Here is a 57,671-nt window from a genome sequence, read left to right on the forward strand (position 1 = left end):
GAACCGGCGGCAGAAAGATCTGAAAACCTTTGAGTTCGGCAAAGTTTATCATAAAGTAAAACTTGAAGATGGAAGCACTAAATATGTAGAGCGTATGCGATTAAGTCTGGCGATTACGGGAAACCAATCGTCAGAAAGCTGGCTTCAAAAAGGGCAATCTGTGGTTTACCACGATTTGGCTACAGCTACTCAGCGTATTCTTAATCTGTTCCGTATTAAATCGTTCGATACGCAACCTGCCGACTCAGCCATCTTCCAGTATGGGTTGACGTATATGGTCAATAAAAAACCAATTGTCAGCCTGGGCCTAGTTCAGCCGAGACTCACGAAGCTGATCGACCTGAAGCAGCCTGTTTTTTACGCTGACTTCGACTGGGCGGCCCTCCTTAAATTAGCCACAGGCAAAGTTCGTTACGAAGAAGTATCCCGTTTCCCTGAAGTTCGTCGGGATCTGTCATTAGTAATTGACAAAGGAGTTACATTCGAACAAATCAGTCGGCTGGCTCGGCAGACCGAGCGGAAACTGTTACGGGCTATCAACGTTTTCGATGTGTACGAAGGTGATAATCTGGGAGCCGGTAAGAAAGCGTATTCGGTCAATTTTATGCTACAGGACTCAACCCAGACCCTGACCGATGCAGCCATCGATAAAACTATGCAGCGGCTTATGAACGCTTTTGAGCAGGAACTAGGCGCTGTTATTCGTAAATAATAAGTGAAAGAGCGAAAGAGTGAAAGAGCGATTTAATGCGCTACCAATTCACTCTTTCACTCTTTCGCTCTTTCACTCTTTAAAACCGTGGTTAGCGAGCATCAAATTATTGCATTGGTGGAGCGATTTGAGCATAAGCTTAAGTTGCTCACGAATCTGTATACCGATGCTAAAAACCAGATTGAGCAATTAGAACGAGAGAAAGAGGCCCTGCAGGAAAGCCTTAAAGCCGAGCAGGATCAGGTGAAGGAATTACGAAAAAAATCAACTAAGGCGGAAAATAATACAGCTATTTCAAAAGATAGTGGTATAATTGTAAAAGACAACCTGTTAGGTACAGGTACGAATGCTGAATTAAAACAACAACTCGACGAGTATATCCAGGAATTAGAACGGTGTATAGCTCATTTGAGTAGTTTGTCATAAACCTAAATTGGCTCCGAGGAGTAGCCCAACTGAGCCGACTGCAGCGATGGAAGAACTGTCAATTCGCGTTAAAATTGCGGATCGGACCTACAAATTGTATGTAGAGCCCGAAGCGGAAGCCGTAGTGCGCGAAGCCGCCAAGCTGATTCAGGATGAACTGAAACAATACCGGGACAAGGGCTTTTCGGAAACACAGGAAGCCCTGGCAATGATAGCCTTCGACTGCTTAGTAACTAAGCTCAGAGGAGAACGTAAAATGCAGCGATTACAACAGATGGTATTTGACAAAATCACTCAATTAGACCAGGTCGTCACGCCGGTCGTTTCGACATAGACAACCTACGGGCTATTCACCCGATATACTTTTCGCGTTTGCGTTCAGGGCACTCGTATCGAAGCAGGTTGATGGTTTTTTGTTCAACCCTAACGATATAGTCCAATGGACACTTGGTTAACAATTCTGGCTGCCCTCCTGGTTGGGGGCGGCATTGGCATACTGATTGGCCGTCAAATGATGGCAAGTGTTCGTGCAAAACACGAAAAAGAAGCCGAAGAACAGGCCGCGACGATCTTAAAAAACGCTGAGTTACAAGCCGAAAATATCAAAAAAGATCGGATACTGGAGGCAAAGGAGAAATACCTTAAACTGAAAGCAGAGTTCGAAGAAACTACGAATCAAAAGCGGAATATACTTCTTCAAAACGAGAATAAACTCAAGCAGCGCGAACAGCAGTTAGCCCAACAGGCCGATCAGCAGCGTACACGGGAAAACGAATTAAATCAGCAGCGGAACGAGATCAATCAGCAGAAAAACAGCCTTTCTCAGCAGATCGACGCCCTCAATAAACGCAAAGAAGATGTAGAAAAACGCCAGCAGGAAGCCGATCGGATGCTGGCTGATCAGGTGGCTCAGCTCGAAAAAATCGCAGGGCTTTCGGCCGACCAGGCTCGCGATCAACTGATTGAAACGCTTAAGGCCGAAGCCGAAAGCCGCGCATCCTCCTACATTAAAAGCATCATTGAAGAGGCCAAACTGACCGCTACCAAAGAGGCTAAAAAGGTGGTTATCGAAACCATTCAGCGGACAGCCACCGAACACGCTATTGAAAACTGTGTATCGGTGTTCAATATCGAGTCCGACGATGTTAAAGGAAAAGTAATTGGGCGCGAAGGCCGTAATATACGCGCTCTGGAAGCCGCTACTGGCGTTGAAATCATAGTAGACGATACCCCCGAAGCCATTATCATTTCTGGATTTGATCCCGTCCGCCGGGAGATAGCCCGACTATCGCTCCACCGACTCGTTCAGGATGGCCGGATTCACCCGGCACGTATCGAAGAGATTGTGGCTAAAACCCGGAAGAATATCGAAGACGAGATCGTTGAAATTGGCGAGCGAACGGTTATTGATCTCGGCATTCATGGCCTCCATCCTGAACTGATCAAAATGGTAGGCCGGATGCGTTTCCGTTCCAGCTACGGCCAGAATCTACTTCAACACTCGCGAGAAGTCGCCAAGCTTTGTGCAACTATGGCGGCTGAACTAGGGCTGAATGCCAAACTGGCAAAACGGGCAGGCCTGCTTCATGATATTGGCAAGGTATGGCCCGAAGAAGCCGAACTCCCCCACGCTATTCTGGGCATGGAACTGGCGAAAAAATACAAGGAGAATCCTGAAGTGATCAATGCAATCGGCGCTCACCACGACGAGATCGAGATGACCAGCATGATTTCGCCCATTGTCCAGGTCTGCGATGCGGTATCGGGTTCGCGACCTGGTGCCCGACGCGAAATGATGGAATCGTACATCAAACGGCTGAAAGAACTGGAAGAGCTGGCAGGAAATTTCCCCGGGGTTACGAAATGTTATGCGATTCAGGCTGGCCGGGAACTCCGAATCATGGTGGATGCAGACCACGTTTCCGACGAACGAGCTGGTGTACTATCGTACGAAATCTCGCAGAAGATCGAAAAAGAAATGCAATACCCCGGCCAGATCAAGGTGACGGTTATTCGGGAAATGCGAGCCGTTGCTTACGCAAAATAGCCCCATACTATTTTTAGATGTGGATGCCGGATAGGAGTATGCTCTCCTGTCCGGCATCCGCTTTTTATAGTCCGCCCCTATCCCGTAATTCCTCGATTTGATCCTATACGAGCGCTACGAACCCGTCTAAATCAGGCGAAATCCCTCTCCCTCCAACAACTATTTCAGAGATTATAGCTGGACAAATAGAATTCGGCAAACGGGGCATTTTAGGAAACAGATCAATTACAATTGAACGATTTGCCATTTTTTAATAGGTAAATCCGTAACCAAACAGCATAATATAGAACCTTTTCGCATGGTTAGAGTCAATTTTTTATCATAATAATTCAATTATTTTCAAACTTAGGCCTCTTTTTTCAGTTAAATTCTGTCAATATATCCTTTTGACGAATACGGGTCATCCAGCAAGCATAACCTTAGCAACGGGTCGATCTTTCAAGACAGATTTTACGCAATAGAACACGACAAGAATGAAAAAAGAGATACTGCTTCTAGTAATGATAGGTCTAATCAGCCATACCTGGTCTGCTTATGCCATCAGTTGGAACCCAGGTAAACTCATACTGCGCAACGGAGTTGAGCTTCAGGGCGAACTGAATTTCAACTGGAAAGCCGATATCGTCCAATATCGGCAGGAGGATAAGGTGAAAGCCTATTCCATCGACCAGGTAAGCAATTTTATGTATTTCGACAACCAGCTCAATAACCTTCGCAAGTTTGTTGCGATCAACGATTGCTACCTGCTTCAGCATGGGCGACCGCAGTTTCTGGAAGAAATAGCCTCTGGAACACTGATGGTATACCGGAGCTTACGAATTACTCATACACCCGGCAATGCGGCAAATTTTGACATGGATGGTAAGCTAATGAAAAGTACCAATGCCTTTGTGTATGTAGTCCATACGGGGAATGAATGGCTTGGCTTAAATGAATTTTATAACCAGCGCTGGCCACAACTCATGTCGCTTTACAAAGACGACCTGAAGTATTATATAAAAAGCCCAAGAAATGAAGTATCCCGGCTTGTCAATCGAATGGTACTCATCTGCAAATACAATGCTTTGATCGCCAAGAAGCTAACGCAGGAGCCTTCGTCATCAAGTTATTTTACTACCGATCAAACCGATGGCAACAACCTTCGTTGATCAATGCCAGCGCACTAATAAAGCCTGGATTCCGTAGCTTTTAGTGCCTGAAAGGCCCTTATGCTGCTACGATGTTTACGTATTTTCATAGGTATTTTAATCGCCTTGTTCACGGATCGTTATCTGGTGAGCAAGGCGATTCATTTAGTCAATTGACTGTACTGGACCGGGCCTGCATAAATCCGTTACTTTTGCCATTGTACAGGTCTATAGACTAGGCTTTACTACCCGATTGGTATAACCGTCATCAATTCGTGCTGATCGTCTGGCATCTTATCATAAACTCTGTACATTTAACCTATTATGGATTTCTTAACCGCCGTTTTTCTTGTTCTAGTAGGCGCAGGTGGAGGTGTTTTCCTAGCCAATACCCTTCGGAAACGTACCGGCCTTACCAGCATCCAGCGCGACTCTGTTCTCCTGCTCGAACGCATTGAGAAAGTTTTCAAAGTCGTAATGGCCGAAGGCTACTTTTCAGAGATTTACAATTACCAGGACCAGAAGAAGATTTTGTATCTGCTCAATGACCCGAAAAAGGCGATGGTCATTGCCAAATCAAAAGTCCTGGTGGGGTTCGACTTTGCGAAGGTTCGGTTTCGGGCTCCGGTCAATGCCGAAAAGAAACTGGTCATCGAATCGTTTCCAGAACCGGAAGTATTATCGATCGATACTGATTATAAGTTTTATGACATCCAGGCGGGCATTCTGAATCACTTTAGTGGAGCCGATTATACACAGATTCTGGAAGAGGCAAAAAAAGCCATGAACGAACGGGCCATGCAAAGCGATCTGCCCAAAATTGCCAATAATCAGATTCAGTACATGATCTACCAGTTGGCCAGTTCGATGGGCTGGCACCTGCAACTCCCCGAAGCCGAACAGCGTGAACTTGACGCCCTGAAAGCTAAGGCCGAAACGCAAAGCCAGTCCCCGAAGCTCCTGACCGGGCGTACCAACGAATAAAAAGCGGCTAAAATCAAGCAGATTTCAACAGATTATCCGTTTAGGTGTTAAGTCGTTATGCCCTTTGTTCTATGAAAAATCTGTACTTCCTGCTTTTCTTTCCACTGCTCACCTACGCCCAGGTTGACGACGGCGGCCAGTTCTGCCGGTCTGGTAAATTGCATTATTTTGGTCAATTAGCTAACAATCCGAAAGCGCGAATGGCCTATCCAGGCGATGCCTCGATCGACGTAACCTATTATGGCCTTGATCTGCGACTGAGCACGTCACCAGCCAGCATGACGGCCGCGACGACCATAACCCTCAAAAGCACAGTTTCCGGCCTGACCAGTTTTTTTCTGGACCTCAACTCTGCAACTACATCCAGTACTGGCCTTAAAGTCGATTCGGTCAAGGCAGGAACTCAGAAACTCACATTCCAGCACACTCAAAATAAACTGACCATTACCACGCCACAACCACTAGCGAATGGTCAGCCGCTGTCGTTCACTGTATTTTATCAGGGCGTTCCAAACAATACATCCAACGGGCCCGGTTATGTAAACTTCTCCTTTGACAAACATGGGCCCGCGGCCGATCCGGTGATCTGGACGTTAAGCGAGCCTTATGGTGCATCAGACTGGTTTCCGTGTCGCGATACCCCCGCCGATAAAGCCGATTCATCGTCAGTACGCATTACGGCACCTGCTCAATTGGTATCGGTCTCGAATGGTAAGTTGATGAGTACGACCACAAACAAGGATGGCACAAAAACGTATTTATGGAAAAATAGTTATCCGATAGCCCAATACCTGATTTCGATTGCGGTCTCGAATTATACGCAGTACGATACCCCATTTACCTACGGGAGTCAAACTATGCCCGTCACGCACTATATTTTTCCCGAAACATTTGCAATAACTGGCATTCAAAACAACCTCGCACTAACCCCTACTATGTTGCAGTTGTTCAGTAATCGTTTTGGAGCTTACCCTTTCCTAAACGAAAAATATGGTCATGCTCAATACGGCGACAACAGTGGGATGGAGCATCAGACTATAAGCTCAATGGGGCCATCAACCATAAGTTCATCCTATCTGGGTGCTTTCACACCCACTACGATTGCTCATGAGCTAGCCCATCAATGGTTTGGTGATAAAATTACTTGCCGCGACTGGCAGAATATCTGGTTAAATGAAGGGTTTGCCTCCTATGCAGAAGCCATTTACACCGAATCGATCAATGGACAATCGGGGTATCAATCGTCCATCAACACCTTCATGAACGGCGCTCGTAATGCGCAGGGAAGCGTTTATGCACAAAGCATTACGAATGTTGACTATGTTTTCGATTATAATCGCAGCTACGCTAAAGGCGCTACTGTATTGCATATGCTCCGGGGAGTGATTGGCGATAGCACCTTCTTTCGAACTCTGAGAACCTACGCAGCCAGCCCGGTAGTGGCTTATAAGACGGCCGTAACGGAGGATTTCCAGGCGATTGCCCAGCAGGTTTCCGAAAAAAATCTGAATTATTTTTTCAGCCAGTGGATATACGGCGCGGGTTATCCGGCTTATAAAGCCACGATCACCACAGGAGGCACGACAGCTACGGTTCGGCTTACGCAAAGTAATGCAATGACCACTGCACCGGGTTCGTTTACGATGCCCATTCAGATGAAAGTACAGTCGGCAGCAGGCGATACAACCGTTACGGTTTTCAACGATCAGGCCGATCAGACGTTTACACTGCCCGCCCGAGGGAAGGTTACCAATGTCGTAATTGACCCCAACAACTGGATACTCAAAACGCTCACGACGACTACCACAACCACAACGGTAGTCACAGGGATTACTGAACCCAATGACATCGGTCTGCGTATCTATCCGAATCCAACAACCGAGACTATTACTGTCGATTTTACCCAGTCAACGATTGGCCCGGTCAGGCTGTCATTAACAAATCTGCTTGGGCAACAAGTCCAGACCATCCATGAACCCAGTCTATCTTCGGGCAACTATAGTCGAAACTTCAGTCTACGCGGTCTGGCTAGCGGGCGCTATACAGTTACTGTCGAAACATCAGCGGGGCTTCAGAGCCGAGTGGTGCTGGTCAATTGAGCGAATGAGTGATTGAGTGGCCGTACATAAGCTCTTCACTCATTCGCTCAATCACACAATCATACTTCGATTCGGAACAGATGCATGGGCAGGCTGTATGGGTCAAGCTCTACGTAATTGTGCTCCCCCTGCCAGTTGTAATAAGCGCCCGTCAGCAAATCATGCACCTGGTAATATTGCTCTGGCCCAATACCTAATTGCCAGATCGGCACCTGAATCACACCCGCCCGACGGCTATAGGCATCTGTATTGACCACAATCAGCAATCGATTATTGTCTTTAATTTTCAGATAGGCCATAATCGCATCGTCGTTTACCGGGCAGAACTGAATATTGTTGGTAAGCTGGAGAGCGGCATTTTCGTGCCGGATTCGGTTTACGAGTGAGATCAGGTAAGTGAGCTTATTGGTCCGATCCCAATCCCAGAGTCGGATTTCGTATTTTTCCGAATTGAGGTACTCTTCTTTATTGGGGAAAGGGACATGCTCCATCAGTTCGAACGAGGGCCCGTAAATACCATAATTGCTGACCAGCGTTGCCGCCAGAAAATACCGGATCAGAAATTGGGGTTCGTGGCCGCTCTGTAAACTATACGGGTTAATGTCATGCGTGGTCGGCCAGAAGTTCGGACGGTAATAGTATTTCATTTCCGTCTGGGTCAACTCCGTCATATACTGCTCCAGCTCATATTTTGTGTTGCGCCAGGTATAGTACGTGTACGATTGAGCAAAACCGCGTTTGCCCAATTCCTGCATAACCTTTGGACGAGTGAACGCTTCGGCCAGAAACAGCATATCAGGAAACTCTTTCTTCACTTCGGCAATGACCCACTCCCAGAACCCAAACGGCTTGGTATGCGGATTATCGACCCGCACAATTCGAACTCCCCACGATGCCCAAACGAGCAACACCCGTTTCAGCTCTTCCCAAAGATTCTGCCAATCGTCGGTTTCGAAATAAACCGGGTAAATATCCTGATACTTTTTGGGTGGGTTCTCGGCATATTGAATCGTACCATCCGGCCGCTTTTTGAACCATTCAGGATGCTCTTTAGCCCACGGGTGATCGGGTGAGCACTGAATAGCCAGATCCATGGCTACTTCCATCCCATAGTTGGCAGCAATCGCGATCAGATGTTTAAAATCCTCGACCGTACCCAGTTCGGGGTGAATGGCATCGTGGCCACCTTCTGGCGAACCAATCCCATACGGGACACCCGGTTCGCCGGGCTGGCAGATCACCGAGTTATTTTTCCCTTTTCGGTGGGCGGTACCAATGGGGTGAATCGGTGGCAGATAGAGCACATCGAAACCCATACCCGAAATGCGCGGCAGCAGAGCCTCTACATCCTTGAACGTGCCATGCTTGCCTTCCACGCGCGAAGCCGAACGAGGAAACAGGCAGTACCAGTTACTAAATCCGGCGCGGGCTCTATCGACCTCAACACCAAGTTCGTGAATGTACCGGGTTACATGCTGCCGTTCGGGGTAGCGACTGGCATAAAACGTAAACTGGTCGCTTTCAGCAACAGACACCGCTTCGTTGTAGCGGCTTTCGTCCCGAAACAAGGCTGCCATGTCCCGAATCGCCTTCGCATCAGGGCTATCCGATATCGGTTCGCTTTTTGTTTTCGCCCCTTTTCCCTTTCCTCCTTTCTTTCGTTCTTCGGCCCCTCCTGCTCTAATCAGCATGCCATCCAGATACTGCGCACCAGCCAGCAACTCACTGGTAATCCGCTGCCCATCGGCCACTTTCAAGTGAATCTCGTGTTGCCACGACCCAGGATGATCGACCCAGGCTTCGAGGGTATAGAGATATTTTCCCTGCTTTTCGACCACAAACGACGCACCCCAGCGATCATTTACAATCAGGGCCATTGCCGTTTCGGTCCAACTCGCATCGTCAATGTGTTTAAACAGCAGGACAGCCGTCAGGTAATCGTGTCCATCAGCGAAGATATCCGCTTCAACGGCAATTACATCACCCGGTACGGCTTTGATAGGATACAGGCCGCCATCCAGTTCAGGAGATACATGTTCAATAACGACTCGTGACTGACCGGTAAGGTTTTCCGAAACATTCATGCAATCATAGGTTTGATGGGTAACTCGCAAATACCAGGGCAATGTTACAAAAAAGCCGGATTAGCGAACCCGGCTTCCCATTACCAACGAAAATTAGCAATTCTACGCCATACTTCGTATACAAAGCTTGTAAAGCTACGATCATTTAGCGCCGTCAGCCTTGGCCGCAGCAACTGCCAACTGGCCGATCGACGTTCCCAGTTTAGTACCCTCATCAGTATCGAACCGATAGTGAATACCTGCATATAAACCCGATACCGATGCTTCGGTAGCCTGAGCCGCAAGTTTGGTAGCATCGCTCGGGAATAGGTAGCTCAACAACGTTGCGGCTGTACTGGAAACCGCAGCTCTATCCGATACATAACTCGGTGTGTTGGGTATGACTGTAGCCGTTTTGATCGTCGGGTCGATCTGCGAAGGACGAGGAACAAAATAGGTGTATTGGGTGCGCCAACTGGTTGTGGTAGCATCGTGCATGGCCCGGTTCAGCAAGGCATAGGTCCGGGCCGACCGTAGCTCGTTTTGGCCATTTTCCCGAATAAACTCCTCCGTGAGCAAGTTCCATAAGCCCGACAACGAATAGGTATTGGGGCCATTGTCCCAGTAACTGGCTATGCGTGACTGATCACGCGTGCGGGAAGCGGCTATGTCGTGTACTTCGCTCAACGCTTTCTGAAAATCGGCCGAAGTGGTGGCTGGAGGAGTAGCCGGGACCAGTTTGGCAATTGATGTCGAGTCGTACCAGGTTTTTACTTTCCCAGCCAGAGGCAGAATGGGCGCACGAGCCGGGAGTTCAAGGCTGGTCCATTTTTGGTCATACGTCGCTTTTGCCAATGCCGTTTGCCAGGTATTTGATGGATCGTTGGCCGCGCCAAAACGATCAACTTTAGCCCGGTCAATAACTTTGGCAGCCAATGTAGCCGCCAGCGCTTCGCCCGCTTTTACATCGCTCGGTACGCTGGCCCCTGCCCATATGCGGCTTTGTTTGTGTTCAGTGGCTTTAGCCTTTAAAAAAGCCACCTCGTTCGGGAATAAATATGCCAATACCTGACAGGACACTTCGGCTACGGCCGCATCTTCTGATGGATAGGAAGGGACATCCAGCACAGGCGCCCGCGAAATCACCCCCTGTTGCTCCAGCGATGGCCGATTATACTGAAACTTGGCCCGCCAGGCTACAACCAGTGCGTCGTATTGAGCCACACTCAGCAAAGCATACACGCGGGCGGCATACGGAGCTCCGGCATACGGATTAGCTGATTCAGCAGGCGTTGTCTGCCCGGTGGCATAGTCATAACCGGGCGCAACGTTGTACTTCGCTACCAACTGTCGGGCAATCTGATTCCAGCGCAACACAGCCCCATAGGCCCAATAATTAACGGCCGTGTTCTGTTCGGGAGTTGCCGCCAGAACGCCATTTTTCACATCACTTAATTCCTGCTGATACGCTGCCGATGTGGTCGCGAGCGGTTGGGGCACACTGATCTCCGTAGCCGCTTTGAGCACAACCGTTTTCCAGCTACCTCCATCGGCATCCGTAGATGTCGGCACAATAAAAGGTAGAACGCCCTCATCGATAGTAGGCTCCGAACAACCCGCTACCCATACCAGCAAAGCCCCTAAGGTGATCGTAACAAAAAATAGTCTCATAGTCGTTGCTGTAACGTGCCCCTCTGATCGGCATGGTTATACGTAAAACTCAACCTATGCAGAGGCCCACGTCACTAGTTATTGGCGGTCCAATGACCAATGACAATGCCTCCATTGATTTGGGAACTCTTACCGACGTTACGCCCATCGATAATGGTATTGTAGCCAGCCGTCAGGCCAAACTGTTTCGCTAAACGCAAATAGGCTGTTGCTCCCAATCGTGTGAACCCCACCGCATTGGTCGGAAAGGGAATCCCCGGCCCAATGTCGGTTCCTTTTGTGTAAGGCGTTTGTTGCTGGCCCCAGACATCCAGGTTCAGCCACGTATTCACGTAACCGCCCCGCACAATAATCTCGGTAACGTCGGGCACGTTCACTTTCGAGCCACTATTCGGATTGAGCTGGCTAGGGTCATAATAGTTTACCACATGATCGAGTATAACCTGCCCCCGACGAATGTACCCGTACTGCCCCGTTATAAAAAAAGATTTCCCTTTCAGGTGAAGCATCGTACGGCCGTCCCAGTTTTTAGAGCCCCGCCCTATGGCAACCATCGCATCATTTACGTAATTCTGAATAGGCATGGAGTAGCCTACCGCAAACAGCCACGACAGCCTGAGTTTTTTTCCCAGTTTGTAGTCGTAAGCCTCCCATCGAAGTGTAGCCGACGCGTCCTGAAATCCTTCCTGTTTGGGAAAATAGCCTGCGCTGGCTTCGGTACGGATATATGGGGCCGCCACGATCAGATCGAGGTCATACCCCAGACCATACGTTCCGACGGCGGTCAATGCCTGCGTTGTCACCGTTCCCAGATTCGGGTTTTGGGTCTCATTTTTATTGATGAAATAGGTACTATAACTTTCCTGAGATCCAATAATGGCCAGACTGGCTTTTCGATGTCCCTGCATAAACCCGCCAATCATCCATTGGGCCCTGGCCTGATGGGTAACGAACAGCGTTGTTAGTGTAAAAAGGGCAAGAGGTAAAAATCGCATAGGCTACGTTTGCGGCAAAGGTAGTCTTTGGTCCGGCTTCTGGGTTATCCGCTGGCCATTTCTGTGCCAACGGCCTTAAAATTACCCAGAGTTGCTGGACCCTACCCGAAAAACGTCAGGGGAGGCAACCTATTGCCAGCAAGCAGTAGATTCGGTGGTTTATAGCGAACAAACCGCTATTTATACTGCTGCGTTTGGGGATGGAACGACCGCCAGCTATGCCAGAACTCCTGATAGGCTTTCGGCATGGCAGATAGCCGACGGCCTTTCAGCGGGCCAGAAACACAGTGCCCACGCCAGGTCCAGACCGACTTCGTTTCGCGATCCGTCAGTTGACGATTAGCATACTGGAACGTAAGCGTCTGGATACCCATCCGGCGATTCCATACGCCAAATGATACGCTATCGGAGGCTATGGCGACTAACACAGGCTCACCACCCACGACATCATTTAGAACCCGCTGGTTTTGTAGCTGATTCCAATCGTAGGCTTTCGCAAAACCGGCATGTTCGACACCAATTACCCACGATTTCGGATGCCACGATGCCGAATCCCGTCGGGTGAGTTTACCCTTCGACAATCCCTTATCGTAGGGACGCATGCTTTTAAATTCATCGGCAAAAGCGGAATCGGCTTGCAGTACCCGCGTATTGGGGTGTTCATGCGCCCATTCGCGCAGGGTCATCTGGCGAGACGACAGAGGCATCAATGCTTTTCCACGCAACGGACCGACCACAGCCTCACCCGTTGCCTGGCGCCACCAAGTTCCGGTACGGCTGTCCTCAAACATCGCGTTGAAATGATCCATACCTACCAAGCGAAACTCGTCGGCCTGCCCCTGCACCAGTGGGGTAAATACACGACCCGTTCGGCAAACGGTACAATAGGTTACCATAATGAGCTGCCCTCCGACCGTATCCCTCACCTGATGGTGATAGCCAATCAACTGAATCGGATAAGCCGTTGCCTGTCCCAGCGCTTCGAATCCCAATACGAGTTTATCGAGTGGAATCTTGTTCTGACTCATGGGCACAACCCGCTTTGTAGTCGGCTGTAGAAACATATGGTCGGCCATCATCTGCTGATGAACCACGTACAACACCCCTCCATAGACCAGCAGCAACACCAGAGCGGTGTATCGGTGCCATACGCTGTGAGGACGAATCAGAAGCCTGTAAGCGGGGTAAGCCAGCAGCAACAGGCCAATGCCTCGTAACCAACCCATATGCTGATGCAGCCAGTAAGCCAATTCGACCCGGCCAAGCGATGTTTCTTCTTCGGCCAACCCCAACTGGCTTCCAGGAAACGGCATAATGAAATAAACTCGGGCCGCTTCGAGACCAATCAATGCGAGTATACAGACTATGAATCCGATAACGTTTTTCATACAGATCGTTGATCCTATTAGTTTATCTTCTGATACCTGACTAATTCGTTCCCGCCACTGGAGTCGATTCGCCCGGAGGCATGTACGCATCCTGCGAAGCATAGCCATCGGCAGCTATCCGAGTGGCTCGGTAACGATACAGATCCGGTTTGTTGGGAGCTTCGGTAGCCAGTCCGTCCACATACCGATTGAACATACAGAAAGCCGCAGCAATCAGCACCGTATCGTGAATGTCGAGGTCGGTGGCTCCTTCAGCGCGGGCGGCTGCAATAAGCTCAGGGGTTACGGCCTTGCCACTTTGTTGAACTGCCCCCGCCACGGCCAGTAACGCTTTAAGCTTAGGACTGATAGCCGCCTGGTCGGGATTGCATTTGACCGATTGAACCAGACTCCAGTCGTCATCGCCGAGGTGATGACTCGCAACGGCCCCATGGATGGTCTGACAAAAGAAACAATCGTTCAGCGACGACACATAGGTGGCAATCAGTTCGCGTTCTCCTTCGGTAAGGCTGGAATCCGGACGGCTGGCATTATCGCGCAGTAACACATTGACCAGCGCATTGAGTGGATCGGCCGTTTGCGGGCTAAACGCCATTGGCCCACGAATTCCGGGTAATCCTTCAGGCAATTGGATATATGGCATAATTTTCGTTTGTTTTGCAATCTAAATAGTACCCCAGCCGTAAAACAGCCGGGGACTATGACCAACCTATAATAGATGTTTTTGAAGGCTGACGGGAACGTCAGCCTTTATGTTGTTTTAGGCACCTGATAACCAAGAGTACCCATACGCTCACCCATAGCTTCATAAGCAGCCGGATCGGTAGGGGTCAGTGTGGCAAGTCCATCCACGTAGCGGTTGTACATACAGAACGAAGCGGCAATCAGTACCGTATCGTGAATATCGCCGTCGGTGGCCCCTTCGGTCCGGGCAGCCGCTACCAGCGCATTCGAAACAGTACGGGCATCCGCCTGAACATGATGAGCAATGGCCAATAAAGCTTTCAGCTTCGGCGCGATCGATGCGTTGTCCGGATTATTCAGCACATCATCAACCAGGTCGCGCTGATCACCGTACAGATAGCGGGAAGCAGCGGCATGGCTGTTCATGCAAAAAGCCGTACAGTTTTGCTTTGACACAAACGCAGCGATCAATTCTCGTTCGGCGCTGGTCAGGGTACTATCTGGCGAACCCGATCGTAATAAGGCCTGAGCCAGTTCATAAAGCGGCTGACCCGTTTCGGGTCGATAAACGGCCAGACTCCGAATTCCGGGTAGTCCTTCAGGTAATGTGATATGTGGCATATAAATAAAGAGTGAAAGAGTGAAAAGGTGAAAAGTGGTTGGGTTCGCATTTCGCTCTATCACTCGTTCGCTCCGGTCCGGCGTTCCGGTTCGCTCTTTAGGTAAATTGCGCTTAGGGCAATCAGAAAAGCGGCTGAAAAAATGACCAGTGCATTTCCGATTCCTCCTAAAATCGTCGTCAGTGCTCCTACAAACAACACGGCCGTAGCCGTAAACAGACGGCCTATATTAAAACAGAACCCCGTAGCTGTAGCCCGAATCGATGCATCAAAAAGCGTTGGCACATAACTCGATAACGAACCCTGGCTGATACCCAGAAATAACGACAGCAACCCCACTTCACTGTAGATAATGGGCGAAAACGTCCGATTGCTGAGAAAGAGTATGGCACAGGCCAGAATACAGCCTACAAATGTGAATAACAGGGTGTAACGCGGCCCAATCCGGCGAACCAGAAATCCTGACGCAATGCCACCGACAATGCCGCCCATACCCAATAACATCATCATGATACCCCGTTCGGTTTGGCCGCTCTGGCCCGCAGGCAGAAGCGATTGAACCCAGGTAGGTAACCAGGAAAAAATCCCCCAGAGACCGATCAATACCGCCCCAAAAATGAGCGACCCACTGATCACATTCGGTTTGTTTTCAGGACTGAACAAATTAGGCTTTTGACCTTGGCGGCTGTTTTTACCAAGCTGCCAGCTAGCCGACTCCGGCAACAGCAGACCAATCAGGATGGCTACCGCAATCGGAATCAGACCGACGTTGAACGCCAATCGCCAATTACTAAAACCACTTGCCAGACCACCCGTAGCTACAATACCTACCGGAAACGCCGTGGCCAATACACCCAGCACTACAGGGCGCGACGGCCCCGACCATACTTCGGACAGATAGACCGTCGATACCAGTAAAATACCACCTACACCCGCGCCTGTCAACGCCCGAAGGCCAATAAGCACATACACATCCGGCACAAAGGCTGTTGCCAGCATCGCTCCACCGCATAAACCCGTTGCCAGTACCAATGCCCGAACCCGACCGATCTGATCGGCCAAAGGGCCAAACAGAAACCCACCGATCATCCAGCCGTACAAAAATGCCGCACTGACCCAGGCTCCGGTGTTGGCAATTTCATCAGCCGAGGCTGTCTCACCGAGTAACTGCGGAAGAGCAACAGGTAAATATGTAGCCATCAATGTACTGGCCGTGCCTCCAAATAAATAGGCAACCATGCAAAGGCCAAAACTGCCCCAGGGCAAGGCTATACGCGGCTGCTCATCGATTGCAAGTAATTTAGTTTCCATCACCTTTAACGGGTTAGACTTTACCGATAATTCTGATCGAACGTGAGCGATACGTAGTACAGGCCACCGACCGCCGGAGAGCCATAAGCCTGCACGATGTATTGGTTGGTCAGATTCGACGCGCCAATTTTAAGCAGGGTCTTATAGGCAGGCAGTTTCAACGTCACCTGCGCATCAATTAGGTTGTAAGCCTGAATGCGGCCCGGACGCAACTCATTAAATGAGCCCACCCAATCGAAGGCTTCCTGCCAATGCCAGGCTACATTGAAACCAAGATTTCTGGCAATATTCCGGTGGCCGATGGTCACGTTGGTCTTAAATCGTGGGGTGTTGAACGCGGGGATATTGTTCGGGTCCGCATTTTGCAGATTGAATGCCGACCAGGTGCCATTACCCGTCAGATTGTAGCCGCCAAATGTAGCGTAGTTTACGCCTAACGTAGCGCCTTGTGCCGTTACCCGGTCAGGAGCATTCGTGTATAACTGGAAGGCCTGATAGGTCGAGTTCAGAATATCCTGAGCAGCCGCCGGACTGATGGCTCCATCGCTTCCCAGCACTGGGCTATTGGGCCGAATCACAACGGTATTCAGGATAAAATTGCGATAAGCCCCAAAATAGTAATTGGCATCGAGCGATAATCGGCTGGTAATCAATGCCCGGTACCCGACCTCGAAGCTTTGAACCCGCTCCGGCGCGATATACGGCACATTGGATTTGACCAGTTTATCTTTATTATTCAGGACCGCCTGCTGTGGCCCCACTTTATTGACGTCGGCCAGAAACCCATTGACAAATCCACCAATACTCGTCGAATTGAACGAGTTTTCGTACACATTCATGCCCGCACTGTTGCTCGGTGCTCCACCCAGAATCGTGATCGGCCCTACATTAAGCTTGATGAACTGATCGCTGGGGGTTGGGTTCCGATAGCCCGATTGAAAGGATGCCCGGAAATGATGCCGATCGCTGGGCGAAAATACCGCCGAGGCCCGAGGGGTAAAATAACCCGCAAAATTCTGGTTTTTATCGTACCGCCCCGATACCGTCACCTTCAGTTTATTGGCCAGAAATGCTTTGCTCAATTGGGCAAAGGTGCCAAACTCGCTGTATTTGATTCGCCCGCCTTTGTCATCAAACAGAGTTCCATTGGTAAATAAACTGTACTCCCGAAAATTACCCCCAATCAGCAATTCAGTCCCGGTCAGTCCCGCCGATGCCAGCGCTGAGGTCAGATTATACTGTGCGTCGGCATGATACATATTCGTCTGGCTCAGAATACCCGCTCCGGCCAGACCTTGAATGCCAATCAGTCGTGCCTTCTGTTGTTCGTACTCGGCCGATCCGGGCAGCAAACGTCCCTGATCGGCAAACTGACGGGCCATCGTGTTGTCGTTGGCCGTTACGCCCTGTATTTTGCCCTGATAGGCCGCTGTGTACCGATCGAACCAGGTTTGATCGGCCACGTTGGGAGCCACCACATTCCCGTTCAGATCGCGCACCCAGGTCCGGTCGATCTGCTGACCCAGCGAACGGGTATTATAGGAATCATGCGAATCTTCCTGGTTTGTATACCCACGCACGAAAAAATTAGCGCCCCGTAACTCGATCCGATGCTGTAGCAGCGAAAAACCATCCACCGCGAATCGGTTGCTTCCGGTATAATTGCTGGTTCCTTTGGCGTAATTGTACGAATAAATCGCTTCAAGCCTGGGCGTGATCCGGTAGTGAACGGCCCCGTTCAGTTTCAGGCTGTAGACGTTATAATCGGTCAGGTCTTTTTCCAGATAACCCGTCCGCGCAACTTTGCCAATCCCCGTAATGGTTCGATTGACTTCATCGCCATATACATTCAGACCATTGTAGGCCGGGTTATTGGGCCCGCGTTTTTCAGGCGAGGTGGTTGCATCAACATCCGTGTAGTCGGTAGCAAACCAATCCAGCCCTTTCATGTATGAAGCCACTAGCTTGACAGCCAACTTGTTGCCAAAAACTTTGGCGTACCGAAGCCCATAATCCTGATATAAAGCGGCTCCTGTGTTGGGGTCGTTTAGGTGATTAACGCCCATCTTGACCTCTGCGCTTAATCCCTGATACCGGAATGGGTCTTTGCTGGTCATCAGTAAGGCCCCGTTGAAAGCTGCTGGCCCGTATAGTGCCGAAGCAGCACCGGGCACTAACTCGGCACTTTCGGCATCCAGATCGCTCAGACCAAACAAGTTACCCATCGAAAAGCCAAACCCGGCCGGTTGATTGTCTATGCCATCAATCAGTTGCAGGAAACGGCTGTTGCCAGTGCTGGCAAACCCGCGCGTGTTGATCTGCCGATAGGTTAATCCGCTGGTCACCATATCAACCCCTTTGAGGTTATTCAGTCCTTCATAAAAGGACGCCGATGGGGTTTCACGAATGGCACGGGCATCCATTTTTTCGACCGTTACGGGTGCCCGCAGCAGACTTTCTTCTACCCGCGAGGCCGCTACGACCACATCCTGCAACGCATTGGTAGCCTGACGAAGCGTAACGGCTACGGGCTGATTGTCATTGGCGAGAAGCACCGATTGAGCCTCATGCCCCACCATCGAAATCAGTAATGTCAGTGGTCCGCGCTGATTGGTGGTTAGGGAGAAGTCGCCTTCAGGATTCACAACGGCACCTGTCAATTGACCTTTTACCACTACGCTGGCACCTGCCAACGCCTGGCCAGTTTCGGCATCGCGTACCGTACCGCGTACCTGACGCGACTGCGCCAGAGCGGATACCGATACGGTCAACGCCATTACCAGAATGAGTATAATCTGTTTTATCGTCATTTGAATTGGATCAAATAGGTAAACGAAGAGCCTGTCCGACCAAAAACGTTTGATTTTCAGTCGGCTATTCGCCCTTCAGGAAATGAGAAATTTGTTTTTTCAAACGGGCAGATCAATCAAATCTGCCCCTAATGAACTAATGGGTTTGAATGGGATAACCACCCGGTGGACGCACATACCCCCTGCCCGTAATGCGTTCACCCAATGTTTGATAAAACGCCGGATCGGAAGGAGCAACGGTCTCCAGACCATCCACATACTTATTATACAGGCAGAACAGAGCCGCAATCAACACCGTATCGTGAATTTCGCGGTCGGTGGCGCCAGCTTCACGGGCACGGGCAATGGCTTCAGGTGTTACAGCACTTCCATTTTGCTGGGTAAGGGCCGCAATCTGCAATAAGGCTTTCATTTTCTCACTGACAGGAGCCGTTTCAACATCCTTCTTGACAGCCCTCGCCGTTTCATCTTCGCCCAGTAGAATATCAGCCGCTTTTGTATGGGCCGCTTCGCAGAAGGCCGTACAATTGCGCGACGATACCAGAGCGGCAATCAGCTCACGCTCACCCGTCGTTAACGTGGAGTCTCCTCGCAGCAAAATCTGCGTAAGCTCCCGAATCGGCATGGCCGTATCCAGTCGGTATTCGAGCAGGCCAGTAATTCCCGGCAACTGCTCAGGCAGCGGTATATGTGGCATATGTAAAGAGTGAAAGCGCGGACTAATGAAAGAGCGAATAGCTGGCGCAAGAACTTCGCTTCGGCGGTCCGCTCTTTCATTCGTTCGCCATCAAAGTCCTGATCCGTCCGCTTTTCCACGATTTACGGCATAGGTACCGATGTTCTTACCACATTCGAGACCTACTGTACAATCGAAACGGTAGTGAATCATTCCATAAATCCGGGAGTTTGAAGCCTCCTGCGCCTGCGCCCAGAACTCATTGGCCCGATCGGGAAAGATGCTGCCCAGCACGGTAGCCGCAGCCGCCGAGAAAGTCGAGTGGCCTGAGGTGTAGGACGGGAAGTTTGGCAGACCAACTGATGTTTTCACCCCGAATTGCTGAGGACGCGGATAGTAGTAATAATACTTCGTATCCCAGCAGCAGATACCGGCATCCATTAGCGACGTACCGACCAGAGCCAATGTACGGGCCATACGCACCTCGCTATACTTCGCTTCGCTGGCCGCATTGGCAGCCGTACGCAGCCAGTGCCCCGGAGGAGTGTAGGTCCCGGCTCCATCGGCCCAGTAATTGGCAATACGTGCCTGCTCGCGAGTCTGATTTTTGTTGATCTCTTTCAGTTCGTCCAACGCTTTGGTAAACTCTGCACTATTCAACGCGGGTGGTGGGCCAGGGCGAAGCTTCACTTTCGTAGCCGCATCGAAGTTCCAGGGGGTTACGGCGCCATAGTTTGGCAACATGGGGGGACGAAGCGGACTTTCCTGGCTTACCCATACTTCAGTCAGTCCCTGTGCTTTCGCCACTTCGATCATACCGGCCGTAAGGGCCTGGTTATTAGCAGCACTCATGCCATCGGTCTTGGCACGGGCCATCACTTTGGCAGCTACCTGATTACCCAGATCAGCACCCGCCGTCAGATCGCTCTGCACATTCATACCCGCCCACAAGCGGCTGTTCTGATGTTCGGCCAGTTTGGCATCCAGAAAGGGAACTTCGCCGGGAAACATGGCTTTCAGCACGACATAAGAGGCTGCCGCTACCACTGCATCTTCCGACGGATAGGTAGGAATCGTCGATGTTGGTAATGCCACCCGAACCGTAGCATCCACTTTCGACGGAGCCGACCGTTTGAACTGGTATTTGTAATTCCAGGCAGCTACCAGCGCATCATACTGAGCCACACTCAGGTAGGCCAGTGCACGAGCAGCATAGGGTGGATTGGCAAACGGAAACTTCGGATCAGCCAGTGGATTAGCCGCATCAGGAACGGGGTATTTACCATCGGGCGTTGAGGCAGGTGGAATATTATACCGGGCAGCCAGTTCGCGGGCGATTTCGTTCCAGCGATACACGGCCCCGGCTCCCCAGTACACAACGGCTTCCTGCTGCTCCTGAGTCAGACTGGCTGATTTCGATTTCAGATCGGTCAGTTCAGCCTGATACTCTGCCGACGAGGTCGCTTTAGGAGCCGCTACGGTCACATCCGTGGGTGACGTCAGCACATAGGTTTTCCAACTGCCCGCTTTTTCATCGACATTGGCAGGGGTATACCCTACGCGTTGCGGTTCAGATATACTCTTATCGCAGGAAATAATCGAAACAGATAATCCAGCAATCAGACTACCGATAGCCAGAATTTTATAGGTGTTTTTCATCTCGTGTTACGGCTATTTATTGAAATTAATTTGATACAGCAGGCCAACCATATAGCTGGTGCTTTGGCCTACATTCATACCATCGACTACATACCCCACGCGGGCGTTGACACCGATGTTGCGCGGCTGTACTTTTCCGTACCAGCCCACAGTGGTAGCCTGCATGTTGTTGGTCGGAAACGGCATATCGTTCCGGCGGATGTTATCACCACTCAGGCAGGAGCTACGCTCAGCCCATACTTCCGTTTGCCAGCCCTTCCGCAGAACCCCCAGCCGAACAGCGGCATCGTAGGTATTAGGCACCCGTACCTGATCGGTATTATAGACCCGGTCGTCGGCCTGATACGAGTTCTGATCGATTTTGATGTTGCTCCGCCAGCCGTAGCTTCCGTGCGCGGTCAGATAGAGACCTGTTTTAGGCTCTTTATAGCTCGCCAGCAATCGACCGGTAAAGGTGCGGCACTGCAACCCAATCGACATCGGAAGAAAACTCGGCACATAATTACCGATGGGAACCGAGCCCCCCACAATGGCATTGAGCGAAAATCCGCCCGCTTTTACCATCTTCAGCTTCAACCAGGCCGACAAATCCTGAATGCCATGCTGCCCCATCAGATTACCCGCACTGGTACTCGTCCAGACGTAGGGCAGGCTCAGGATCACATTGACCCGGTTGCTTATACCATAGGCAGGCATCACCATTATGCTTTGCGTTGTATGCGTGCCGATGTTAAAATTTTCCCGTTTCAGGGTATTCTCCCAGTATTGGTTCCAGGAGCTGTAGCCATACATACCAGCTACACAGAGCTGTTTTTTGCCCATATAAATAGCATCGTTCGGCATCTGGGCTTTCGCCACAAACGGTGCCAGTAGTCCGGCTACAGCAAGGCATTTCAGTATTGTTTTCATCTTGTACAATTACGTTCCGTAATGATTAAGAAATAGTTAGTGAGGACAGTAGCGGATCGCCAACCTCTTCAAAAGCGATGGATGCAGAAAGTTTAGAACCAGCGGGATATATTGACCGACACCAGATAATCGGCAAAAGCCGCATCGCCCTGCCGCACGCCCAGTGGGTCCAACCGATCGGAATAACTCTTGATCCGGTTCCGGTAAACGGCCCAGGGCATCGTAGCTGCAACAGAGGTTTTATGCCGCATGTATGACAAGCCAGGTTCAACCGATACGATATACCCCGGCCGACGGAACCCTGAACTTCCGCCAAAGGCATCGATGGCCGGTACGCCTTCCACACGTCCACCGAGCATAACTGCAAGGCCCGGAATAGCTTTGATTGACTGGCTTAAGCCGATACGGGCTGCAAATTGATCGGCAACGGAGAATGTGCCCGTAACCAGATCGATAGTCGTAGCGGTTGGGTTCCGCACAACGCCATTGGTTTCGCGTGGATTGAACAGATAAAACCCATTGGCATAGGCCGTCAGGGTACTATTGAGCGATGCATAGCCCTGTAACTCAACGCTTACCCCTACTCCACCATCGCCCAGTTGGATCGATTGATCGACGGGCTGATTGATCGTGTAATCCTGCCCTTCTTTGTTAAGCTTGTGAAAATTATCGGTCACACCATAGTTGCCCGTTGGGAGTTTCACACCCAGTCCGGCAGCAATATTGGCTTTCGGTAGTTTTACGGGATTGACAAGCCAGTAGCTACCCGAGATCCGAAGGTCGCCAATGCCCTGTGAGCCTGTATGAAACCGTTTTTGTTCGGGGTTTTGCGCAACTGTATTGCCATAATGTTCATACAACGACGAGCGGTCGTAGTACTGAATAGGCAGGTTGACCGAGAACGACAGCCGCTGATTCACCATATAGGTGATGCCCAGGTCCAGCGCATGCGACACGTTGATGACGTTGGTTCCCTGCTCTACCCGCTGTTTTTGTTCTACATCGCCAACAAAATGCTTGTAGGACCGGAAATAGCGATAACCTGCCGAAACCTGCCAGTGGCCATTACGCTGCTTGAAATAATCGGCCGATCCAGCCGGGGCTGCGCAACTCATGTGCCGAACGGCCACACATCCCTGCGCCTGGGTTGTACTGTGAGAAAATAATGTATATGCTACCGCCAGAACGATAGTAGAAATCGCTTTCATAGCTAAAAAATGTCTGAATAGAAATTGACTAAACCACTTAGGAATTCATACGACAGAATGGAACGCGGGCACGAGCGGATTTATAAACCTGCCTGAGCCACGAACGAGACTATCGTTGGGTTAGTGAAGCATCAATCATGCAGAGACAATCAGCCGATATACCGACAGGCTAGTTGACTGCAAAGGCAAACCCTTCAACAGCGCATGTATGCCCTTTTGGAGGATACTTGCAAGCCAGCAGAACTGAATAAGTGAACAGCAAGATGTTTTGTAGCAACGCATATGCAGACAACTGGCTTATCTTCTACCAGTGAAAGCTGGAAACGTTGAACAGGAGCCCACTAACTCTCTAAGGCACGATTGACAATTTCCCTCAGATTTCGGGCGGGGGCGAATGAACAGGAAGAGCGCGGGCAGCCAGCACAAACAGATGTTCGGGGATGCGAATGGATTCGCGCCATTGAGGAGATAAAAAACTAAAGGCTATACGCGGACTAGGCGAGTATTCTTTCAGTAGGAATTTCAGCAGTTGGTTGGCTTTCCGATTCGACTCGGTGGTACCGGATACGTGTTTGTTCAGAAACGATAGCAGATCGCTTTGCCAGATCGACCGATTCTCCGTTTCCAGAGCCGCAATATGCAGTTGGTCGCCCTGAATTTCCAGGCTTACCACCGAATAATAATGCCCATGGTAACTAAACCCATCGGAGGTAGTTCGGGTAATGACGCTGGCATCGAGCTTATCTTTCAAGGGAATCTCGAACTCAACGATACTATCGACCGAACGATAGACTGAAAGCCGTTCCGACAAATCGTGCTCAGCCTGCCACCAGCTACCGACAAACACAAGCACATAGGCCAGTGTGTGATACACCAGAAGCGCAAAGAGGCCGATGGAAACAACTTTCTTCAACTGCGTTCAGTAAATTTTTCCCAAAAATAATACTAAATTTTAAACAAAACCTGTGCCATCCTACAGGAAATATTTTTTTTATTGCTCGCAACCTTTCTAACGTTCCATTCTTCCGGAAAAAGCCGACCTACGTTTACCATCTCCCCAGGGTTATTGCGGATATACGTTAAGTAGGCTTTATGGCGTAGGTGTATATAACCAAACCCCTATTTCTGACAGATCGAACGTAGTAGACCAGGTAGCTTGTAACAGATGCAGGTAACGGTGATCCTGCTGCGGGTTTCGAATCAGATTCTGAAACATATAACCCAGTTCAATTTTGCCAAATTTCCGGGTATTGTAGCCCAATCCGCCGTAGAGCCAGTTTTCGCCATAGAACGCATTTTTTGAACTAATTGGGCTGTTAATAGCGCCTGTCAGACACAGAAAAGCTTCATTTGATACGGACGCATAAAAGCCTGTCTTATTAACTTTTGGGTCATAAAGTGGCAAGCTGGCCCCAATCTGATACCGAAACAAGGTTGCGTACGACCACTGGTTACTCTTCATATTTAAGGGGTAACGTTCTTCGTACCGTAACCGATGGGATACTTTGAGCCTCCCCAGAGCAGGAGCATCATGCGTTGCCACTGCCTGAACCCACAAACGATTCTCATTCACATGAAGCCCAAAGAGATTATGTTTTACATATGCATAGCCCACTCCAATCTGAACGTTTGGCAACAGTCGGTAACTTAAACTGGGCTGTAAATAATACTGTAAGGCAGTTGCCGGATAGTTTTTTTCAGCAATTGTCTGATGAAAGGCATCGATCGTTGATGAGATATAGGCATTGTATTGAAGCTTCTTTCCTATATTGCCGGACTGCGAAATAGCTGGAAAGAAACCGTAAAAAGTCCAGTCCTGCGCCAAACAAAGGCAACTGTTTAGCAGTAAATAGAGAAGTATACCTATTCGCATTAAGTTACGGGGTTGAGCGTCCGGTAACCTATCTCCCCAAAATGTGTGCCAACTTAGTAGTGATAGTTGGCATAATGTGTATGGTATAGAAATGCGCGTAATTCAACAGGGTCCGTCGGTACGCTGAAGAAGCAATAATCCCGGAATCGCAAACAGAATACTATAGGTCAATTACCGTTCTCAATCTAAAGAACTATTACTGCCCTTTATCGTCATTAAAGTCAGTTTATCCCCCCATTTAAGCCAGTATGAAATTTTTAAGCTTAGCCTTTTTAATCAGCCTGTTTGGTGCCGGTGTCTGGTACGTTCGTAGTCGAGTACCAGAGCCCGTTGCCGGTGTTCAACTGATTGGTAATCTACCTCCGCAAACAGCTCTATCGCCTACTCCACGTTCACGATTTACGCCTAGCACACGGAAGGGGTATTACAGCCTGGATGTCGTCAGCGATTTTACGGTTCCCACTACCAAATCCATTACCTTTTGCGGAGCGGGACGCAATCTGCATGTTAAACAAGACCCGACCAAGATTTTCCGCCGAGGTTTTACTGCCGTTGAACGGAGCCGAATGATCCCAAACGTTGAGATCTGGGGGGGTGATTCCTACCCACCGGGTGGCTGGAAAAGTACGTTACAGATCAATCAACGCGCCAGCATTCTTTACCGGGGGTATTTCAGGGACTCGTTTGGACTAGGCTGGTCAGAAGACAATGGGAAAGCCGATCAAACGATGTACCGTGTAGCTGCTCCCCGGCCAAATGCCCCGCTCAATCGCCAGACAGTCTTTCAATCGGCTCTCGAACTAAACGGAAACTGCGTTGGCTTCGGCGACTGCCCATCAACCGGCTGGAAAAGTACCTATGGGTTGATTTTCCTCGACATCGAGAACAACTATGGCATTAAAAACCTTCAGGAGCAGGTAAACCTGTATACCTATCTCGTAAAGACCATTAAAGAAAACGCCAGCCCGCAGACACTGGTTGGCTCCATTGACCCAGTGGCACATAATAGCTTCGGCTACTCGCGCACTTCCGATTATCAGGCAGGTGTGGATGAGTTTCTGACCATGCCCGTTCGGCATACGGCTTCCAGCCGACAGCGTGGCTTACCCGACAATCTGATCGGAAAAACCTATTCCGACTACGCTGATTTTCTGATGCCCGGTACCTATTATTTATATCCTGAACTGGATTATTCGGCCCAGCATAATAGCGATGGCGACCGCCATTGGCTGGCCGCTTTACTGGGTGAGCAGGAGGTCAATATGAAGCTATCGCCTAAAAAACGGATTGCCTGGCATTGGCTGTTCAATACACAGAATGCTGAATTTCCGGGTAGCGCCAAGGCAGAGCACCCTACTCCTCCTGCCGTTTCGGAAGGCATGGGTATTTTTTACTGGTTTACGGGAGCTTATGGGGTTTTGTTTTGGGACGACCATACCGACCTGATTCCCGATCAGCCTGCTCCAAGCGACCCGTCTCAAACCGGGCTCGGCAACGATCGTAACTATGCCTGTTATGAACATTATGTACATGGTCTCTGGCGGTTATTCAAACACCATAGCGATCTATTCAACGGACGCGAAACGTATCTGAACGAAACCACAGAGTGTTCCTACGATGGTGGTAGAACCTGGTATAAATACAACGCGAATCAGCTCAAAACCCGCAATTTACCCTTTGTTCGAGCCATTGTTAATGGAAACCAGATCCTTATTGCTGCTACGAAAGCCTATGCCCGACCCGATCAGACCAGCCAGGTAATGGTGCGGTATGTTGACAATGGGTATCGGTTTTATACCACACTCACCCTGAAAGGGGATGAAATCTATCTGGGCCGGGCTGCTATGCCACGCGGATAGTGGGCTTTCGGATATGCAATCAAAATCGGTATTTTTGTGTTAGTCCCGTACGCATGATCTACGATAACCACAACCGCCCCATTACCTACCTTCGTCTGGCCGTAACCGACCGTTGCAACCTGCGGTGTTTTTACTGTATGCCCGAAGAAGGCATTAAGTATCTGCCCAAGCATCAGGTGCTTACTTATGAAGAAATGGAGCGGCTGGTTCGTATACTGGCCCAGTTAGGGGTTCAGAAAGTGCGGATTACGGGCGGTGAGCCTTTTGTCAGAACCGGGCTAATGCCGTTTCTGCATCGGCTGGCCACTATCGACGGCTTAACCGATCTTTCCCTCACCACCAATGGTGTGCTGACCGCTCCACACGTTGCTGATCTGGCAGCACTAGGCATACGGTCCGTGAATTTAAGCCTGGACACCCTCGACCGGGAGCGTTTCCGAAAAATTACCCGTCGTGATGAATTGTCCGCTGTTCTGAAGACACTCGACGCGCTTCTGGAATCAGGGATTCAAACAAAAATCAATGCAGTGGTTATGGAAGGTCAGAACATTGAAGACCTCATTCCGCTGACCGACCTCACCCGGCAACTGCCCGTCGATGTGCGGTTTATTGAAGAGATGCCGTTCAATGGGGAAGGGAGCCACTATCCGGTGCTCCACTGGACCCACCAGCGAATTATCAACGAAATCCGGGCACACTTCCCCGGCATCCAGAAACTACCCGACCCACCTTTTTCGACCTCAGCTAATTATCAGATTCCGGGTCACCAGGGCACGATTGGCGTGATTGCGGCCTTTAGCCGGACATTTTGCGGCACCTGCAACCGAATCCGTCTGACCGCGCAGGGAACGTTGAAAACCTGCCTCTACGATAACGGTGTTCTGGATATCCGGGCTCTGCTCCGAAGTGGTGCATCGGACGAGGAATTAACAGCCGCCTTTTTACAAGCTTTTGCTCACCGCCCCCGCAACGGTTTTGAAGCCGAAAACCAACGGTCAACCGTAACCGAGTCGATGGCTACGATTGGGGGCTGAAGAAGAAGTTAGTCTGGTTCAACTTACGATCATAGCCCGCAATTTGTCAATTGATGCGCTTATGATTACCTTGAAGCAGCGACTAAACAAGTAGCTGCTCTATCCGAATCTAAAGCATCATCCTGAACCTCCCCCCATGCGTATCTGTACTTTTGTTGTACTTAGCCTATTGCTGGTACACCATCTGGCCCATGCCCAGACTCCCCATATCAAAGGCGACATTTATATATCAGTCAAAGCCGGAACAGTTAAAGCAAATCTGACGGTTTCGAACCTCCCGAATACGACGAATTACGTTATCCGCCTGAACAGCGGGTTCAATATTCAGGCATTTAGAGACAGTACAGACTCGTTTTCGTATGCTGCCCAACGAGCTTATGACCCCGAAAAATCGTATGAAAGTTTTCAATACTGGTTCCCAGCCAAGGACAACAAAAGCCGATTTCTGCCCCGACAATTTCGAGTAAGCTATGTTGGCGCGTTTCCAGTTTATGGGGATTCGGTTAAGAAAAGCGACCGGGGCGACTGGAAGGGAAATATTGCATTTAACGGTAAAACCGTGCGGGCAACCGAGCAGTCGGCCTGGTATCCAATTTTATACGATACACTGGAAGATCGTACGTATCAGAATGTTACGTACGATCTGACAATCCACAGCCCGGATGTTCAGTCGATTTACCTGAATGGTGCTCCTCCACAGTCTGGCCAAACGGCTCACTTTAAATCGGATCGCCCGTACCCGCTTCTGCTATTCGTTGGTGATTTTGCCTTTAGAAAAGAAAGAAGCACGTATTTGATCAATACGTCTCTTTCGGGTTCACAAGCCGAAGTACTGGATGGTTGGTTCTCGCGAATCAAAGCCTATTATCAACAGCATTTACAGATTCCGTACGGAGCTGATGTAACGATACTGGCCAGCACACCCATATCGAAGCGAAACGATTGGATGTTTGTTACGTACCCAACCATTGCCTCGGTGAGTCCAACTGGCTGGCTGAACACGCTTGTCGATGATAAAAAGCAAGCCTTATCCGACTCTTCTCTCCTTTCGTTCATAGCCCATGAATTAGGTCATTATTATTTTGGATCTGTCATATCACCCAATTCAACGCTACGCTGGCCTTTTCTGGAAGGCATGACCGAATACATATCGCTGCAAGTTACACGCGACTTGCTTGGTCAATCCTTTTACGACCGGCAGATTAAGCAATATGTAGGAGCCTGTAAAAATCTTACCGATTTTACTCCGCTGAAAAAGATAATCACAACCAGCGAGATAACTGAAACCTACCGTTATCAGTATATTCCTCTGATGCTGACAGCGTTGGAACGGCAGATAGGACGAGAACAGATGTGGAAATGGCTTAAAACGATTCTGGTAACCCCCAATCCGACGACAAACTACGCCCTGTTTAGAAGTACGTTATCGCAAAGTGGAGTCAACGAAAAAACGATTGAGGCTTTTGAAAAAACGTACCTGGAGTCGGACGATGGGTTGCCTGCTTTAATAGCCCAATTCAAACCAACCAGTTCAGCGTATTATTGCTGGGGAATTGCGAAAGAAGTACCCAAGACTGGCGACACTCGAAAACCGCAGGCATTTTACACCACAATTAAAAGCATAAAATACGACGATAAAGAGCTGGGGAAAGTGGCTCAGCAGTATTTTGATTTCGCGAAAAGCCATTGCGCCCCTGCCAACGAAACCTGTACCAGTGACTTCAACTCATACGATAACCTCGAAGACGCACAAAAGGCCCAGGCCAGATGGATAAAAAACCTGTCTGAGAAATATACTGTCAAACAAATCGAATTTTAAAACAGGTTCCCGCTTTAAAACCGAATCCCGGCTGTAATGCCTTCCAGAAACTTATTAGTGAACAGGTTGTCGACGTCCATTCGCTGGATGAGTTCACCATTGGAGTCGGTAAGCATGCGATTGCGAATCATCCAGTTGACGAAGGATAACCAGATGGTACGGTGCATAAAGCCCCACTGCCCTTCCCCATCCAGATAATAACCCGAAACCATTTGCTGGCTCTGCTCTATGAAATTACGATTTTTCAGGGTTGGGTGGTTGGCCGTTTTCATCAGAATACGGGCCGCTTCGTCGGGGTTTTTCATAGCGAATCTAAACCCCGATGCTGTTGCCTCCAGAAATCGGTGTAGGGCATCGGCATTTTCCCCGGCCCAGTCCTGATGAGCCGTCAGTACAGGGTTATAACCGTAAGGAATCTCATATTCATCGAACAGAAACTGATTCAGGTCAATGCCATCGATGTCGGCTTTCACCCCCTCCCAGGTCAGCCAGCACCAGGCGGCATCGACCTCACGGGTTACCAGCGCCCGCCAGATATTCGCCCAGGGCGATTTATGCGCCACAAATTGGCCACGTCCGTCGTCGTTCTGGATTAACTGACGGATTATATCTTCTTCGTACCGAGCACCATATGACGCATACACTTTGCCATCCAGTTCACGAGGGTGCTCAATACCACTTTCTTTCAAGGTCATAATCGCACTCACATCGCGGGCCAGTAAGGTAGCCACTGCAATTAGAGGCACTCCATTGGTCTGGTAACTTACTACACTTTCGGAAGGTGTAATGCCGAGCTGGGCTTCCCCCTGGGCAACGCGCCGGGAAGGTGCTACCTGGTAATTTTCCTGATCGGGGTAAATAAACGATACATCAAGACCAGCCTGCTCGTAAGCGCCTTTAGCAAAGGCTACATAAAAGCCCGTGTGATTGGTATTAGGCGTCCGATCGAGGGCTAAACGAATTTTCGTATTCATACGGCGCGGTAGTGTTACGGCTATGTTAACCATGCAACTGACGTAAGGTTTGCAGAAAGCGAGGGCCAGGCAGTTGCGAGGGCCAAAAGTACAACATTAAGACGAATTGAGATATGGTTCGTAACGATTCACCAATGCCGCCTATGTCGTAAAGAGCGACTCCGTTTCCAGGGCTTTTTCGTACTTTTCTTTATCGAAGCGATACAGATAAGGTGACTTATGCGCCCCACCGATTTTCCGTTCGTCCAGTCGCTTCAGAATTCCATACCCAAGCATACGTTTCTGAAAGTTTCGCCGATCCATTGTCTGTCCCAGAATGGTTTCATACAGCTGCTGCAAATCGGGCATCGTAAACTTTTCGGGCAGTAGGTTATAGCCAATGGGCTGATAGCTCAATTGCCGTCGGAGTGTTTTCAGAGCGAGGGACACCATTTCGTTATGATCGAACAGGAGCGCCGGAATCTGCTGAATATCCCACCAACGGCATTCATCAGTAAAAATATCGGGGGTAGGCACCACATTGGCAAACTCGACCAGGGCATAGTAGCCGACCGATATATCACGGCTGACAACCTGTTTCGCAACGTCTTCGGGGAGCCCTAGTTTGGCCAGTGTTTCGATCTGGCTATAATGCCGATACCGATTCACATCGCCAAAGGTGTGAAATTGCTGCAGAAAAATCTCATGCAATCCGGTCCGTTCGCGCAAACTCCGGTGAGCCGCAGCGTCCATGTTTTCCTGCTTATGGATACGCCCACCGGGCAAACACCAGTCGTCTGTATTTTTCCAGCGTAACAACAGCACCTTAAGTTGTCCATCATGAAAACCAAAGATGACACAGTCGATAGAAACCGATGGCATATGGTTGGCTTTAAAATCGGCCAGTAGCTGCTGCAGCTCATTTTTGCATTCCATAAAGAAAACTTACAAATAAATATAGTGTGTACTAGATACACATTGAACAAAAATACGTATCATTGTTTCTAAATCACACGTTTGCGATGATACGACTTTTCAGCGTTTGATGTTCCATCAACCAGTCGTTCTTTTCAGCGTTTCCTTCGTTAACTGATTCGATCGTATTCCCATGTCTCAGACTCGTCGTCAATTTCTAAGCCAACTTGGTATGGCAGCCGCCGGAGTAAGCCTTTCATCGGCTCTACCAACCCAAACCTTTGCCGATATGGCGCTCAAAAAATTCTCCTTCGAGATTTCGCTGGCCGAATTCTCCTTCTTTCCCGAAATCATGTCGGGCAAAATGACGAACCTCGATTTTCCGGCCCGAGCTAAAAACGACTTCGGCATTAATGTGCTGGAATATGTGTCGATGTTTTTCAACAACAAACATACCGATCCGGGGTATCTGAAAGACCTCAAACAACGCTGCGACGATCTGGGCATGAAAAATAATCTGATCATGGTAGACGGGGCCAACATTGCCGATCTGGATGCCGCCAAACGACAAAAAGCCGTGGAGGATCATTATGCCTGGGTCGATGCGGCTAAATACCTCGGCTGTGCGTCCATTCGGGTAAATCTGGGCGATTCGTCCAAAGCCCTAACGGGTACGCCCGACGACCCGGCCGAAGAAGCCGCCAAATCGGCTGCCGACGGCTACCATAAACTGCTCGAATATGCCGCCAAACAAAACATAAACGTCATCGTGGAAAACCACTTCGGCAACTCCACTGATATTGACTGGCTGGTAGACGTTTTGAAAGCAGTCAATATGCCCAACGCAGGTTTACTGCCTGATTTTGGCAATTTCTGTCGCCAGCGTAGTAAACCCGAAACCAACGACATTAAAGGCATTATGGCCACCAAATGCCTGCAGGAATACGATCGGTATGAAGGTGTCAAAAAAATGATGCCTTATGCCAAAGGCATCAGTGCCAAAACCCACAAGTTCGACGCCCAGGGCAACGAGACCGAAACCGATTTCCGGCGTATGTTCAAGATCATTAAAGAGGCTGGTTTCAAAGGCTACGTAGGTATTGAATACGAAGGGGGCCTTATGAACATGTACAACCAGACAGCGGGTTATCTGCCCACTACCGACGGCATCAAAGCAACCAAAACCCTGCTCGAACGCGTCCGGACAGAACTGGCTTAGGCAATCGATTGTGCCTTGCAATGGGTAATAGATCCTGAATAATGGCTTTCCAGTCTGAGCCTTATTTAGAATCTATTACCCATTATTCATTCCGCATAGCCAAAGCCTTTTATGAAAACTATTCTGTTGTCACTTCTGGCCTTTCTACCTGCTGCTACGCCCTCAGCCCCTCTCCCCAAAACCGGAAAGGCAGCGACGGTAACCCTGACAAAAACCGCTCTTCAGAACAAAATAAAAGGTGGTTGGGCCGGACAGGTCATTGGCTGCACGTTTGGGGGGCCGACCGAATTCCGTTTTACAGGTACCATGATCAACGACTACCAGCCCATTCCCTGGTACGACGGCTACATCAAGAAGACCATGCTCGAAAACCCGGGGCTGTACGATGATCTGTACATGGACCTGACGTTCGTAGATGTGTTCGAGAAAAAAGGGCTCGATGCGCCCGTTACCGACCATGCGAATGCCTACGCCCACGCCGATTATATGCTCTGGCATGCTAACCAGGCCGGTCGATACAATATCCTGAACGGCATGAAAGCGCCTGAGTCAGGCCATTGGTTGAACAATCCTCATGCCGACGACATCGATTTCCAGATTGAAGCCGACTTTTCGGGCCTGATGGCTCCGGGTATGCCCAATACGGCTGTTCAGATTGGAGACCCGATCGGCCACATCATGAATTACGGCGATGGCTGGTACGGTGGTGCTTATGTGGGCGCTATGTATGCACTGGCCTTTACCTCCAGCGATGTCAATTACGTAGTGAAGGAAGCGTTGAAGGTGATTCCGACCCAAAGTACGTTTTACCAGTGCATTGCCGACGTGATCAAATGGCATGAGCAGTTTCCCAACGACTGGAAACGAAACTGGTTCGAAATCCAGCGGAAATGGTCTGATGAGGTCGGTTGCCCGGATGGGGTGTTTCGGTCGTTCGACATCGACGCCAAGATAAATTCCGCTTACATCGTGCTGGGGCTGCTGTACGGCAAAGGTGATTTTACCAAAACAATGGAAATCAGCACACGGGCCGGACAGGATTCCGATTGTAACCCGGCTTCGGCAGGCGGTATTCTGGGAACGATGCTGGGCTACGACAACATTCCGGCGCACTGGAAACAGGGGCTAAAAGAAGCTGAAGACATCGACTTCAAATACACAACCATGTCGCTGAACGATGTGTATGCCATGAGCCTGAAACATGCCTTACAGGTCATCGAGCGCAACGGTGGCAAAGTTGCTGGCAATCAGATCACCATTGCCACTCAAACGCCCAAAGCCGTGCGACTGGAGCAATCCTTTCCGGGTCACTATCCTGTACAGGCACGCGGTATCAACAAAGACATCGACAACGAGTACAGCTTCGATTTCGAGGGTATTGGTTTTGCCCTAAAAGGAGAAGCTAAACCTAAAACAAAAAGCACTTGGGAATCAACCAGTTCGTTTGTATTTAATACGGAGTTGTATATTGACGGGCAGAAAGTTGAGTCGGCGAAACTACCAACCGATTTTACCCATCGTCGTCACGAATTATTCTGGAAATACCAGTTGCCCAAAGGCAAACATACCGTACGGATCAAGGTATTGAACCCTGATGCGGAGCATACGATTCGTATGGGAGACTTGCTCGTTTATAGCGACAAATCGAATAAATGATTCGTTTGATTCGGGCTGGCTGGCCCCGTTTCCATAGAGTCGGTTCAGTTGAAATAAAACAACGCGTTATGCCTGCCTATCGGCTTTACCTGCTTCTGTTGTTTACCCTACCGGCGTTGGCTCAGAAACCCATCCCGCCCGGCTTGCATCCTGATCCGGCTGGAGCCTTGCAGACGTACCGGGAAAGTCTGGCTCGGCTGCGGCAGGTGCATAAAAACCATCATACCCTTCCCGACCTGAAGTTCTTTTTGTTCGGAATGGGCGACCGACTGAAGCTCATATACCGGAATGGCAGGCTGCTCAACGCACTGACTGGCAACATCGAAGAGCAATGGCGGGTGCAGACAGAGCTGATCGTTCCTTCCGAATACCTTGTCCAGTTAACCCTATCCGATGAACAGGTCATTCAGATTCGGGAAGACGAAACGGGGGTTTGGATTCTTCAGTCGGGCAAACGTCCACGGTTGATTCCCGGCACGCGAAGCACCGTATCCTTACCCCGTTTTGCTGTGCATCAGTATGGCCCTATTTTACGCGTGTTGCATCAGGAGGTGTTGATCAATGTGGTCAATGGACGACCCGTACCGAATTTTCTGGTCTATATCAAACCCTGGTATCGGGATGCCACCATGATGGCGATGGTCTTAAAAGCAACCGACAATCTGCATCTGATCCGCGACTGGATTATGGCTATTCGCGATCCGTTCGATCAAAACAACCAGCGTGAAGCCGACAATCTGGGAGAGGTGCTGTTTCTGGTTTCGCTCGTAGCCGACAAGAGCCATCCTGTGGTGCCACTAGTGCTGGACTCTGCCCGACAATTCCAGAAAGGAGCTGGAATTCTGGGCAGAACCGACAATGTCGAACACCCTGTTTACCAGACTAAGTGGTTCAAATACGGTCTAAAATCGCTTAACCTTCCCGATTCCTACGCTATTCCCCAACAGTACGACAGCTATTCATCCGTTTTCTGGCTCGACTATAAACGGGACTACGTACCAGCCAGGTCCGCTGATGAAAAACAACCCGACGATAATTTCGCGAATAATCCGTTTTTTGGCTGGGCCGAAGATCATTTTTACGCTCAGTCTACTGATTCGGCCAAACGGGGACTGGTCGGAACTATTGATTACCCACTCAGTTGGCAACAACGGGACATTGATGCGCATTATCCTGGCGAAACAGTGCTGGACCGCGAACTGGTTAAGCAGAAACTGGCGTTTCCCCACGCCTGGCACGCAGCCGAAATGTTTTTGCTCTTGCATGAGCTTAACTAACGCAGCCCTCTTGTTCGCACGATTAAATCATAGGGCGAACAAGAGGGCTGCCTGCTTATAGGGCTTTACCGTCCTCCAAACCGTAATCCGGCTTTGATGCTATAATAGGAATTACTACCTGTGAGCGTAAGTCCCGTTGAAGTATTTCGCACACTGGTGTCTCCAATGAAGTTATAGGCGGCTTCCAGATGAGCAATTCCAAACTTCACGCCCAACCGGGCAATGCCTCCCAGATTGATAGTAGTAGGCAATGGATACGTGGCAATGGTTGTACCGATGGTGTAGGTAGGATCGCTGGCCTGAACATAATATAGCCCTACTCCGGTACCAATATAAGGCTTGAGCGAACCCGTTACATTGAAGGTATAATTGGCCGTAGCCACAACCGACAGCGTGAATTTGGCCAAGGCTGTTTTGTAATAGGTTTTATCGATATACTCAGGGCGCAGAATAAATGCCTGTTCAATCCGGGCACCCAGATCTACATTTTTGGCAATCTCGTACTGTGGTTCCAGACTGTACACGAACCCCGCTTTACCGAGCGACTTATTGCCCGACAGATCGACAGGCGATGCATAACCAACAGAAGCAAGCACCTTAAAAGGTTTTGGAGGTCGTGACGACAACAATGCGGTTGCCGTTTGCGCATGAGCAGTATAGGCAATCAGAAGAAGAACAAGTATGAAAAGATTACGCATAATGAATTGATTTAATGAAAACCGAACGGGCCACAACGCTTGCTGACCAGCCTCTCAGCCATTCGGTTTTACTTTAAGCTGGCATTCGTTGCAAATCTATACAACCAAAGTGGCCTTTGCGTTGCAACCCGACATTAAAAAATGCTAATCTGAGCGTTTCAACTACTTATCCCAAAAAATAATCCCCGTTCGGGTAATCCAGGCATGGGTTGTCGATTCATACCGATCGATCTGGTCGCCACCGCCATTGAGTCGTGGGTCATTTTCCGCTTTCATCCAACGCTCCAGTCGACCCTGTAAATCTTTTTTTATGCTGCTGAGGCTGGCATCAGCAGCCCGATTATTGATATTGTAGGGATCATCTTTAAGTACGTACAACTCTTCGGCAGGCCGTTTGGCAAACCCCAGGGCAAACAACGATTGTACGGCCGCATCGTTCCGATGATCCATCATGTACACCTTGGTAGGGCCACCATCCACATCGCCATAAATGGAGGGTGTATTAGGAATGGTTTCGTCACCAGCAGGCATACGGTCGGGTCGAAAATTCCGAATATATAAGTAGTCAGCGGTTCGGATGGCCCGCATCGGGTAGCCCGCACCAGAGTCCATTTCGGCCCGGCACAGGCAGTGCCGCTCGCGTTCCAGAAATACTTCCGATCGGTGGGTAGTAGTTTTTCCCGCCAGCACTGGAACAAGGCTCATCCCATCTATTTCGGGCCGTTCCTTCACGCCAACCCAATCCAGAAACGTAGGCATCAGGTCAATCAGGTTCACGAACGAATCGTTCTGTTTGGGCTGCGTTTCGTTGGCCGAAAATCGGCTAATCAATAGGGGCACGCGGGTACCATAATCGTACAGATTCGCTTTGGCGTGCGGAAAGGGCATTCCATTATCAGAGGCAACCACAATGATGGTATTAGCCAGTTTGCCCGATGATTCCAGTTTGGTCAGTAAATCACCAATTTCACGGTCGAGTCGTTCCACTTCCGACAGATAATCGGCCACATCGCCCCTGATCTCCGGCACGTCGGGCAGAAACTTGGGCAAATGGATTTTCTGCGGGTCAATCCCCCCTTTTTTCCCATTTCCCAAATCGAACGGACGGTGGGGGTCATTGGTCCCGAACCAGAAAAAGAACGGCTGATCGGCTGGCAACTGATCGATAAATGGGCCAAATCCCAGCTTGGCCGAGTCGCCCGCCGGGTTCTGTCTGTACCCCATCTTCAGAAAGTCGCCTGGAGCCCACCCTTTCCGGTCAAAAGCAACCGCATACCCTTCTTTTTTCAGGAGCTGCACATACGTTGGCACCTGGTAGTCAAGTCGACCACACAGATTGACACCTTCGCCCAGGTTATGTGGGTAACGACCTGTTAGCATAGCCGCCCGCGATGGTGTACAGGATGGTGAGGCACAATAGGCATTGGTGAATACCGTTCCATGCTGAGCCAGCTTATCCAGATTTGGTGTTTTAAGGCTATGATCCCCGTACAGGCTGGCATACGGATAGCTCCAGTCGTCGGCCAGAATAAACAGGATGTTGGGGCGAGCTGGCTTATCTTGTTTACAGGCCGATACACCGAGAGCGATGATTGCTAAACAACCGATCAGGTAATGGAATATCTTCATAGAGAAAGGTAATTTCCCTAAAAATAGCCGAAAACACGCTCCATTGAACGAACAGGCTCTTAAATTCAGCCAGTAAGATACCGATCAACCTACGAAGTCTGCTGATCGGTATTAACCTCAAGAATCCGTATTCTATTCGACTATTTCTCTACATTAAAAGCCAATAGCACGTTTCCGGGCATTTCACCAAACTGGCCGTAGCCTGAGTTGACAAAGAGCATGCCATCGGCTACAACGGGGGCCGCGCCGTCGAGCGAGCCACCTTTACCCTCTACCCCATTGACCGTCTGGTAACCATGCGCGGTGTCGTAATCCCATAAAATCCTGCCATCGGCGGTTGAATAGGCCCGGATATGCCCATCCAGCGCTCCGGCAAACACCACGCCCGGAATCACTGTAGGAGCTGCCGAATTCGCTTCAAGGCAACCCGCTTTCCCGTCGCAGGATGGTGCGGCTGCTTTCCAGATAAGGTTACCTTCGGCGACATCGAGCGCAAAGATTCCGGGAGCAGGCTTTACCAATGTATCGACCTTAGGATTGATCCCGTATTTATTATCCGCGTTGGCAGCATAAACCCGTTTGCCATCAGTTGCCATGCCCCAGTGAATCCCCCCGAGTGCTCCTCCCCGACCAATACGGGTTTGCCAGATCACTTTACCTGTTTCGGGCAATAAACCATACACAAAACCCGCTTTTTGCCCCACCACCAGCAAATCGCTGCCCGATGGTTGGCTGACCAGGATAGGCGCCATACCAAAATCGAAGTCGGGGCCAATTTTTTCGGGACAGTTCGGATTGCCCGGACAAGCCAGATTCCAGGTATCACCCTGCGTTGCCTGGAATGTCCAGACGACTTTCCCGGTTTTCAGATTCAGCGCCTGAATGGCATCGCTGGTCGTTGTAGCTGGCGCGGTATAATTTTCGCCAGTCCCGAAATAAAGTAATCCCCGCTTCGCATCAACGGTTGGACTACACCAGACAATAGCCCCGGATGGGCCATAAAACGGCGCTCCGTTTTTCTTTTTGCCAATTTCCTTCGCGGGTTCGGAAATAACCCGGTGCCGCCAGACAATTTTTCCCGAACGAGCATCCAACGCGACAATCTCACCCGACGATGAACAGCAGGGGTACGTAGGGTCTAACACCGAAGCCACTTCAATGGAGGTGATGGGTACGTAAACTCTATTGGCGTACACCGCCACTGAGCCTGTATTGCCCGACTGCGGATGTTCGCCCGCTTTACTCTCCCAGATCAGCTTACCCGTTTTCACATCAAGGGCATACACATTGGTGTTGTTATCACAGAAAAAAGCCTGGATGGTTTTGCCCGTTTGCACCACCGATACGGCTCCTCGAACCGCGCTTTTTGCCAGAAATCGCCAGCCTATTTTACCTGTATGCTTATTCAAACAATAGACCTCGCCAAACTGACTGCCCATAATCAACCAATCGCCGACAATGGCAGGTTTACTACGCACCTGATTGGCTTCTGGGAATGCAAACGCCCATTTGAGTTTCAGTTTACCAACGCTTTCGGCCGTTATACCTGCCTGCTCGGCAGATCGGTAGCCCGTTCCTTCCAGATTACCGCCCCAACCCGAATGATGCACCAAACCTTTGGCATTGGCAGGTATGGAAAAAGCCGTATAGGATTCCTGCGGAATCGTTGTCTCCTTGATGGCCTTACCCGTTAGCCAATGCGCTACGGCTTTTCGCTGCTCGTCGGTCAGGTCTTTAGCCTGCACACGCATTTTGCCTGTTTCCAGGGCCGCAACAATGGCTCGTGGAGGCATTTGCGCCAATACCAGATAGCCCGGTGCGCCAACACCCGCATCGGCCTTATGGCAGCTATTGCAGGTAGCCATGTACACTTTTTGCCCTTCGGCAAGAATCGTTGCAAGCGGTTTCTGGCTATATACTGGCGAAAAAATAAGGAGAAACAATACCAGCGTGGCTGAGCCTCGCAGCCACCCAGTCTGACAGAACGTTTTCATCGGGCAAGGTTAGTTTAGTTAGTTACGAAGGCGATTTTGCCAACGAACTCAAATAGGCAATCAGCCTAATCGAATCAAAATTAGGCAGTTGCTACCAGGCCCATCAATTTTTATGATGAATCTACATTACACAGGTGTGAAGGCCGGATTATGGCGGACGAACTTAACGAACCGCGAGGACGCGAAGGGGCAAAGATCGATAAAGACTATCCTTCGCGTCCTCGCAGTTAAATGTAAGGAGACCGGCTTACTTCGCCGAGATGATCAGAGCCAACCCCAACACGTAGCATAACCCCATCAGCATCAGGTATCGATTGGAGGTTGACGGAGCGCCCCGAAATTCATGCCAGATGAATACGCCCCAGAGCACGGCAATAATGGTAGCACCCTGGCCCAAGCCGTAACTGATGGCATACCCGGCTGCCCCCGAAGCCAGCAGACTCGATGCCATGCCCAGGCACCAGACCATACCCCCTAAAACCCCTATCTGATGATTCCGCCGGCTTACATCGCTGTACAGAATCTCCCCATCGGCCGGTTTACTGGCAAATCGACGCAGGACGGGCAGAAAAATGGGCGTGCTGACAACAACGCCAACGGCAAACAGAACCAAAGCGGTATAGGGGGTGAGTAAGCCGGGCGACGGAGCGGTAAAATCGACCGTCATGGATTTGGCCACAAAATAGAAGAAGAAACTCATCAGAAACCCACCCACAAGCGAGCTAATCAACCCCTGGGTACTGACTGCAGTATCGGTACTTCCCTTCGAGCGGTAAGCCAGCGCACTAAACACTACTGCCAGAAATATGGAGAATACGCCACCCGACAACAACCCTACGTTCCCAACCGGGGATGAAATATAATTGACTACTACACCCAGAATAAGCGCCAGACCAATGCCGACGGGCATGGCGACCGACAAACCTGCCAGTTCAATACCGACAACAATCAGGATGTTCGCGATATTGAACACAAACCCACCAATCAGGGCATAAATCAGGTTCTGGGTATCGCCCTGTTTTAGATCGGTAATGAACGAACGTCCTGCTTCTCCAAAACTGCCAAACGTAAAAGCCAGCAGCAGACTGAGCAGTAAAATGCCATAGGTATAGTCGCGGTAGAAGATGGTGGTAGGTACAGACTGGGTCGTAAGCTTCTGCGTATTAGCCCAGGACCCCCAGCAAAGCATTGTTACAAAACAAACAACAACAGCTAATGGGTAATGAGTAATGATGAACATTGAGCGAAGGCTGTTTAGGTAAGGAACGGTGAAGCAAGCTACAAAAGATACTATTCACTTCAAAACGTTCACTCCAACGAAAAAATTTGTAACCACTAACGGGACGGTTGCCCATTGGCTACCTTTGTATCATGAATTACATCTATCTGGTTTTTGCATTTATCGTTGGCCTGGCCATCACCGTTCAGGCAGGGGTTAATGCCAATTTACGGCAGGCAATGGCCAACCCAATTCTGGCAGCGGTCATCTCATTTGGTTCAGGCCTTATTGCCCTGGTATTGATGTTTTTGTCGACGGGTGGCGTTGTTCCTCCCCTTGATACCATCCGTCAGGTTAGCTGGTGGAAATGGACGGGCGGGGTTATGGGTGCCATCTACATGATTACCGTTATTGTCAGCGTACAAAAAATTGGGACAGCCAACATGGTTAGCTTAAGCGTGGCGGGTCAGTTAACAGCCGCCCTTATCCTGGATCATTATGGCCTGATGGGCTTCGCTCACCACCCTGCCAATGCCTGGCGGCTGCTCGGTATTATCCTGATCGTAGGCGGAGTATTGCTGGTTGTAAAAAACTAAGTCTGGCGTTTGTAGTTCGTAGTTCAAGGTTTAACAGAACAAACCAACATTCCATTTCAGACTATGATCAACTACCGCTTCTACCCGTCGTTACTAAATGTGTTTTCCCGCTATGTGCGTGGCGGTAACCTTTCGGCTCAGGAATTGATCGACGCCATCAACCGGGTACCCACACCAACCACAGCCGCTCAGGAACGGGGCGTTTCGTTTGAAGAAGCCGTAGTGAAAGGTACCGACGAAGAGCGATTCGACCCGGAGCTTCTCAAAAAAGTGCGGAAACTACTTCCTCGACCTATTGTCGATGCGCAGGTATATTGCCAGTGGCAAATCGAGGATGTGTTATTTTACGGCTACGTTGACCTGATCGGCAAATTCAAAGCGGTTGACTTGAAAACCACATCTTCCTATCAGCCGGGTCGGTACGTACACAACCATCAGAACCTATACCTCCACGCGCTCAAAGGCAAAGGCATTAAACTGATGGAATATGTGATTGCGGCTTTTGAACCCAATGGGCGGGCAGAAGTTCATGTCGAAAGCTATGCATTAACCCACCCCATTGATAAACAGTTGGAAGAAATTCGGTTGTTTAAGGCCTTTCTGGAAGAACACCGCCCGCTAATCACCGACCCGAAGATATTTGTCGCTCCCGGCGAAGAGCCTAGTGCCCGACGACGGCCGCTTTCCTAACGCTTATTTTTTGCAGCGTATCTTTCCACTAGCTCAATAACAAATTCCCTCAGCCGCTGATTCGTCGTAACTTGCGGTATGCTTCAGCGGACGCTTCATCTATATCAACGGGCCTATCAGGGCCTATCGCCATCGGTCTGGCTGCTGGCGATCGTCATGCTGATCAACCGTTGTGGCACCATGGTGCTGCCTTTCATGACCCTTTACCTGACCCAGCATTTGCATTTCTCCGTCACCGACGCGGGTATAATTATGGCGCTGTTTGGCGCAGGTGCTTTTATTGGTACGTTCATCGGTGGGCGGCTGACGGATCGGTTTGGGTTTTATTACATCCAGCTTTTCAGCCTGATGTTTGGGGGCTTCGCTCTCATCGGCCTTCAGTTCGTCACCAACTTCTACCTGCTTTGTGGGAGTATCTTTGCCTTTACGCTGTTCGGTGATTCGTTCCGACCTGCCAACCAGGCTGCCATTGCCCACTACTCCGACCCAGAAACCCGAACACGAGCCTTTTCGCTGAATCGTCTGGCAATCAATCTGGGCTGGGCGGTTGGGGGCGCGTTGGGCGGTTGGCTGGCGAGTATCGATTATAGCCTACTGTTTTGGGTCGACGGCATTACCTGCCTGATAGCCAGTATTGTTCTCTGGATCTTTTTATCCGTTCCGAATCGTACGAATGCGCAGACCGTGCCATCGGCAACACCCAGCTTAGTAGCTCCGCTGGTCACCGCCCAGAGTCCTTATCGGGATAGGCTGTTCATCGGGTTCGTGGTCTGTGCTGCCTTGTATCTGATGGTCTTTATGCAGTTGTTTTCGATAGTGCCGCTGTTCTTTAAAGAAGTCCTTGGATTGAACGAGCAACTGATTGGCAGGCTGATGGCCCTGAATGGTGTTTTGATTGTGTTGTTTGAAATGGCGCTGGTGTATGGTCTGGAACAACAAAACCACCCGAAAACCACGCTGATTATTATGGGTAGTATTCTAACTGCTTTAGCCTATCTGGCGCTGGCTTTACCAACTAGTGCCTTCTTCTCCGAGATACAAATTGCGTTGATTTTTATCCTGTTTGCTACGCTGGGTGAAATGTTGTCTATTCCATTCTTACAATCATTCACCGTAGAACGATCCAATCCGGCAACGCGCGGCCAATACCTGGCGTTGTACGGGATGGGAGCCTCGTTTGCTCAGACAACCGCGCCGATTTTTGGCTCTTTTATGGTTGCGCAGGCTGGCTTTTCAGTGCATTGGCCAATGGCCGCTAGCCTTATTCTGGTGTCGTCCTGTGGCTTTTTGTGGCTTGGGAAGGCGTTAAAACAGAAAGAAGCACAGGAACTTTTGATGGAGCAAAGCTCTGAATCATCTTCTTAGAATTGCCCTCCCAACTTTCTTTACGACCTTTGCAAAAAATTAAAGAGTGAAAGAGTGAATGAGCGAAAGAGCGTGTCAGCTTGCTCACTCTTTCACTCATTCACTCTTTCGCTCTTCACACGTTGAAACTCTGGCAAAAAGAAGGCGTTACTACCGCCGAACAAATAGAACGCTTTACCGTCGGGCGCGACCGGGAGATGGACCTCTACCTGGCCCCTTTCGATGTGCTGGGCAACCTCGCCCATGCGCAGATGCTCGAAACCATTAACCTGCTTACTCAGGACGAGCTCAATCAGCTAAAGACTGAGTTAAAAACTATTTACAGACAAATTGAGGCAGGGCAATTTGTGATCGAAGCCGGTATCGAAGATGTTCATTCGCAGGTCGAATTGATGCTGACCCGTGTGCTGGGCGATGTAGGCAAGAAAATTCACTCAGGTCGCTCACGAAACGATCAGGTTTTGGTCGATCTGAAACTCTTCACCCGCGACCGGCTCTGGCAGGTGGCAGAAGCCGTCCAGCGGGTCTTTAATCGGCTTATCAGCCGTTCCGAACAGCATAAAGAAGATTTGTTACCGGGCTATACCCATCTTCAGATCGCCATGCCTTCGTCGTTTGGGCTTTGGTTTGGCGCTTATGCCGAAGCACTCTCCGACGATATGCTGACGCTGCAAACCGCTTATCGGCTTGCCAATCGGAACCCCCTGGGTTCAGGGGCTGGTTATGGATCATCGTTTCCGCTCAACCGAACACTCACGACCGAGTTGTTAGGTTTCGAAGGTATGCACGTCAATGTAGTCTACGCGCAGATGAGTCGTGGCAAAACCGAACAAACAGCCCTTACGGCACTGGCCGCTATAGCGGCTACCCTATCCCGAATGGCCATGGATATTTGCCTGTATAACAGCCAAAACTTCGGATTCCTGGTCTTGCCTGATGCCCTTACGACGGGCTCGAGCATTATGCCGCATAAGAAGAATCCCGATGTGGCTGAATTACTGCGCGCTAAAACCAATCGACTGAAGGCTTTACCGATGGAAGTAACCCTGGTGATGAGCAATTTGCCCTCAGGCTACCACCGCGATATGCAACTGCTGAAAGAAATTCTGATGCCCGCCTTCGACGAAATTCTGGACTGTCTGGACATCACCGATTTCATGCTCGAACACCTACAGGTAAAGCCCAATCTGCTGGACGATCCAAAATACGATCTACTATTTAGTGTCGAGCGGGTCAATGAACTGGTGCTACAAGGCGTTCCCTTCCGCGAAGCCTACCGAACGGTCGGGAAAGAAATTGCCGAGCATACCTATGTTCCACCCCGTGTGCTCCATCATACCCACGAGGGCAGTATTGGCAATCTTGGCAACGATCTCATTGTTAACCAAATGAAGCAAACTTTAGCTGGCTTCGGTGCAGCCACCGTACAGGAAGCCATAATACGGTTACTTTCCTAAAAAAATAGTACCTTGCTCTAAACCAATTCATTCAAATGATGCTGGCAACTCAGGGATCTACAGACGCTCCGTCCATTCCATCGTACTTAGTTTACGAGGTATTGAACGGCAGGCCCTTGTACTACCGGGGCTATAAAGAGGTGCTGGAAAACCATCTGAATCCTGAAAGTATTATGGGAAGCAGTGCTTTACAGTCCATTTTAGTATCGTTGATTTACGGTTATATTTTAAATAATCGGGACAAAAAGAAATATCTGCCGGTCACAAATGAAGCGGGTGTACATCTGGCCCTCACGGATAATTTGTCCTGCGATGTAGCTATTTTCGAAAAGGGTACGTTTGCCATCACAACAAAATACTTCGACGTAGCCCCTAAAATTGTGGTTGAAGTCGATGTCAAAATTGATTTGACTGAGTTCGATGGGATTGAATTCAACTATGTTGCCGAAAAGAATCAGCGTTTGTTCGATTTTGGCGTCGAACGGGTTTTGTGGGTTCTAAGCAAACACCGCCGGGTCATGATTGCGCAACCTAACCAGGACTGGATTTTTACGGACTGGAGCAACGATATACCTGTGATGGAAGGCTGTACGCTCAACGTTAAACGGCTACTGGACGAAGAGGATATTGACTATTAGTTTATCGGAAACCGAAGTACCGTAGTTCGTAAGAAAGACAATCGTCAACTACGAGCTACGGCACTTTCGGTTTATACGCATCTCCTTACTCCACCCGATAGGCTACGAGGCTGTTTTTGTAGAAGGTAGGTACAATTAATAGTTTCTTCTTCGACACATAGTCGATGTCAGCCGAATTGATCTTATTGCTACGGGTATCCAGCAATTGCTCTTTGGTGCCATCGGCATTTACATGAAAGAGCTGACCGTTCCAGTCCGACACAAAAAAGGCGCTTTTTCCTTCCGCCACAATCCCATCGGTAGCTGCCATGCCATCAGCCACTTTCGTTATCGTTTTCGTTTCGACATCGACCATCTGCAACGCACCGATTTTTGTGCTGCCGATCATCAGCTTGTTTTTACCGACAGCAAGTAAACCATTCGGTTTGTTCAGTTGCTCGCCCTCCATCCACACTTCCAGCTTATCATCTTTGAGCCGGTAAATCTTATCATTCCGGTTGTCAGAAACGTACACGGTGCCATCGCTGGTTATGGTTACGTCGTTCAGGAAGGCTTCTTTACCAACACCATCCCAGGTTTTTTCGGCCTGCCCATTTTCGGTATTGATACAAACGAGTCGGTACATATCCGTCACGTATAGACGCTTTTTATAGATTCCCATTCCTTTCGGCGCATTCAACCCGGATGTCCAGCGCAGGTTTTCAATCTTGCCATCGAGCGATACTTTCGAAATGAATCCGCTGCCGTCAAGTCCATCGGGCTTACCATCAATGTTACTAACATAGAGGGTGTTTTTGCCGTCGTAAAGTACGGATTCGGGAATACGCAGCGTAGTGTCGGTTTCCCATACTTTCACCAGTTTCGTTGGCTTTGGAGCCACAGCCGGGGGTACCAATGCCAGTAGCACCGCACTACCCATTAAGGTCCCGAGCATCGTAAGCGCTTGTTTCATAGATCAATGAGGATTCAGTATAAAAAAAAACAAAAAAAAATTGTTGTATCATACCGGGCCAGTAATTACCCTACAAACCACATGTACAATATATAATATAATTTTTCTAACGTACTGCTTCCGACGACACTATACGTACAAAACATTCTAAAAAATCCGCCTGTTTATCATCACGCACACTCAAAACACAGGTCAATGCAAAACAATCGACCCCTCGCTTCGCAGGTGCAGACACCAGTTGGGCAACTCAAGGACAGCATCCGTGATATGATCCGGCTGCAACGTGATTACCACCTCTCAGATGAATTATTTTGGGAGATCTTTAACGCACGTGTACTGCTCAACGAGCAGATAGACGTCAATGCCTTTCTTCGCGATCTAAACAATCCGGTCGCTCAAAACTAACTTCATTAACGACTGATTTCCCGGAATGAACTAGCCAGGCCGTATCGGTTCAACGTCTAGATCGTTTCGGGAATTTTTATGCCTAACTCAATCGAACCGCAAACAGTTCTTTCGACTGGGCATATACATACGCTACAACAATTAGCGTCACAACACCCCCCAGAGCAACCGATGGCACCGTACCCAACAGCCGGGCCAGTAACCCCGACTCGAAAGCGCCAATCTCATTCGACGAACTAACAAAGATGCCATTTACGGCAGCGACTCGTCCACGCATATGATCGGGCGGAAAAATCTGGAGTATGGTTTGCCGAATAACAACGCTTACACTATCGAAAGCACCCGTTAGTGCCAGCATAATCAGCGACAGGTAAAAGTTTGTCGAAAAGGCAAACACAATAGTCGCTACCCCAAAGCCCAGCACGGCCAGCAACATATTTCGCCAGGCATTTTGCGTGGGCGGAAAACGAGTCATAAACGCCATCGTTAATAAAGCCCCAACCGATGGTGCTGCCCGCAGAAAACCAAGCCCTTCGGCGCCTACATGCAAAATATCTTCGGCAAAAACGGGCAGAATAGCCACTACGCCCCCAAACAGCACCGAAAACAGGTCGAGCGAAATAGCGTAAAGGACAATCTGGGTTTTAAAAACAAACCGAAACCCTTCTTTCAGGCTCTCCCGTAATCCCAACATCGGTTCGTTGCTTACCGGAACCGGCTTCCGTTTGATCAGGGAAAGCAACAGAAAGCAGAAAACAAATAGTACGATGATCACGATCAGGGTATTGTCGAAGCCAAACCAGTTGTAGAAAAACCCAGCCAGCCCCGGTCCCACAATAGCCCCTGCCTGCCAGAACGAGCTATACCAAGTAGCCGAATTAGCGTATAGCTCACGGGGAACCAGAAAGGGTTTTAGCGATGAGCTGGCCGGAGAATAAAACCCTTTGGCGGTCCCGATCAGCATCAGGACACCGTAAATAGTAGCCAATCGCGCTGTTATTGAAAGATGGGCAACAACGGATGGCTGAAAAACGAAGTACAGAATAACCGATCCCAGAATAATAACCAGCAGGCTCCATTGCAGAATCCTTTTTTTATCGCGCCGATCGGCCAGGTGGCCCCCAAAAAGCGACAAAATAATGAACGGAATGGCTTCGGCCAGCCCGACCAGGCCAAGCATGAGCGGATCGTGAGTGACCTTATACAGCTCATACCCCAGAATAACCTCCTGAATCAGCAGCGTAACAGTGATCAGAAAGCTGTTCATCACGAAGTAGCGAAATTCGGCAATTCGGAGGGAGGCAAATGTGTCGTTGGGAGAGTGTTGCACCATACTATGGACAGCGAATTGTATGTTTGTCGCCGAGTCTTTAGTTTGTCAACCTAAAATACTAGAATCTGTGTTCCGTATCCGCGTAAAAATTTGTTGCATCAGTAGTTTGGATGAAGCCCGACTAGCCATTCGATTCGGTGCCGATGCGCTGGGTCTGGTCGGAAAAATGCCCAGTGGGCCAGGAGTCGTGCAGGATGAACTGGCCGCAGAAATTGTCCGGGTAGTGCCTCCGCCCGTAGCTACATTCATGCTGACGAGCGAAACAAAACTCAACGGCATACTAGCTCATCAGCAACGGGTTAGAGCCAATACCATCCAGCTTGTCGATGCCGTTTCGGCGGATCTGTACGCCCAGCTTCACACAGCCCTGCCATCGGTAAAGGTCGTTCAGGTAATCCATGTTATAGACGAAAAAAATCTGGACGAAGCTCTACAGGCTGTTGCCAATGGAGCCGATGCATTATTACTCGATTCTGGAAATCCTAACCTGGCTGTCAAGGAATTAGGTGGCACAGGCCGGGTGCACAACTGGCAGGTAAGTCGGCAAATTGTTGAACAGTCGCGGGTTCCTGTCTTTCTGGCGGGTGGCTTACACGCCGAAAACGTTCGGCAGGCTATCGAAACCGTTCAGCCGTTTGGCCTCGACATCTGTAGTGGTGTTCGCACCAACGGCCAGTTGGACGAACAAAAGCTTGACACTTTTTTGCATAGGGTGTGGGGGTAAGGGCAAAGGGTGATGAGTAAAGTTTACCCTCTGCCCTTACCCCCACACCCTATGCAAAAAAGCCCACACCAGGCGGTATGGGCTTTTCCTATTGAATTACAGTACAATCACTAATTTGTACACCTTGCTACCAGCCTGCACTTAGGCAATAGCAATCTCCTTTACCTGCTTCTCCTCTTTCACTTCAATTTTGGGTAGTTCAACAGTCAGAATACCATCGGTATAAGCGGCCTTGATGGCATCGGCATTTACCGTTTTAGGCAGGCGGAAACTCCTTTCGAAGGAAGTAAATCCAAACTCCTGACGGGTGAACTTTTCGGTAGTTTCTTCGCTCTTCACTTCCGACTGATAGCCAATCGTCAGTTTGTTCGCTTCTACATTTATTTTCAAATCCTCTTTTTTCAGACCAGGTGCGGCCAGTTCCAGGACGAATTCGGTTTCGGTTTCTTTCACATTGACAGCCGGTACATTGGGGCTAGTATTTTGAAACCGATTAATGACTGGGCGGCTGTAGAATGGGTTAAAGAACGTAGGGAAGTTGTTATATCGAACTAAGGTTGCCATTTGCTTATTTGGTTTAATTGGGTTGTTCATGATCAAACACATACACCTTATGTCAAACGACGTACCAAAGCCCAATAAACAATTTAATACTGACATAATGACACAAAACAACTAAAAACAAACAAAAAATATGACAAAAAGACATTAAAAGACAGAATTCACCTACGGAGCACACGCCATATTGTACGTTTACAAGGGAATCCAATAGCTAACCCAGTCAGCCATAGGGCCGTTGCCTTACTTTTAATGCCGGGCAAACTTGGCTAAGCAGCGAGAATCGGCTAATTTTAGAAGCTCATTGCGAAACTGACTTACCTAAAACTTCTTATCTACTTTCTATGAAGCGACATTTACTGCCGCTGGTTACCCTTTCATTTTGCGCCAGCCTAACTTTTTCGGCCACTGCTCAGCAAACCGCTGTCGACTATTTTGAAAGTGGCATTACCAAGAGCAAAGCAAACGATTTTACGGGCGCTCTCCAGGCATTTAGTATGGCCATCACCATGAATCCCGAAAATTCGGCCAGCTATTACAACCGGGGTCTCGCTAAAGCCAATCTGAAAGATCACCGGGGAGCCATACTGGATTATGACCGTGCCATCGAACTCAACGGGAAAGACGCGCTGGCTTATTTAAGCCGGGGAGTCAGCAAAAGCAGGCAGGATGACCATCGGGGTGCCCTACTTGACTTTAGCCGATCTATCGAATTAAACCCTGATGATCCACAAGCTTATTATAATCGAGGATTAAGCCGTAGCCGGATCGAACAGTACCGAGGAGCCCTGACCGACTTCAGCAAAACCATTGAGCTGGACCCTAGTAATGCGCAGGCGTATTATGTACGAGGCATTACGAAGCAGAAGCTGGAAGATTTTGCGGGTAGCCTTCCCGATTTTACGAAAGTAATTGACCTGACTCCCAAACGGGCGCAGGCGTATGCAGGCCGGGGCATTTCAAAAGCGGAATTGAATGACTTTACCGGGGCTGTAACCGACCTCAACAAAGCCATCGAACTTAGCCCGGAAGATGGCGAATCCTACTTCTACCGGGGTTATGCAAAAGGCAAACTGGAAGACTATAAAGGCGCACTACCTGATTATGATAAAGCGATAGCGCTCAAAGCGGACAACTACCGGGCTTACTACGGACGAGGCTTTTGCAAAAGTAAATTAGGCGATCAGAAAGGAGCCGTTCTGGACTTCAACCAGGCCATTGAAATGAATAACGTTAACGCTACCGATTCCAAGCTGGTGTATAGTGGGCGTATCAACCGCGCTACGCTCGACAAGCTCCGGGATGTTGTTCAGGAACGCAATAAAATAAATGAACTGGGTACCGAACGGGCTGAAGCCTATTTCAGCCGGGGAATCAGCAAGAATAAACAGGGGGATCAGAAATCGGCCATTATCGATCTGAACAAGGCCATTGAACTTAGCCCCACGTATGCCGAAGCCTATTTTAGCCGGGGTTTGATTAAGTCAGCACAGGGTGACCAGCGGGCCGCTATTATGGATTGCAACAGTGCTATCAAACTCAATCCGCGATACGCTGAGGTCTATTACATCCGGGGAATTATCAAACACAGCCTGGGCGATGAAAACGGCGGCTGTTTAGACCTTTCAAAAGCAGGAGAACTAGGCTACAACCCCTCGTATAAAGTCATCAGCGACTATTGTAATTAAAAAAGGCAGAAAACACGAAAGGGTCGAGAGAATGAATGACATCTACTCGACCCTTTCGTGTTTTCTGCCTTATTTAATTTTCTACTCAAATCGTAAGTGTTTTACCGAATCGCCAGATGATTCGAGTTCGACCAATGCATCGATACCGATTTCCAGATGGACATTGACAAACTGACTAGTCACCCGCTTATCGCTTTCTTCCGTTTTTACCCCTTCAGGCACCAGCGGATTGTCGGAAACCAGCAATAAGGCACCATGCGGGATGGAGTTAACAAAACCGACCGTAAAAATCGTTGCCGTTTCCATGTCGATAGCCATCGTTCGGATTTCGCGCAGATAGTCTTTAAACTGCTCATCGTGCTCCCAGATACGCCGATTTGTTGTGTATACAGTGCCCGTCCAGTAGTCGAGTTCATATTTTTTAATGGTCGATGAAACGGCTCGCTGTAGTCGAAATGAGGGCAGAGCCGGAATTTCAGGGCGCATGTAATCATTGCTGGTCCCGTCGCCCCGAATGGCCGCTATGGGCAAAATCAGATCGCCGATCTGCGTTTTTTTCAATCCACCGCACTTCCCTAAAAACAGCACGGCTTTAGGATTGACAGCCGACAGCAAATCCATCACAGTGGCCGCCATTGCACTGCCCATACCGAAATTGATAATTGTAATATTATTGGCTGTAGCCGTTTGCATGGCCCGACCGATACCAAAAATTTCGACATCGAATTTTTTAGCAAACAGTTCAACGTAATTGATAAAATTGGTCAGCAAAATATATTCACCGAACTGTTCGATGGGAGTTCCTGTATAACGAGGTAGCCAGTTCTGAACGATTTCTTCTTTTGTTTTCATTGATAAAGGGCGAATGAGTGAGTGACCAGACTGGCATACCAGCGAAAGAAATGTTAAAAAGATTCGCTCTTTCGCTCATTCACTCTTTCGCTCTTTCGTAATTTCGTGGTATGGTCCCATTGAACCTGCCAGCCTTTGACTACAAAACTAAGCAAGTCGAAGGGAAACCGTATATTTTTGACTTGATACGCCGGAAGTATGTGCGGCTATCGCCCGAAGAATGGGTCCGACAGCACGTTATCAACCTGCTATTGACCCACTATGGCTACCCAAAGGCCCTGATCCGAACGGAAGGCGGACTAACGCTGAACCAAACCCAGAAACGGACCGACATCGTTGTGTTTGACCGGGAAGGCAACCCATTTCTGATTGTCGAATGCAAAGCGCCACATATTGCGGTGACGCAAAGCGTTTTCGACCAGATTGCCCGCTATAATCATGTGCATCGGGCACCCTACCTGGTTGTTTCAAATGGACTGATGCACTATTGCTGCTCTGTCGACCACGCCACCGCCGAGATTGCGTTCATGGATGACTTTCCCGCATTTCTTTAGTTCTCCAAAGCGGTCACTTAACAAAAATCCCCATCGCCAACCAGGCAACGGGGATTTTTATGATCCACTATCGCGTATACTTATTGCTGTTTCACCAGCTCGCCGGTTGCCCGGATAGCAATTTCGTCACTCACAACAGCCGTAGGGGCCGCGCCCAGCGAGAAATCAGCGCGTTTTACTTCGCCGGTTACTTTAAAGCCAGCTTTGGTTTGTTTGTTCTGCGGATTGGTAACAGGGCCGTTGATGACCGCATCAAGTGTTACAGGCTTGGTTACGCCATGCATGGTCAGGTCACCAACCAGTTTGTATTTGTTTCCCGATACTTTGCTGATCGACTTGCTCTTAAACGACAGGGTCGGATATTTGGCGGCATCGAAAAAATCAGGACTTTTCAGGTGTGTATCCCGACGATCCTGGTTCGTGTTGACACTATTTACATCGGCCGTCAGATCGATTTTAGCATCTGAAAAATCATCTTTCGACGACTCCATCTTCACATCAAAGTTCGTGAACTTGCCGTCTACTTCGGCCAGCATCATGTGTGTTACGGTAAAGCCCAGGTTTGAGTGAGCTTTGTCGAGACCCCAGTTTTGAGCAAAAGCGCTCGCAGAAGACAATAGAAGAGCAGCAAAAAAAGTTGCCTTTTTCATTGGTTGTAAATGGTTAATTGAAAAATTGAAAAAATAAAAAGTTAAGTAGACAAGTGAGTTAGCCACGGAGCTTATCCAACAACTGACTCAGATAATTAGCCTCATCCTCAGTGAGCTTGCAACGTTGTTGCTGATCCCACTCATTCTGACTTATATCCAGTTGTTTGAGTAACTCAAGCCCTTTTTCAGTAATGACGACATCAACGGCCCGTCGGTCACTGGGGCATTCAGTACGTAAGACTAATTTTTTGGCCACCAGCTTATCAACCAGCCGGGAAGCATTCGACATTTTATCGAGCATACGCTCAGTAATGTCACTCACTTTTACGGGGGAAGGGTATTGACCGCGCAAAATGCGTAACACGTTGTATTGCTGCAAGGTCAGACCCGATGGCTTTAGCAGTTTGGTCTGAGCCGCTGATACCCAGTTGCTTGTATAGAACAGATTCACCATAACCCGATGATAAGGGTTTTTGAATGGCGTTGTTTGCTTAATGTCGGTTTCGATGGACATGCCACAAAGATAAAGTATTTGTATTTAATGTAACAACATTAAATACAAATAAATTCATTACTGGTAGGGGATGATTTGAGGAGCCGATAAGTCGAAGTCGCGGAATCGTAAAGTAGGAACGCCTTCAAATACCTGACGGAAAGGGATGGTATTGTTGGGAATGTTGGGGTAATAGGCCAGGCGGACCTGAAAACTGTTGAATGTCAGGTTCTCATTACGAAGGCGAAAACCAATGCCATAGCCTTGATAAAGCGGTCCGCTCAGTAACGGGCGATCGGGAAAACTGACCAGCCCAAGGTTGACAAACGTAATAAACGCCACCCGGAAACCGATCAGGTTAAGTTTAGAAAAAAGGATATTTTCGTAATTGATGAACCAGCGTTTAGTACCTATCAGCGCATCACTGTTTACCCCAATGCCATCTGTATTGATTCCACTGCCTGTACTGCCCAGCGAGATGTATTCGTTGGCGAACCGGGAAATCCCCGTTGTGTAGCGGGTATTGAAAAAGTGGCGCATATTTCCCCAACGACTTTTTACCAATGGGCTGAAATAGTTGGACTCAAATGAAAAAACGCCCTGCTCAATTTTATCGGTCCGAATGTAGCCCCCCAGGCTAACCAACCCGTAGAGATAGCCCATCTGCCGTACATAATTGCCCTGCGAAAAATTCAAGCCCATGTATTTCCGCCGGCCGAGTTCGGCATCGTCGAACCCAGTGATGAGCGCAATCGATTCGCCGGTAGGAACGTCTTCTGTACGCCCGAATCCATAAATCAACACGTCGCGAACATACTTACGACGGGAATAACCAACACTGAATAAAGTGGTACGGCTGTCCTGATAAATCTGATTTGTGTCGGCCGTCACCGTAGGGCGTCGGCTGTAGGAATAATCCGTGTTTCGCAGAGCGATAATGAGTCGGGAACGGCCTTTCTTTTCAATATCGTTTTCGTTTTCCCGGTAAAACAGCCGGAACGAACGGCCAATCCAGACATCGGTATAGTTGTAGGAAAGCGGCACAAAAAGCACCGTATCGTTGCGCGTAATCAGTCGGTTGTTCACCTGAGTATGGTTCAACTCTATTGATCCGGCATATTTAGTATCTGGTGTCAGAAAAGGACGATAAATCTTGGCAGATATCTGTTTGAGGTCGCGCAGATACAACAAATCCGCCTGCGCTGTCAGGAAAGTTTTCCCAATAAACGGCACCTTATAATGCGCCTGGTATTCCATTGTCTGGCGGGGGTCGGTACCGTTATAAGCCACCTGGGTCCAAAGCTGGTGGCCCAATCCTCTAAAATTAAGCTGGTTGAACCCTACACTAAAGTTTTGAAAGCCGCCAAAGCCACCAATGGGCAGCAACGACCAAACGTCCTGGGTAATCACATAGACATCAACAAACTGGCGGCTTCCGGCACGGGGAACGATCAGAATACGGGCATCGTGAAAAATTGATGTGGTTCGTAAAAGCCGCTCATTATCACGCAACACCGTGGGGTTTACCACATCGCCCTGCTGAAAAAGCAGGTACGAGCGCCGGATCACATGCTCGCGGGTGTTGGTATGCAAACGCCCGCCCAGTCGTTCAATCCAGTTTCCGGGTTGGCGCAGTGTATCATAAACCGTCTGGCCGAAAACGCTCAACCGACGAATATAGATGGTCCCAATAATACGCCCCTCAAAGGGTTTGAATGGATTGGTTTCAATCTGGTTTACTTCCCCCGTTCTTAAACGGCTGTTATATACATCTTGAAAAACAGCATCATACAACTGGCGCGTTAACCGGTGCCGATACATGCGCTCTTTCAGTCGGCTATAAAAAATACTGTCGCGCAGGAGTGTACTGTCCGTAACAGCCGTCAGCTTTAACGCCATCAACGAGTCGGTTGGCCCATATTGAATCGATTTAGCCTGCAAGGTATCTACGCGAACCCGGTCGGGATTTAGTCTGAACCGCGTGCTGTCTGTCCGTGGCCGGTTTGTATCCTGTTGCGCCCTAGCTTCTGGCACGCACCCGGCCAATAGCATCAGGTACACTGCAACACAGTGTAGCACACCTACATATCTGTTGGGATATAGCGAGTACATGGACGGACAATCTGGCACTTAGAGTATACTAGGACGAAATAGTTTAATACCGATTACGCCTAATCAAGAACGTTCGAGACTATATTTTCTAATTATAATCCTATTAAAACCCAGATACAACATACATACGTAGACAAGCTCATTTCAGGTTTCAGGCTAAGAGTGGGAAGGGCTGATTGATCCATTGGTCGACCAAAATTACCTTCCGAAACAAGCATCCTATTCAATAACCAACGAACTAGTTAACTGTTTTTGAAGCCAGTAATCGCGCTGACGTTCAGAGCCGAACTGAAAATAATGAAAGCTAAATTGGGTAAAGCCCATTTTCTGGTAGAACGCTATAGCCCGTACGTTACGCTCCCATACCCCCAGCCAAACGGATGTGTACCCCTGATTACGTGCCCAGCTGAGGCAGTGTTGCATAAGTATACGACCCTGCCCCTGCCCAAGTTGCGTTTGTACCAAATAAATACGCTGAATTTCGATGGCATTTCGGTCTTTCATTCGTCGGGGAGGGCGGCCACGGCGGAGCTTGGCATAGCCAACCGGATGACCATCGGGCGTTTCCATCAAAAAGAAAAACGACTTCGGATCAGCCAGTTCGGCCTCTAAAATAGAACGTGAGAAGGCCGACTGTATGTATTCCTCAACCAGTTCGGCAGGGTTGTAGGGCGGCCCAAACGTATCACGCATAGTTTTCGCAGACATATCCGTAAGCAGAGCCGCATCGGCCAGAGTAGCAGGGCGTATTGTCAAAGTAATTACGATTAATAGTATACGATGTGCGATTATAGCCCGAAATTCGCTTTATTGTTCATCATTCATTGTTTGGTTATTGCAAATGCAATTAGTTTATCCTTTAGTACTGGCATCCGGTTCGCCCCGACGTAAGCAACTCATGACCGATGCCGGTTTTACATTCACCATCGAAACCCGCCCAACCGACGAACATTTCCCGGCAACCATGCCTGTAAACGAGGTAGCGGAATATCTGGCTCGTGAGAAAGCTACTCAATTTCAGGCTGACTTAGGCAATCGGATTGTTCTATGTGCCGACACGGTCGTTATTC

51 protein-coding genes (2 of these 51 running past the window's edge) are annotated in these 57,671 nt (G+C 49.3%); 23 read left to right on the top strand and 28 right to left on the bottom strand.

Annotated features, from left to right (window positions below; all coding sequences use genetic code 11):
* The 7 genes from pheT to B153_RS0130500 all read left to right on the top strand — a co-directional run.
* A protein-coding gene (gene pheT / locus B153_RS0130470; RefSeq protein WP_020600545.1) for a phenylalanine--tRNA ligase subunit beta crosses the window boundary here: on the top strand, positions 1 to 712 show its end. It extends 1,718 nt beyond the left edge of the window; 712 of the gene's 2,430 nt are visible here — the last part of the coding sequence; its start codon lies off the left edge, out of view; the stop codon is at positions 710 to 712.
* 87 nt (positions 713 to 799) lie between these two features.
* Complete coding sequence (locus B153_RS0130475) at positions 800 to 1,138, top strand: hypothetical protein (RefSeq protein ID WP_020600546.1); 339 nt, start codon at positions 800 to 802, stop codon at positions 1,136 to 1,138.
* A 46-nt stretch (positions 1,139 to 1,184) separates the two neighbouring features.
* Positions 1,185 to 1,472: a cell division protein ZapA gene (locus B153_RS0130480; protein WP_020600547.1), complete on the top strand. Its 288-nt coding sequence runs from the start codon at positions 1,185 to 1,187 to the stop codon at positions 1,470 to 1,472.
* A 105-nt stretch (positions 1,473 to 1,577) separates the two neighbouring features.
* On the top strand, positions 1,578 to 3,185 hold the full coding sequence (gene rny / locus B153_RS0130485) for a ribonuclease Y (RefSeq protein WP_020600548.1): 1,608 nt from the start codon (positions 1,578 to 1,580) through the stop codon (positions 3,183 to 3,185).
* Positions 3,186 to 3,685: 500 nt separating this feature from the next.
* Entirely contained in the window at positions 3,686 to 4,333 is a 648-nt protein-coding gene (locus B153_RS0130490) for a hypothetical protein (RefSeq protein WP_020600549.1), read from the top strand.
* 303 nt (positions 4,334 to 4,636) lie between these two features.
* Complete coding sequence (locus B153_RS0130495) at positions 4,637 to 5,296, top strand: DUF4230 domain-containing protein (RefSeq protein WP_020600550.1); 660 nt, start codon at positions 4,637 to 4,639, stop codon at positions 5,294 to 5,296.
* Positions 5,297 to 5,367: 71 nt separating this feature from the next.
* Positions 5,368 to 7,395 (top strand): M1 family aminopeptidase, encoded by a 2,028-nt coding sequence (locus tag B153_RS0130500; RefSeq protein WP_020600551.1) that lies wholly within the window; start codon positions 5,368 to 5,370, stop codon positions 7,393 to 7,395.
* Positions 7,396 to 7,454: 59 nt separating this feature from the next.
* On the opposite strand, the gene B153_RS0130505 is transcribed toward B153_RS0130500, so the two are convergent.
* The 14 genes from B153_RS0130505 to B153_RS0130570 all read right to left on the bottom strand — a co-directional run bounded on the left by B153_RS0130505 (position 7,455) and on the right by B153_RS0130570 (position 25,262).
* Complete coding sequence (locus B153_RS0130505) at positions 7,455 to 9,479, bottom strand: alpha-1,4-glucan--maltose-1-phosphate maltosyltransferase (RefSeq protein ID WP_020600552.1); 2,025 nt, start codon at positions 9,477 to 9,479, stop codon at positions 7,455 to 7,457.
* A gap of 141 nt (positions 9,480 to 9,620) precedes the next feature.
* Complete coding sequence (locus tag B153_RS0130510) at positions 9,621 to 11,129, bottom strand: phosphatase PAP2 family protein (RefSeq protein ID WP_020600553.1); 1,509 nt, start codon at positions 11,127 to 11,129, stop codon at positions 9,621 to 9,623.
* 74 nt (positions 11,130 to 11,203) lie between these two features.
* Positions 11,204 to 12,124 (bottom strand): hypothetical protein, encoded by a 921-nt coding sequence (locus tag B153_RS0130515; protein ID WP_020600554.1) that lies wholly within the window; start codon positions 12,122 to 12,124, stop codon positions 11,204 to 11,206.
* A 176-nt stretch (positions 12,125 to 12,300) separates the two neighbouring features.
* Positions 12,301 to 13,512: a DUF3179 domain-containing (seleno)protein gene (locus B153_RS0130520; protein WP_026262575.1), complete on the bottom strand. Its 1,212-nt coding sequence runs from the start codon at positions 13,510 to 13,512 to the stop codon at positions 12,301 to 12,303.
* Positions 13,513 to 13,552: 40 nt separating this feature from the next.
* Entirely contained in the window at positions 13,553 to 14,155 is a 603-nt protein-coding gene (locus tag B153_RS0130525; RefSeq protein ID WP_020600556.1) for a carboxymuconolactone decarboxylase family protein, read from the bottom strand.
* A 107-nt stretch (positions 14,156 to 14,262) separates the two neighbouring features.
* The gene (locus B153_RS0130530; protein ID WP_020600557.1) at positions 14,263 to 14,817 is read right to left on the bottom strand and encodes a carboxymuconolactone decarboxylase family protein; all 555 of its coding nucleotides are present in this window, start codon (positions 14,815 to 14,817) and stop codon (positions 14,263 to 14,265) included.
* Positions 14,818 to 14,876: 59 nt separating this feature from the next.
* A complete protein-coding gene (locus B153_RS0130535) occupies positions 14,877 to 16,127 on the bottom strand; it encodes an MFS transporter (protein ID WP_020600558.1) in 1,251 nt (416 codons plus the stop codon).
* Positions 16,128 to 16,147: 20 nt separating this feature from the next.
* On the bottom strand, positions 16,148 to 18,937 hold the full coding sequence (locus B153_RS0130540; RefSeq protein ID WP_020600559.1) for a TonB-dependent receptor: 2,790 nt from the start codon (positions 18,935 to 18,937) through the stop codon (positions 16,148 to 16,150).
* A gap of 136 nt (positions 18,938 to 19,073) precedes the next feature.
* Positions 19,074 to 19,634: a carboxymuconolactone decarboxylase family protein gene (locus tag B153_RS0130545; RefSeq protein WP_020600560.1), complete on the bottom strand. Its 561-nt coding sequence runs from the start codon at positions 19,632 to 19,634 to the stop codon at positions 19,074 to 19,076.
* 90 nt (positions 19,635 to 19,724) lie between these two features.
* A complete protein-coding gene (locus B153_RS0130550; RefSeq protein WP_020600561.1) occupies positions 19,725 to 21,272 on the bottom strand; it encodes a vanadium-dependent haloperoxidase in 1,548 nt (515 codons plus the stop codon).
* A gap of 12 nt (positions 21,273 to 21,284) precedes the next feature.
* On the bottom strand, positions 21,285 to 22,181 hold the full coding sequence (locus B153_RS0130555; RefSeq protein ID WP_020600562.1) for a hypothetical protein: 897 nt from the start codon (positions 22,179 to 22,181) through the stop codon (positions 21,285 to 21,287).
* A 92-nt stretch (positions 22,182 to 22,273) separates the two neighbouring features.
* A complete protein-coding gene (locus B153_RS0130560; protein ID WP_020600563.1) occupies positions 22,274 to 23,389 on the bottom strand; it encodes a hypothetical protein in 1,116 nt (371 codons plus the stop codon).
* Between the two features lie 373 nt (positions 23,390 to 23,762).
* Positions 23,763 to 24,302: a hypothetical protein gene (locus tag B153_RS0130565; RefSeq protein ID WP_020600564.1), complete on the bottom strand. Its 540-nt coding sequence runs from the start codon at positions 24,300 to 24,302 to the stop codon at positions 23,763 to 23,765.
* A gap of 177 nt (positions 24,303 to 24,479) precedes the next feature.
* Entirely contained in the window at positions 24,480 to 25,262 is a 783-nt protein-coding gene (locus B153_RS0130570) for a DUF2490 domain-containing protein (protein WP_063672873.1), read from the bottom strand.
* Between the two features lie 248 nt (positions 25,263 to 25,510).
* Here B153_RS0130570 and B153_RS0130575 point away from each other — a divergent pair, with 248 nt between their 5' ends.
* The 3 genes from B153_RS0130575 to B153_RS0130585 all read left to right on the top strand — a co-directional run bounded on the left by B153_RS0130575 (position 25,511) and on the right by B153_RS0130585 (position 29,974).
* Positions 25,511 to 27,121 carry a hypothetical protein gene (locus B153_RS0130575; RefSeq protein WP_020600566.1) on the top strand — a complete coding sequence of 537 codons (1,611 nt, stop codon included), beginning with the start codon at positions 25,511 to 25,513 and terminating at the stop codon, positions 27,119 to 27,121.
* Positions 27,122 to 27,174: 53 nt separating this feature from the next.
* The gene (gene moaA, locus B153_RS0130580) at positions 27,175 to 28,155 is read left to right on the top strand and encodes a GTP 3',8-cyclase MoaA (protein ID WP_020600567.1); all 981 of its coding nucleotides are present in this window, start codon (positions 27,175 to 27,177) and stop codon (positions 28,153 to 28,155) included.
* A gap of 136 nt (positions 28,156 to 28,291) precedes the next feature.
* Entirely contained in the window at positions 28,292 to 29,974 is a 1,683-nt protein-coding gene (locus B153_RS0130585) for a gluzincin family metallopeptidase (RefSeq protein WP_020600568.1), read from the top strand.
* Positions 29,975 to 29,988: 14 nt separating this feature from the next.
* Here the strand turns inward: B153_RS0130585 and B153_RS0130590 are convergent, their stop codons facing one another.
* The gene (locus B153_RS0130590) at positions 29,989 to 30,948 is read right to left on the bottom strand and encodes an ABC transporter substrate-binding protein (RefSeq protein ID WP_040762378.1); all 960 of its coding nucleotides are present in this window, start codon (positions 30,946 to 30,948) and stop codon (positions 29,989 to 29,991) included.
* A gap of 141 nt (positions 30,949 to 31,089) precedes the next feature.
* Entirely contained in the window at positions 31,090 to 31,863 is a 774-nt protein-coding gene (locus B153_RS0130595) for an NUDIX hydrolase (RefSeq protein ID WP_020600570.1), read from the bottom strand.
* 172 nt (positions 31,864 to 32,035) lie between these two features.
* Between B153_RS0130595 and B153_RS0130600 the strand changes: the two genes are divergently transcribed.
* The 3 genes from B153_RS0130600 to B153_RS0130610 all read left to right on the top strand — a co-directional run bounded on the left by B153_RS0130600 (position 32,036) and on the right by B153_RS0130610 (position 35,994).
* Entirely contained in the window at positions 32,036 to 33,061 is a 1,026-nt protein-coding gene (locus tag B153_RS0130600; protein ID WP_026262576.1) for a sugar phosphate isomerase/epimerase family protein, read from the top strand.
* Positions 33,062 to 33,172: 111 nt separating this feature from the next.
* Positions 33,173 to 34,717 carry an ADP-ribosylglycohydrolase family protein gene (locus B153_RS0130605; protein ID WP_020600572.1) on the top strand — a complete coding sequence of 515 codons (1,545 nt, stop codon included), beginning with the start codon at positions 33,173 to 33,175 and terminating at the stop codon, positions 34,715 to 34,717.
* The gene (locus B153_RS0130610) at positions 34,714 to 35,994 is read left to right on the top strand and encodes a hypothetical protein (protein ID WP_245564973.1); all 1,281 of its coding nucleotides are present in this window, start codon (positions 34,714 to 34,716) and stop codon (positions 35,992 to 35,994) included. The genes B153_RS0130605 and B153_RS0130610 overlap by 4 nt, the downstream gene beginning before the upstream one ends.
* A gap of 65 nt (positions 35,995 to 36,059) precedes the next feature.
* Here B153_RS0130610 and B153_RS0130615 read toward each other — a convergent pair whose 3' ends face one another.
* The 4 genes from B153_RS0130615 to B153_RS0130630 form a co-directional block, all read right to left on the bottom strand.
* Positions 36,060 to 36,692 carry a hypothetical protein gene (locus B153_RS0130615; RefSeq protein ID WP_020600574.1) on the bottom strand — a complete coding sequence of 211 codons (633 nt, stop codon included), beginning with the start codon at positions 36,690 to 36,692 and terminating at the stop codon, positions 36,060 to 36,062.
* 162 nt (positions 36,693 to 36,854) lie between these two features.
* A complete protein-coding gene (locus B153_RS0130620) occupies positions 36,855 to 38,321 on the bottom strand; it encodes a sulfatase family protein (RefSeq protein WP_020600575.1) in 1,467 nt (488 codons plus the stop codon).
* Positions 38,322 to 38,461: 140 nt separating this feature from the next.
* Positions 38,462 to 40,315, bottom strand: coding sequence for an outer membrane protein assembly factor BamB family protein (locus B153_RS0130625; RefSeq protein WP_020600576.1), 1,854 nt, complete (start codon positions 40,313 to 40,315; stop codon positions 38,462 to 38,464).
* A gap of 247 nt (positions 40,316 to 40,562) precedes the next feature.
* Positions 40,563 to 41,555, bottom strand: coding sequence for a GRP family sugar transporter (locus B153_RS0130630; RefSeq protein WP_020600577.1), 993 nt, complete (start codon positions 41,553 to 41,555; stop codon positions 40,563 to 40,565).
* Between the two features lie 131 nt (positions 41,556 to 41,686).
* Between B153_RS0130630 and B153_RS0130635 the strand changes: the two genes are divergently transcribed.
* The 5 genes from B153_RS0130635 to B153_RS0130655 all read left to right on the top strand — a co-directional run bounded on the left by B153_RS0130635 (position 41,687) and on the right by B153_RS0130655 (position 46,280).
* Entirely contained in the window at positions 41,687 to 42,130 is a 444-nt protein-coding gene (locus B153_RS0130635; RefSeq protein ID WP_026262577.1) for a DMT family transporter, read from the top strand.
* Positions 42,131 to 42,193: 63 nt separating this feature from the next.
* Complete coding sequence (locus tag B153_RS0130640) at positions 42,194 to 42,820, top strand: PD-(D/E)XK nuclease family protein (protein WP_020600579.1); 627 nt, start codon at positions 42,194 to 42,196, stop codon at positions 42,818 to 42,820.
* A 78-nt stretch (positions 42,821 to 42,898) separates the two neighbouring features.
* On the top strand, positions 42,899 to 44,185 hold the full coding sequence (locus B153_RS0130645; RefSeq protein ID WP_020600580.1) for an MDR family MFS transporter: 1,287 nt from the start codon (positions 42,899 to 42,901) through the stop codon (positions 44,183 to 44,185).
* Between the two features lie 122 nt (positions 44,186 to 44,307).
* On the top strand, positions 44,308 to 45,642 hold the full coding sequence (gene argH, locus B153_RS0130650; protein ID WP_020600581.1) for an argininosuccinate lyase: 1,335 nt from the start codon (positions 44,308 to 44,310) through the stop codon (positions 45,640 to 45,642).
* Between the two features lie 35 nt (positions 45,643 to 45,677).
* Positions 45,678 to 46,280, top strand: coding sequence for a hypothetical protein (locus B153_RS0130655; RefSeq protein ID WP_020600582.1), 603 nt, complete (start codon positions 45,678 to 45,680; stop codon positions 46,278 to 46,280).
* Positions 46,281 to 46,365: 85 nt separating this feature from the next.
* Here B153_RS0130655 and B153_RS0130660 read toward each other — a convergent pair whose 3' ends face one another.
* The gene (locus tag B153_RS0130660) at positions 46,366 to 47,199 is read right to left on the bottom strand and encodes an SMP-30/gluconolactonase/LRE family protein (RefSeq protein ID WP_020600583.1); all 834 of its coding nucleotides are present in this window, start codon (positions 47,197 to 47,199) and stop codon (positions 46,366 to 46,368) included.
* A gap of 228 nt (positions 47,200 to 47,427) precedes the next feature.
* Between B153_RS0130660 and B153_RS0130665 the strand changes: the two genes are divergently transcribed.
* Entirely contained in the window at positions 47,428 to 47,637 is a 210-nt protein-coding gene (locus tag B153_RS0130665) for a hypothetical protein (protein ID WP_020600584.1), read from the top strand.
* A gap of 82 nt (positions 47,638 to 47,719) precedes the next feature.
* On the opposite strand, the gene B153_RS0130670 is transcribed toward B153_RS0130665, so the two are convergent.
* The gene (locus tag B153_RS0130670; RefSeq protein WP_020600585.1) at positions 47,720 to 48,970 is read right to left on the bottom strand and encodes an MFS transporter; all 1,251 of its coding nucleotides are present in this window, start codon (positions 48,968 to 48,970) and stop codon (positions 47,720 to 47,722) included.
* Positions 48,971 to 49,037: 67 nt separating this feature from the next.
* Here B153_RS0130670 and B153_RS0130675 point away from each other — a divergent pair, with 67 nt between their 5' ends.
* Positions 49,038 to 49,694, top strand: coding sequence for a phosphoribosylanthranilate isomerase (locus tag B153_RS0130675; protein WP_483852530.1), 657 nt, complete (start codon positions 49,038 to 49,040; stop codon positions 49,692 to 49,694).
* Positions 49,695 to 49,835: 141 nt separating this feature from the next.
* Here B153_RS0130675 and B153_RS0130680 read toward each other — a convergent pair whose 3' ends face one another.
* Positions 49,836 to 50,258, bottom strand: a complete 423-nt coding sequence (locus tag B153_RS0130680; RefSeq protein WP_020600587.1) for an Hsp20/alpha crystallin family protein — start codon at positions 50,256 to 50,258, stop codon at positions 49,836 to 49,838.
* 338 nt (positions 50,259 to 50,596) lie between these two features.
* On the opposite strand from B153_RS0130680, the gene B153_RS0130685 reads away from it, so the two are divergent.
* Complete coding sequence (locus B153_RS0130685; protein WP_020600588.1) at positions 50,597 to 51,940, top strand: tetratricopeptide repeat protein; 1,344 nt, start codon at positions 50,597 to 50,599, stop codon at positions 51,938 to 51,940.
* Positions 51,941 to 52,021: 81 nt separating this feature from the next.
* On the opposite strand, the gene B153_RS0130690 is transcribed toward B153_RS0130685, so the two are convergent.
* Positions 52,022 to 52,792 (bottom strand): AMP nucleosidase, encoded by a 771-nt coding sequence (locus B153_RS0130690; protein ID WP_020600589.1) that lies wholly within the window; start codon positions 52,790 to 52,792, stop codon positions 52,022 to 52,024.
* A gap of 110 nt (positions 52,793 to 52,902) precedes the next feature.
* Here B153_RS0130690 and B153_RS0130695 point away from each other — a divergent pair, with 110 nt between their 5' ends.
* The gene (locus B153_RS0130695) at positions 52,903 to 53,346 is read left to right on the top strand and encodes a type I restriction enzyme HsdR N-terminal domain-containing protein (RefSeq protein ID WP_020600590.1); all 444 of its coding nucleotides are present in this window, start codon (positions 52,903 to 52,905) and stop codon (positions 53,344 to 53,346) included.
* A gap of 80 nt (positions 53,347 to 53,426) precedes the next feature.
* Here the strand turns inward: B153_RS0130695 and B153_RS0130700 are convergent, their stop codons facing one another.
* From B153_RS0130700 to B153_RS0130715, 4 genes are all read right to left on the bottom strand, one after another.
* Positions 53,427 to 53,996, bottom strand: coding sequence for a YceI family protein (locus tag B153_RS0130700; RefSeq protein WP_020600591.1), 570 nt, complete (start codon positions 53,994 to 53,996; stop codon positions 53,427 to 53,429).
* 58 nt (positions 53,997 to 54,054) lie between these two features.
* Positions 54,055 to 54,510, bottom strand: coding sequence for a MarR family winged helix-turn-helix transcriptional regulator (locus B153_RS0130705; protein ID WP_020600592.1), 456 nt, complete (start codon positions 54,508 to 54,510; stop codon positions 54,055 to 54,057).
* A 57-nt stretch (positions 54,511 to 54,567) separates the two neighbouring features.
* On the bottom strand, positions 54,568 to 56,601 hold the full coding sequence (locus B153_RS0130710; protein ID WP_026262581.1) for a BamA/TamA family outer membrane protein: 2,034 nt from the start codon (positions 56,599 to 56,601) through the stop codon (positions 54,568 to 54,570).
* A gap of 219 nt (positions 56,602 to 56,820) precedes the next feature.
* Positions 56,821 to 57,357, bottom strand: a complete 537-nt coding sequence (locus tag B153_RS0130715; protein ID WP_020600594.1) for a GNAT family N-acetyltransferase — start codon at positions 57,355 to 57,357, stop codon at positions 56,821 to 56,823.
* Between the two features lie 85 nt (positions 57,358 to 57,442).
* On the opposite strand from B153_RS0130715, the gene B153_RS0130720 reads away from it, so the two are divergent.
* A protein-coding gene (locus B153_RS0130720) for a Maf family protein (protein WP_020600595.1) crosses the window boundary here: on the top strand, positions 57,443 to 57,671 show its start. The gene runs 362 nt beyond the window's last position; the window shows 229 of its 591 coding nt (coding positions 1-229); its start codon is at positions 57,443 to 57,445; its stop codon lies off the right edge, out of view.

This window comes from Spirosoma panaciterrae DSM 21099 (genome assembly GCF_000374025.1).
Classification (GTDB): domain Bacteria; phylum Bacteroidota; class Bacteroidia; order Cytophagales; family Spirosomataceae; genus Spirosoma; species Spirosoma panaciterrae.

What these genes read in the sequence shown, in the direction of transcription:
- B153_RS0130685 (WP_020600588.1), top strand. Translation starts at nt 50,597, where the DNA reads ATGAAGCGACATTTACTGCCGCTGGTTACCCTTTCATTTTGCGCCAGC.
- B153_RS0130490 (WP_020600549.1), top strand. Translation starts at nt 3,686, where the DNA reads ATGATAGGTCTAATCAGCCATACCTGGTCTGCTTATGCCATCAGTTGG.
- B153_RS0130605 (WP_020600572.1), top strand. Translation starts at nt 33,173, where the DNA reads ATGAAAACTATTCTGTTGTCACTTCTGGCCTTTCTACCTGCTGCTACG.
- B153_RS0130635 (WP_026262577.1), top strand. Translation starts at nt 41,687, where the DNA reads ATGAATTACATCTATCTGGTTTTTGCATTTATCGTTGGCCTGGCCATC.
- B153_RS0130515 (WP_020600554.1), bottom strand. Translation starts at nt 12,124, where the DNA reads ATGCGATTTTTACCTCTTGCCCTTTTTACACTAACAACGCTGTTCGTT.
- B153_RS0130545 (WP_020600560.1), bottom strand. Translation starts at nt 19,634, where the DNA reads ATGCCACATATACCGCTGCCTGAGCAGTTGCCGGGAATTACTGGCCTG.
- B153_RS0130590 (WP_040762378.1), bottom strand. Translation starts at nt 30,948, where the DNA reads ATGAATACGAAAATTCGTTTAGCCCTCGATCGGACGCCTAATACCAAT.
- B153_RS0130680 (WP_020600587.1), bottom strand. Translation starts at nt 50,258, where the DNA reads ATGGCAACCTTAGTTCGATATAACAACTTCCCTACGTTCTTTAACCCA.
- B153_RS0130585 (WP_020600568.1), top strand. Translation starts at nt 28,292, where the DNA reads ATGCGTATCTGTACTTTTGTTGTACTTAGCCTATTGCTGGTACACCAT.
- B153_RS0130610 (WP_245564973.1), top strand. Translation starts at nt 34,714, where the DNA reads ATGATTCGTTTGATTCGGGCTGGCTGGCCCCGTTTCCATAGAGTCGGT.
- B153_RS0130645 (WP_020600580.1), top strand. Translation starts at nt 42,899, where the DNA reads ATGCTTCAGCGGACGCTTCATCTATATCAACGGGCCTATCAGGGCCTA.
- B153_RS0130695 (WP_020600590.1), top strand. Translation starts at nt 52,903, where the DNA reads ATGGTCCCATTGAACCTGCCAGCCTTTGACTACAAAACTAAGCAAGTC.
- B153_RS0130690 (WP_020600589.1), bottom strand. Translation starts at nt 52,792, where the DNA reads ATGAAAACAAAAGAAGAAATCGTTCAGAACTGGCTACCTCGTTATACA.
- B153_RS0130500 (WP_020600551.1), top strand. Translation starts at nt 5,368, where the DNA reads ATGAAAAATCTGTACTTCCTGCTTTTCTTTCCACTGCTCACCTACGCC.
- B153_RS0130660 (WP_020600583.1), bottom strand. Translation starts at nt 47,199, where the DNA reads ATGGGTAGTGCGGTGCTACTGGCATTGGTACCCCCGGCTGTGGCTCCA.
- B153_RS0130700 (WP_020600591.1), bottom strand. Translation starts at nt 53,996, where the DNA reads ATGAAAAAGGCAACTTTTTTTGCTGCTCTTCTATTGTCTTCTGCGAGC.
- B153_RS0130615 (WP_020600574.1), bottom strand. Translation starts at nt 36,692, where the DNA reads ATGCGTAATCTTTTCATACTTGTTCTTCTTCTGATTGCCTATACTGCT.
- B153_RS0130555 (WP_020600562.1), bottom strand. Translation starts at nt 22,181, where the DNA reads ATGAAAACAATACTGAAATGCCTTGCTGTAGCCGGACTACTGGCACCG.
- B153_RS0130595 (WP_020600570.1), bottom strand. Translation starts at nt 31,863, where the DNA reads ATGGAATGCAAAAATGAGCTGCAGCAGCTACTGGCCGATTTTAAAGCC.
- B153_RS0130495 (WP_020600550.1), top strand. Translation starts at nt 4,637, where the DNA reads ATGGATTTCTTAACCGCCGTTTTTCTTGTTCTAGTAGGCGCAGGTGGA.
- B153_RS0130535 (WP_020600558.1), bottom strand. Translation starts at nt 16,127, where the DNA reads ATGGAAACTAAATTACTTGCAATCGATGAGCAGCCGCGTATAGCCTTG.
- B153_RS0130540 (WP_020600559.1), bottom strand. Translation starts at nt 18,937, where the DNA reads ATGACGATAAAACAGATTATACTCATTCTGGTAATGGCGTTGACCGTA.
- B153_RS0130550 (WP_020600561.1), bottom strand. Translation starts at nt 21,272, where the DNA reads ATGAAAAACACCTATAAAATTCTGGCTATCGGTAGTCTGATTGCTGGA.
- B153_RS0130570 (WP_063672873.1), bottom strand. Translation starts at nt 25,262, where the DNA reads ATGCGAATAGGTATACTTCTCTATTTACTGCTAAACAGTTGCCTTTGT.
- B153_RS0130620 (WP_020600575.1), bottom strand. Translation starts at nt 38,321, where the DNA reads ATGAAGATATTCCATTACCTGATCGGTTGTTTAGCAATCATCGCTCTC.
- B153_RS0130530 (WP_020600557.1), bottom strand. Translation starts at nt 14,817, where the DNA reads ATGCCACATATCACATTACCTGAAGGACTACCCGGAATTCGGAGTCTG.
- B153_RS0130520 (WP_026262575.1), bottom strand. Translation starts at nt 13,512, where the DNA reads ATGAAAAACGTTATCGGATTCATAGTCTGTATACTCGCATTGATTGGT.
- B153_RS0130575 (WP_020600566.1), top strand. Translation starts at nt 25,511, where the DNA reads ATGAAATTTTTAAGCTTAGCCTTTTTAATCAGCCTGTTTGGTGCCGGT.
- B153_RS0130710 (WP_026262581.1), bottom strand. Translation starts at nt 56,601, where the DNA reads ATGTACTCGCTATATCCCAACAGATATGTAGGTGTGCTACACTGTGTT.
- B153_RS0130510 (WP_020600553.1), bottom strand. Translation starts at nt 11,129, where the DNA reads ATGAGACTATTTTTTGTTACGATCACCTTAGGGGCTTTGCTGGTATGG.
- B153_RS0130665 (WP_020600584.1), top strand. Translation starts at nt 47,428, where the DNA reads ATGCAAAACAATCGACCCCTCGCTTCGCAGGTGCAGACACCAGTTGGG.
- moaA (WP_020600567.1), top strand. Translation starts at nt 27,175, where the DNA reads ATGATCTACGATAACCACAACCGCCCCATTACCTACCTTCGTCTGGCC.
- B153_RS0130630 (WP_020600577.1), bottom strand. Translation starts at nt 41,555, where the DNA reads ATGTTCATCATTACTCATTACCCATTAGCTGTTGTTGTTTGTTTTGTA.
- B153_RS0130480 (WP_020600547.1), top strand. Translation starts at nt 1,185, where the DNA reads ATGGAAGAACTGTCAATTCGCGTTAAAATTGCGGATCGGACCTACAAA.
- B153_RS0130625 (WP_020600576.1), bottom strand. Translation starts at nt 40,315, where the DNA reads ATGAAAACGTTCTGTCAGACTGGGTGGCTGCGAGGCTCAGCCACGCTG.
- rny (WP_020600548.1), top strand. Translation starts at nt 1,578, where the DNA reads ATGGACACTTGGTTAACAATTCTGGCTGCCCTCCTGGTTGGGGGCGGC.
- B153_RS0130505 (WP_020600552.1), bottom strand. Translation starts at nt 9,479, where the DNA reads ATGAATGTTTCGGAAAACCTTACCGGTCAGTCACGAGTCGTTATTGAA.
- B153_RS0130600 (WP_026262576.1), top strand. Translation starts at nt 32,036, where the DNA reads ATGTCTCAGACTCGTCGTCAATTTCTAAGCCAACTTGGTATGGCAGCC.
- B153_RS0130560 (WP_020600563.1), bottom strand. Translation starts at nt 23,389, where the DNA reads ATGAAAGCGATTTCTACTATCGTTCTGGCGGTAGCATATACATTATTT.
- B153_RS0130525 (WP_020600556.1), bottom strand. Translation starts at nt 14,155, where the DNA reads ATGCCATATATCCAATTGCCTGAAGGATTACCCGGAATTCGTGGGCCA.
- B153_RS0130670 (WP_020600585.1), bottom strand. Translation starts at nt 48,970, where the DNA reads ATGGTGCAACACTCTCCCAACGACACATTTGCCTCCCTCCGAATTGCC.
- B153_RS0130705 (WP_020600592.1), bottom strand. Translation starts at nt 54,510, where the DNA reads ATGTCCATCGAAACCGACATTAAGCAAACAACGCCATTCAAAAACCCT.
- B153_RS0130640 (WP_020600579.1), top strand. Translation starts at nt 42,194, where the DNA reads ATGATCAACTACCGCTTCTACCCGTCGTTACTAAATGTGTTTTCCCGC.
- B153_RS0130655 (WP_020600582.1), top strand. Translation starts at nt 45,678, where the DNA reads ATGATGCTGGCAACTCAGGGATCTACAGACGCTCCGTCCATTCCATCG.